Raw genomic sequence first — 53,003 nt, 5'->3', positions numbered from 1 at the left:
CGCTCGTGGATCTCCAGGACATCGCCCTCGTCGACGAGCTCCTCGATCACCTTCAGCATGTCGTACGGACGGTTCCCGTCCGCCGGCACCAGATCCAGCAGCACCTCGGAACGCCGGTCCGCCGGGTCGCTCGTCTCGTGGACCGGCGGGTTCTCCCGGTTGTTGGAGGGCAGCATCGAGATCAGGTAGCGGACCTCGGAGATGCACGTCTCCTCGTCGTCGTACGCGAAGTGCGCCACACCGCTCGTCTCGGCGTGCACGTCCGCGCCGCCGAGGCCGTTCTGGGTGATCTCCTCACCCGTCACCGCACGGACCACGTCCGGACCGGTGATGAACATCTGCGAGGTGTCCCGCACCATGAACACGAAGTCCGTCAGCGCCGGGCTGTAGGCGGCGCCGCCGGCACACGGGCCCAGCATCACCGAGATCTGCGGGATGACACCCGAGGCCTTCGTGTTGCGCTGGAAGATGCCGCCGTAACCGGCGAGGGCGGAGACGCCCTCCTGGATACGGGCGCCCGCACCGTCGTTGAGGGAGACCAGCGGGGCACCGGCCGCGATGGCCATGTCCATGATCTTGTGGATCTTCGTCGCGTGGGCCTCACCCAGCGCCCCGCCGAAGATCCGGAAATCGTGCGCGTAGACGAAGACCGTACGGCCCTCGACCGTCCCCCACCCGGTGATCACACCATCCGTATAGGGCTTCTTCGCCTCCAGGCCGAACCCCGTCGCCCGGTGCCGGCGCAGCTGCTCGACCTCCTTGAACGAACCCTCGTCCAGGAGCAGCGCGATGCGCTCACGCGCGGTCAGCTTGCCCTTCGCGTGCTGCGCCTCGGTCGCACGGTCACTCGGCCCGCGCCGCGCCTGCTCACGCAGGGACTGCAACTCGGCCACGCGCCCGCGGCTGTTCACCGGGTGGTTGGTGGGCTCATCGCTGATGGTCATGACAGGTACTCCTCGTACGTCGTGCGAAAGAAGTCATCGGTGTGCGGCCTGCGGGAACGCGCCGGCGGCCGACGGTCGTGCGGCGCGGGGCAGGGCGATCGCGGTGATCAGAAGTCCGCGGCGGGCCAGCCAGGTACCGCTGAAGGCCGTGAGGCGGGTGCCGTCCACCGTCGGGCCCGGGACCAGCAGGCGGGCGTGGAAGGTGCCGGTCTCCGGGTCGACGGTGATCATCACCTCGTCGAAGTCCAGCCACTGGCCCGTGATCGGGTACCAGGCCTTGTAGACGCTCTCCTTGGCGCTGAAGACCAGCCGGTCCCAGTGCACGTCGGGGCGCCGCAGGGCCAGTTGGGTCAGCCAGAGGCGTTCTTCGGGGATCGTGACCAGCGCGCGCATGCCCGAGTTGGAGATCGGCCGGTTGGGCTCGGCGTCCACGCTGATCGCCGCCAGGTCGGTGGCGCGTGCCACCGCCGCGGCCCGGTAGCCGGAGCAGTGCGTCATGCTGCCGACGATGCCCGCGGGCCAGCCGGGCGCGCCGCGGGTGCCCGGAAGGATGGGGGCGGGCGGGATCCCGAGCCGGGCCAGCGCCGTGCGGGCGTTGCCCCGTACCGTCGCGAACTCCCTCCTGCGTTCGTCGGTGCTGTCGGCCACCAGGGCCTTCTCCTGCGGGTACAGCACGGATTCGGGCAGGTCCCCGAAGGTTTCCGCGGCGGCGGCCGTCGCGGGCAGCAGTTCCTCGATCACGGGCGGGCCCCCTGTCGTCCTCGGGTGTGTCCGGCATGGTCGTACGTCGCCGCCCGGACGGGCAGGATGCGCACGAGGCCGCCCGGCCCGCCGGGGCGCCGGTTCCACTCGCGCGGGTAGCCCAGCGAGACCTCCTCGAAGGGGACCCCGTCGCGGTGGATGGTCCGGCGGATGTGCAGGTGGCCGTAGACCATCGCCGCGGCGCGGAATCGGCGGTGCCAGTCGGCGGTCGCCTCGGTGCCGCACCACAGGGCGAATTCGGGGTGCCAGAGCACGTCGGTGGGCTCCCGCACCAGCGGGTAGTGGTTGACCAGTACGGTCCGGGTGCCGGCGGGGAGGGCGGCGAGCCTGGCCTCCGTGGCGGCGAGCCGGGCCCGGCACCAGGCCTCCCGGCTCGGGTAGGGGTCGGGGTGGAGCAGGAACTCGTCGGTGCAGACGACGCCGGCCTCCTCCGCCAGCCGGAGCGCGACCTCCTTGGAGGTCACTCCCGGCGGGCGGAACGTGTAGTCGTACAGCAGGAAGAGCGGGGCGACCGTGACCGGGCCGCCCTCGCCCTCCCAGACCGGGTACGGGTCCTCGGGCGTGACCACGCCCAGCGAGCGGCACATCTCCACGAGGTGCAGGTAGCGCTGCTCGCCGCGGAGCTGGAGGGGGTCCTCCCGGGGGGTCCACAGTTCGTGGTTGCCCGGCGCCCAGACGACCTTCGCGAACCGGCCGGCGAGCAGGCGCAGCGCCTGCTCGATCTCGGAGGCGATCTCGCCGACGTCACCGGCGACGAGGAGCCAGTCCTCGTCCGTCTCCGGCCGCAGCTCGTCGAGGATCCGCCGGTTCTCTTCGTAGTGGATGTGCAGGTCGCTGATGGCGAGGAGCGAACCGCCCGTACTCGGTGTGCTGTTCGGCATGGCGGATTCCCGTCAGACCGCGACCGGGCGCGCGGCGACGCGCGTGCGGATCGCGGAGAGGACGGCCTCCTGCTCGTGGACGAGGTAGAAGTGCCCGCCCGGCAGCACCGTCAGCTCGAAGTCCGCGTCGGTGTGCTCCGCCCAGCCGCGGACGCCTTCGACGTCCACCCGGGGGTCGGTGTCCCCGACGAGGGCCAGGAGCGGGCAGGTGAGGGCGGGCCCGGGGGCGATGCGGTAGGTCTCGACCGCCTGGTAGTCGCCCCGGATGGCCGGGAGGATCATCCGCAGGATCTCCTCGTCGCCCAGGAGGTCGGCGTCGGTGCCGCTGAGCGCCTTCAGTTCGGCCACCAGGCCGTCGTCCGACCGCTTGTGGACGTGGGCCTCGCGCTGGAGGTGCGGGGCGCGGCGGCCGGAGACGACGAGTGCCGACGGGGCGGTCCCGCGGGCCTGGAGCCTGCGGGCCACCTCGAAGGCGACCAGCGCGCCCATGCTGTGCCCGAAGAGGGCCAGCGGGCGGTCGTCGTCGCCGGCCCCGCCCAGCTGCTCCACCACGTGGTCGGCGAGGACGCCGACCTCGGTGATGACCGGCTCGGACCGACGGTCCTGGCGGCCGGGGTACTGGACGGCCAGCACCTCGATGTCCGGCGACAGGGCCCGGGACACCGGGAAGTAGAAGCTGGCCGAACCGCCGGCGTGCGGGAGGCACACGAGGCGCGTCCGGGCCTCGGGGGCCGGGTGGAATTTCCGTATCCAGAGATCGTCGGTCATGAGTGTGTTTCTTCTCCTGCGTTTTCCCGGGTGTTCCTGTGACTGGTTCCGCTACGCCTTGCGGAAGACGTCCTTCACGGCGATCTTCCCGTCGCGGATGGTGAAGAGGTCGACGGCCCGGTCGAGGACCTTTCCGTCCGGCGAGTTCACGGTGAATTCGAGGATGACGCGGTCCTCGACCTCGAGGAGCTCGCCGTATTCCAGCGTGATCCCCTTGGCCTCGTACTCCTTGCGCAGGCCGATGATCTTGTCGAGGAAGGCCGGGATCTCCTCACGGGTGTACGTGGTGCCCGGCTCCGCGCCCTCGGCCATGATCCAGCGGCCGTCGTCCGTGAAGCAGGCCGCGGCGGCCTCGATGTCGTCCCGCAGGCCGGCCTCGAAGAAACGGTTGACGATGTCCTTGCCCTTGCCCATGGCTGTGGTGCCTTTCGTTGTGTGACGTGTCGACGTGTGACGTGTGACGTGTGACGGAATGTGTTTCGGGTTTTCGGCCGGTCACGCCATGCGGACCGGAAGCCTTTCCAGGCCGCGGAACTGCGCCGTGTACCGCCATTCGAGAGCGGCGGATTCGACGGTCAGCCGCCAGTCCGGGAATCGCTCCAGGAGCTTGGCGAAGATGATTTCGCCTTCGAGGCGTGCGAGCGGGGCTCCGAGGCAGTGGTGCACGCCGTGGCCGAAGGACAGGTGGGAATGGGCCGACGGCCTGGTCACGTCGAGCCGGTTCGGGTCCGCGTACTTCTCGGGATCGCGGTTCCCCGACATCAGCGCGATGAAGACGATCTCACCCTCGGGGATGGTGACGTCCCCGACCTCGACGGGGCTGGTGGTGTAGCGGATCGTCGAGAGGTTCAGCGGGCTCTCGTAGCGGAGGAACTCCTCGACCGCGCCCGGGATCAGGGACGGGTCGGCGCGCAGCTGCTCCTGCTGGTCGGGGTGGTCGAGGAGGGCGAGCACCCCGCTGCTGATCATGTTGGCGGTGGTCTCGTAGCCGGCGTTCATCACCAGGAAGATCGTCGACATCAGCTCGGTGTCGGTGAGCCGCACCCCGTCGTCGTCGGCCTCGATCAGCGCGGAGACCATGTCCTCGCCGGGGTTCGCCCGCTTCTCGGCGACGAGCTGCCCAAGGTAGGCGAAGGCCTGGCCGAGCGCCTTCTGCTTCTCCTCCGCGGAGATGCCCACGCTCGCGAGGGCGCCGCTCCACGTCTTGAAGTCCTCGAACCGCTCCTCGGGGACACCCAGCAGATTGCCGATGACGTAGATCGGCAGCGCGAGGGCGATGTCCTCGACGAGGTCGAACTCCGCGCCGGGAACGATCCGGTCCAGCAGCGCGTCGGTGGTCTGCTCGATCCACGGCCGCATCTTCTGGACCCGGCGCATGGTGAACGCCTTGCCGATCAGCTTGCGCAGCCGGGTGTGCTCGGGCGGGTCGCTGAACAGCATGCTGCGCGGCTGCTCGGTGGCCCGGAAGTCGGCGTCCACCGACTGTGCCGTCACCACGGCCGGCAGGTTCACCGCGTCCTTGGACAGGCGCGGATCGGCGAGCAGCGCCCGGCCGTTCTCGTAGTCGGTCACGACCCACGCGTGGAGTTCGGTGGCGAGGGTCTTGACCACGTGGCGGCGTACGGCGCGCTCCTCCCGGAGCTTGTCGTACGTGGCGTAGGGGTCCTGCACGAAGCTCCAGCTGAGCAGGTCGACTCCGCCTGCTTCGATGGTCGTTCCGATGGACAAGGGAAGGTCCTTTCCGAGGGTCGTGCTCATACGAGCCCGGCCAGCCAGTGGTCGACGGCCTTCGCCGTCGGTTCCGCGAATTCCTCGATGACGGTGAGGTGGTCGCCCGCCGTGGCCACCTCGGTGTGCGGCAGCGGCCATCCGGCGCGCGGACTGCCGAAGGGGGTGTCGCCGGGCTCCAGCAGGAAGTCGACGGCGCGCACGACCAGCGTCGGCGCGGTGGCCGCCACCGCGGGCGACCAGTGTTCGAACAGCGACAGGTAGCGGCCCATCGCCATCAGCTTCGTGTCGTCCACCATGGCGACCAGCTCGGGCCGGGCGGCCAGTTGCCGGAACAGCGACGTCTGGAGCTCCGCCGTCTCGGCGTCGCCCGGCAGGTAGGTGTCGAGGAGGACGATGCCGTCGGCCCGCGGCCCGCCGTCGGCGTCGAGGGCCTCCGAGACGGCGTGCGCGATCCAGCCGCCGGATGAGTACCCGACCAGGACGAACGGCCGGCCGCCGGCGGCTTCCCGCACGGCCGCCACCTGGTCGCGGACCGCCTCGTCGAGGGTGGCGGGCAGCCGCTCGCCGTGCTCGTAGCCGGGCAGGGACAGCGCCCGGACGGTGTAGTCGTCGCCGAGGGCGGCGGCGAGGCGGGTGTACTGGAGGGGGCTGGCCGGGGCGACGAAGGACGGCAAGCAGATCAGTACGGGGCTCTCGCCGCCCGCACCGGCCGCACCGGCCGCCTGGCCGTCGTCGGCCGGGGAGAAGCGGACCGGCCGGCGCACGGCGCCGCCTGCGGGCTCCTCGGCGGCCAGCCGGGAGGCGGCGGCGAGGAACCGGATGCCCTCCGGCCCGCGGCCCGCCAGGCACGCCTGCCGGAAGCGTTCCACCAGCCCGTCCGCCGGAGCGGCGGGGGCGGGCGGAGCGGTGGGGAGGGTGGCGCTGAGGTGCTCGGTGAGGGCGGCGACCGTGGGGTGGTCGAAGACGTCGGCGGCATTCAGCACGATGCCGGAGGCGTCCCGGATCCGGGAGCGCAGCTCGACGACCGCGATGGAGTTGATCCCCATGTCGGTGAACGACTGCCGGTCGTCGATCCCGTCCCGATCGGAGTGCCCGAGCACGGCGGCCACCTGGGTGCGCACCAACTCGGCCACGTCGAGCGGACCTTCGGGAGCGACGGGCGCGGCCGCCGCCGTCGCGTGGCCGTCGCGCGCCTCGGCGGACCGGGCGAGGGAGGCGCCGTCGGGCCAGTAGCGCTCGCGCTGGAAGGCGTAGGTCGGCAGATCGACGCGCCGGGCGCCGGAGCCTTCGTAGTACGAGGTCCAGTCGATCGGAATGCCCGCGGTGAACAGCCGGCCGAGGGAGGCGATGAGCTGCTCGGGCTCCGGGCGGCCCTTGCGCAGGGCAGGGCCTGCCGGGATCTCCGTGAGGTCGGCGGCCAGGGCGGACAGGACGCCGTCGGGGCCGAGTTCGAGGAGGTGTCCGATGCCCTGGGCCTCGATGGCTTCGACGGCGTCGGCGAAGCGGACCGGGCGGCGGACGTGGTTGACCCAGTAGTCGACCGAGGTCAGCTCCTCGGCAGTCGTCTTCTGACCCGTGACCGTGGAAACGATCGGAATGCGCGGGGCGTTGAAGGTGAGCCCGGCAACGACCTTGCGGAAGTCGTCGAGCATGGGCTCCATCAGCGGCGAGTGGAACGCGTGGCTGACCGTGAGCTGCTTGAACTTCACCGCGAGCGAGCCCGCGATCTCCAGGACGTCGGCCTCGACACCCGCCAGGACGACCGACTTCGGGCCGTTGACGGCGGCGATGCCGACGGTCTTCTCCCGGCCGGCGAGCAGCGGGAGAACCTGCTCCTCCGACGCCTGGACGGCGACCATCGCGCCGCCCTCGGGCAGCGCCTGCATCAGACGACCACGTGCCGAGACGAGGGCGCACGCGTCCTCAAGGGACAGGACACCTGAGATGTGCGCAGCAGCGATCTCGCCGATCGAGTGACCCGCCAGAACCTCCGGCTTCACACCCCACGACTCGACCAAGCGGTAGAGAGCGACCTCCAGCGCGAACAGCGCCGGCTGCGTGTTGCCCGTCTCGTTCAGGCCCTCGCCCGAGAAGATCACCTCGCGCAGCGAGCCGTCCAGGTGGGAGAGCACCTCGTCGAAGGCAGCCGCGAACGCCGGGAACGCCTCGTACAGCTCACGGCCCATCCCGGCCCGCTGGGCGCCCTGACCCGTGAACAGCACACCGAGCCGACCCGACCCGGCAACACCCTCCACGACCTCATCGCCGACGATCACAGCCCGGTGGTCGAACAGGGAGCGGCTGGCCACCAGCGAGGAGCCGATGTCCACCGGGCGGGCATCCGAACCCGCCACGAACTCCCGCAGCCGCCCGATCTGCCCCTTCAGCGCACCGGCCGTACGGCCGCTGACGACGAGCGGGGCCACAGCCGGGGCAACGCCCTCGGCCACGGGCTCCTCGACCGCCGGAGCCTGCTCCAGCACCACGTGCGCGTTCGTCCCGCTGATCCCGAAGGCGGAGACTCCGGCCCGGCGCGGACGGCCCGTCTCGGGCCAGTCCCGCGCCTCGGTCAGCAGCTCCACGCCGCCGGCCGACCAGTCCACCTCCGGCGTCGGCTCCGTGACGTGCAGGGTGCGGGGCAGGGCGCCGTGCCGCATGGCCTCGACCATCTTGATGATGCCCGCGACGCCGGCGGCCGCCTGCGTGTGCCCGATGTTCGACTTCACCGAGCCCAGCCACAGCGGCCGGCCCTCCGGCCGCTCCCGGCCGTACGTGGCGAGGAGCGCGTCCGCCTCGATGGGGTCGCCGAGCGGGGTGCCCGTGCCGTGGGCCTCGACGGCGTCCACGTCCGCCGCCGTCAGGCGGGCGTTCTCCAGGGCCTGGCGGATGACGCGGCGCTGCGAGGGCCCGTTGGGTGCCGTCAGGCCGTTGGACGCGCCGTCCTGGTTGACCGCCGTGCCCCGTACGACCGCGAGGACCTTGTGGCCGTTGCGCTGCGCGTCCGACAGGCGCTCGACGAGCAGCATGCCGACGCCCTCGCCCCAGCCGACGCCGTCCGCGTCCGCCGAGAACGCCTTGGACCGGCTGTCCGGGGCGAGCCCGCGCTGGCGGCTGAACTCGATGTAGCCGGAGGGCGTGGACATGATCGTGACCCCGGCGGCGAGCGCCATGGAGCAGTCGCCGGCGCGGAGCGCCTGCACGGCGAGGTGCAGGGCCACCAGCGAGGAGGAGCACGCCGTGTCGAGGGTGACGGCCGGGCCGTTCAGGCCCAGCGTGTACGAGATCCGGCCGGAGGCGACGCTGGCCGCGTTGCCCGTGATGAGCAGGCCCTCGATCTCCTTCGGCGGGTCGGTCAGGAGCAGGGGGTAGTCCTGGCCGTTGCCGCCGACGAACACGCCGGTCTTGCTGCCCCGCAGGCTCTCGGGGGCGATGCCGGCCCGTTCGATCGTCTCCCAGGCGACCTCCAGCAGCAGCCGCTGCTGGGGGTCCATCGCGAGCGCCTCACGCGGGGAGATCCGGAAGAAGCCCGGGTCGAACCGGTCGGCGTCGTAGAGGAAGCCGCCCTCCTTGGCGTACGTCGTACCGGACTTGGCCGGGTCCGGGTCGTACAGGTCCTCGGGCCAGCCGCGGCCGTCCGGGAAGGGGCCGACCGCGTCGACACCGTCGGACACGAGGCGCCAGAGGTCCTCGGGCGAGCCGACGCCGCCGGGGAAGCGGCAGGCCATGCCGACGATGGCGACGGGTTCGCGGCCGGCCGACATCAGCTGCTGGTTCTGCTGCTTGAGTCGCTCCACGTCCTTCAGTGAGGACCGCAGCGCGGTGACGAGTTGTTCGTTCAGGTTGGTCATGACGCTCTCTCTGGTGCGTAGGGGCGGGTTGTCGTCAGGCGGTCGGGCCGCCACCCGCCAGCAGCAGCAGGCTTTCCGCGTCCATGTCGTCGATGGCATCGATGGCGTCGATGGCATCGGCGGCGTCCCGTGCGTCGCCGGTGCCCGCCGCGGCGCCTTCGGCCGCGGCGGCGCCGTGGCCGCCCGCCGCCTCCGGGTCGGAGCCCGCGAGTCCGAGCAGCAGGTCGAGCAGTCCCGCCCGGCGGACCCGGTCGAGCGGGATCGTGGTGAGCAGCTCGCGCAGCTCGCGCTCCTGCGGGTCCTCGGTGTCGTCGGCGGCGCCGCCGGACTGCGGGAGCAGTTCGGCGCGGAGGTATCCGGCGACCGCCTCCGGCGTCGGGTGGTCGAAGACGAGGGCGGCCGGCAGGCGCAGGCCGGTCGCTCCGCCCAGCCGGTTGCGGAGGTCGATCGAGGTCAGCGAGTCGAAGCCGAGCTCCTTGAAGGCGCGTTCCGGGTCGACGCTCTCCGGGCCGCCGTGGCCGAGGACGCGGGCGACCTGGGTCCTGACCAGCGCGGTGAGCTCGCCGATCTGGGCCTCGGCGGACAGCCCGGCCAGGCGCTGGGCGAGCGACGGCCCCTGTTCGCCGGCGCTGTTCGACGCGCTGCGCCGGTTCGCGGCCGGTACGAGGGCCCGCAGGACGGGGTGCAGCGTGTCCGTCTGCCGCCCCAGGACCGCGGTGTCGAGCGGGGCCGGTACGAGGACCGCGCGGCCGGTGCGGTTCCCGTGCTGCACTGCGGCGTCGAAGAGGGCCAGGCCGTGCTCGGGGGTGAGGGGGACGATGCCGGTGCGGCGCAGTCGGGTCAGATCCGCCTCGCCCAGCTCGCCGGCCATGCCACCGCCGCCCCACGCGCCCCAGGCGAGGGACAGTGCGGGCAGTCCCGCGGCCCGGCGCTGTTCGGCGAGGGCGTCGAGGTAGGCGTTGGCCGCGGCGTAGTTGGCCTGTCCCGCGCCGCCGAGCACACCGGAGACGGAGGAGTACAGGACGAACGCCGACAGGGCGAGGTCCCGGGTGAGCTCGTCGAGGTTGCGGGCCGCGTCGGCCTTGGGGCGCAGGACGCGGTCGAACCGCTCGGCGTCGAGCGAGGCCACGACACCGTCGTCCGTGACGCCCGCGGTGTGGACGACCGCCGTCAGCGGGTGCTCGGCCGGTACGCCGGCCAGCAGAGCCGCGAGGGCCTCGCGGTCGGCGGCGTCGCAGGCGGCGACCGTCACGTCCGCGCCGAGGCCGGTCAGTTCGTCGGCCAGCTCCCGGGCGCCGGGCGCGGCGAGGCCGCGGCGGCTGGTCAGCAGGAGGTGCCGGACGCCGTACGCGGTCACCAGGTGGCGGGCGAGCAGGCCGCCGAGGGCGCCCGTTCCGCCGGTGATGAGGACGGTGCCCTGGGGGCCGCCGAAGGCACCGGCCGGGTCCGGGGCGGCGTCGGTCCGGGTCCGCACCAGGCGCGGGGCGTGGGCGATGCCCTCGCGGAGCGCGAGCTGGGGCTCGTCCGTCGCGACGGCGACGCCGGCGGCGGAGGCGGCCGCGGCCGGGACGTCGGCCGTGTCGGTGTCCACGAGCGTGAGGCGGCCCGGGTTCTCGCTCTGCGCCGACCGGAGCAGGCCCCACACGGCGGCCGCGGCCGGGTCGGCGGGCCGGGACCGGCCGTCCGTGGCGACCGCACCGCCGGTCAGGACGACGAGTCGGGAGTCCGTGAACCGCTCGTCGGCCAGCCAGCCCTGGATCAGCTCCAGTGCGGACCGGGTGGCCGTGCGTACGTCGCCGGTGGCGTCCAGGGAGGCCACCGCCACGGCGGGAGCGGTGTCGAGGTCCGCCAAGTCCCGGGCGGAGCGCAGCACCGGGGCCTCGACCGGCTCGACGGAGCGGGCGTCGGTGACCGGCAGCCAGTCCAGCTGGAAGAGCCCGTCCCGGCCGCCCTCGGCGGCGGTGGTGTGGCGCAGCTCCTCGGGCCGTACGGCATGCCAGGTCAGGGCCTTGACGGTGGCGACGGGCGCGCCCTCCGCGTCGACCGCGCACAGGGCCAGGGATCCGTCGCCCTGCGGGGTGATCCGGACCCGGAGGGACCTCGCGCCCGTGGCCTGGACGGCGATCCCGGACCAGGTCAGGGGGGTGATCGCCGCGTCGGCGTCGGTGTCGGTGTCGGCGTCGGCGGTCTGCGGGACGGCGGTCCCGGTGAGGACGGCGGCGTGCAGGGCCGCGTCGAGCAGGGCGGGGTGCAGGGCGAACTCTTCGGCCTCCGCGTGCTGCTCGTCGGCGAGGTCGACCTCGGCGAACAGCTCGCCGTCCGAGGTCCACGCGCGGCGCAGGCCCTGGAAGGCGGGTCCGTAGCCGAGTCCGCGGGCCGCGAGTCGCCCGTAGGCGTCCTCGACGTCGACCTCCGTCGCCCCGGCCGGCGGCCAGGTGGTGACGGGCGCCGGGGCGGGGCCGGCGGTCGCGGCCAGGAGGCCGTCGGCGTGCTGGGTCCAGGGGTGCTCCTCGCCGTCGGGCCGGGAGAAGATCCCCAGCTCGCGGCGGCCGGAGGCGTCCGCGGCGGCGACGATCAGCTGGAGCTGGACGCTGCCCTGCTCGGGGACGACCAGCGGCGCGGAGAGGGTGAGCCGCTCGACGGTGCCGCAGCCGACGTGGTCGCCGGCCTGGACGGCGAGCTCGGCGAAGGCCGCGCCGGACAGGGTCGCGGTGCCGAGGACGGTGTGGTCGGCGAGCCAGGCGTGGGCGGCGCGGGAGACCCGGCCGGTGAGGACCAGGCCTTCCCCGTCGGCGAGTTGGACGGCCGAGCGGAGCAGCGGGTGGCCGAACGCGGGGGCCTGGGCCGTGCCGGGCTCGGTGATGAGCCAGTAGCGCTCGTGCTGGAAGGCGTAGGTGGGGAGGTCGACGCGCTGGGCGCCGGAACCTTCGTAGTACGAGGTCCAGTCGATCGGAACACCACTGGTGAACAGCCTGCCGAGGGAGGCGATGAGCTGCTCCGGCTCCGGGCGGCCCTTGCGCAGGGCGGGCGAGGCGGTGAGGCCTTCGACCTCCGCGGCCATGGCGGACAGGACCGCGTCGGGGCCGAGTTCGAGGAGGGACTCGACACCGCGTGCCTCGATGGTGCGGACCGCGTCGGCGAAGCGGACGGGGCGGCGGACGTGGTCGACCCAGTAGTCGACCGAGGTCAACTCCTCCGCCGTGGCCGGCCGGCCGGTCACCGTGGAGATGACGGGGATCTGCGGGGCGTGGAAGGTCAGCCCGGCAACGACCTTGCGGAAGTCGGCCAGCATGGGCTCCATCAGCGGCGAGTGGAACGCGTGGCTGACGGTGAGCTGCTTGAACTTCACACCGAGAGAACCGGCGATCTCCAGGACATCGGCCTCGACACCCGCGATGACCACGGACGTCGGGCCGTTGATCGCCGCGATACCGACACTCTTCTCCCGGCCCGCGAGCAGCGGGAGAACCTGCTCCTCGGAAGCCTGGACGGCGACCATCGCACCACCGGCCGGGAGCGCCTGCATGAGACGACCACGCGCCGACACCAGAGCCGCAGCGTCCTCGAGCGACAGGACACCGGCCACATGCGCGGCGGCGATCTCGCCGATGGAGTGGCCGGCCAGAACCTCCGGCTTCACACCCCACGACTCGACCAGACGGAAGAGAGCAACCTCAAGCGCGAACAGCGCCGGCTGCGTATTGCCGGTCTCGTTCAGGCCCTCACCGGAGAAGATCACCTCGCGCAGCGACCCGTCCAGGTGCGACAGAACCTCGTCGAAGGCAGCCGCGAACCCCGGGAACGCCCCGTACAGCTCACGGCCCATACCGGCCCGCTGGGCGCCCTGACCGGTGAACAGCACACCGAGCCGACCCGACCCGGCGACGCCCTCCACGACCTCGTCGCCCACCAGGACCGCCCGGTGGTCGAACACCGCGCGTCCGGCGGCCAGCGACCAGCCGATGTCCGCAGGCCGGGCGGCCGAGCCGGCCGCGAACTCCCGCAGCCGCTCGATCTGCCCCTTCAGCGCACCGGCCGTACGGCCGCTGACGACAAACGGGACCACAGCCGGAACAACGCCCTCAGCCACGGGCTCCTCGACCACCGGGGCCTGCTCCAGCACCACGTGCGCGTTCGTCCCGCTCACACCGAACGACGAGACCGCCGAGCGCCGCGGGCGGCCCGTCTCCGGCCAGTCCCGCGCCTCGGCCAGCAGTTCCACCGCGCCCGCCGACCAGTCCACCTCCGGCGAGGGCTCCCCCGCGTGCAGGCTCTTGGGCAGGACGCCGTGGCGCATGGCCTCGACCATCTTGATGACACCGCCGACACCGGCCGCGGCCTGCGTGTGCCCGATGTTGGACTTCAGCGAGCCGAGCCACAGCGGCTCCTGGCCGTGCCGCTGGCGGCCGTACGTCGCGAGCAGCGCGTCCGCCTCGATGGGGTCGCCCAGCCGGGTGCCCGTACCGTGCGCCTCGACCACGTCCACGTCGGCGGGCGACAGGCGGGCGTTCTCCAGGGCCTGGCGGATGACGCGGCGCTGCGAGGGCCCGTTGGGGGCCGTCAGGCCATTGGACGCGCCGTCCTGGTTGACCGCCGTGCCCCGTACGACCGCGAGGACCTGGTGCCCGTTGCGCAGGGCGTCCGAGAGCCGCTCGACGAGCAGCATGCCGACGCCCTCGCCCCAGCCCACGCCGTCCGCGTCGGCCGAGAAGGACTTCGAGCGACCGTCGGCGGCGAGACCGCGCTGGCGGCTGAACTCCACGAAGGTGCTGGGGGTGTGCATGACGGCGACACCGCCCGCGAGGGCCATCGAGCACTCGCGGTTGCGCAGGGCCTGCCCGGCCAGGTGCAGGGCGACCAGCGAGGAGGAGCAGGCCGTGTCGACGGTGACCGTCGGGCCGGTCAGGCCGAAGGAGTAGGCGAGGCGGCCGGAGATGACGCTGCCGGCGTTGCCCGTCATCAGGATGCCTTCGAGGTCCTGCGGGATGTCGCGCACCGGCGGGGCGTAGTCGTAGTACATGACGCCGGCGTAGACGCCGATGTCCGTGCCGCGGACCGACGCCGGGTCGATGCCGGCCTGCTCGAACGTCTCCCAGGTGGTCTCCAGGAGCAGCCGCTGCTGCGGGTCCATGCCCAGCGCCTCGCGCGGCGAGATCCCGAAGAAGCCCGCGTCGAACGCGTCGGCGTCGTGCAGGAAGCCGCCCTCGCGGGTGTAGCTCTTGCCGATGCGGTCGGGGTCCGGGTCGTACAGGTCCTCGTCCCAGCCGCGGCCGGTCGGGAAGGTGGTGATGGCGTCCGTGCCGTCGGTGACGAGCCGCCACAGGTCCGCGGGCGAGCTGACGCCGCCCGGGTAGCGGCAGGCCATGCCGACGATGGCGAGGGGTTCTTCGCCGCGGGTCTCCAGCTCCTGGACCCGCTGGCGGGCCCGCCGGAGGTCGGCGGTGACCTTCTTCAGGTAGTCGACTACCTTGTCCTGCTGGTTCTTTTCGGTCTGCACCGTGTCACTTCCTCTGCCGCGAGGGGCGGATGAATCGAAAGTTCCGAATATTCCGTGACCTCACGCGAGGTCGAATTCTTCGTCGATCAGGTCGAGCAGCTCGTCCACGGACGCCCCGTGGATGTCGTCTTCGGAGAACGCGCCGGCCGTGACGCCGGCCCCGGAGGATTCGCGGAGCCGGAGCAGGAGCTTCTCCAGTCGCTCCGCGGCGGCCTCGTACTCGGCCGCGTCGCCCGCGGCGGCCGACATGCTGGCCTCCAGGCGGTCGATCTCCTCGGCGAGCGAGCCCACCGGGGAGGCCCCGGCCACCGGGATCTCCTCGAGGAGGTATCCGGCGACGGCCGCCGGCGTCGGGTAGTCGAAGACGAGCGTCGCGGGCAGGCGCAGTCCGCTGACGGCGTTGAGCCGGTTGCGGAGTTCGACGGCCGAGAGGGAGTCGAAGCCGAGCTCGTTGAACGCGCGGGCCTGGTCGACCGCCTCGTGCCCGGCGTGTCCGAGGACGGCCGCGACCTCACCACGTACGAGGTCGACGAGGGCCTTCTCGCGTTCGGCGCCGGTGAGCGCGCCGAGCCGCTGGGCGAGCGGGGCCGGGCCTTCCGTGCCCGCGCCGCCCGGTGCCGCGGCCGCCGCCCGCCGCGGTGCCACCCGTACGAGGCCGCGCAGCAGCGGCGGCAGGTTCTCGCCGAGGGCCCGCAGGGCTGCGGTGTCGAAGCGGACGGGGGCCAGCAGGTTGCGGTCCTCCGCGACGGCCGCGTCGAACAGTGCCATGCCCTCGGCCTCGGACATGGGGGTCACCCCGCCCTTGGCCACGCGCTTGCGGTCGGCCTCGTCGAGGTGGCCGATCATGCCGTGGTCCCACAGCCCCCAGGCGAGCGAGGTGGCGGGCAGTCCGGCCGAACGGCGGTACTGGGCGAGCGCGTTGAGGAAGGAGTTGCCGGCGGCGTAGTTGGCCTGTCCGGGCGGGCCGAGGATGCCCGAGACGGAGGAGTAGAGGATGAAGGCGCTCAGGTCCAGGTCGGCCGTCAGCTCGTGGAGGTTCCACGCCGCGTCGATCTTGGGCTGCAGGACCGCGTCCAGCTGGTCGCCCGTCATCGACACGATGATGCTGTCGTCCAGGACACCGGCGGTGTGCACCACCCCGGTCAGCGGGTGCTCGGCCGGCACTCCGGCGAGCAGCTCCGCCACCGCGGCCCGGTCGACCACGTCGCAGGCCGCGAACGTGACGTGCGCGCCGAGGCCGGTCAGTTCGGCCTCGAGCTCGGCCGCGCCCGGTGCCCGGTCACCGCGCCGGCTGACCAGCAGCAGGTGCCGTACGCCCCGCTCGGCCACCAGGTGGCGGGCGAGCAGCACGCCGAGACCGCCGGTGGCACCGGTGACGAGCACCGTCCCCTCGGAGTCCCAGGGAGCGGGCTGTGCGGCGGGGGCGACCTCCACCTTGGCGAGCCGCGGGGCGCGGGCTTCCCCGTCGCGGATCACGAGCTCGCGCTCGCCGCTCGCGAGAGCGGCCGGGATGAGCCGCCGCGCCTCGTCGGTGCCGTCCAGGTCGATCTGGGCGAACCGGTCGGGGTTCTCGGTGCTCGCGGAGCGGAACAGGCCCCAGGCGCCGGAGAGTTCGAGACCCTCGATCCCGGCCGCCGCGTCGGCGGCGACGGCGTCGCTGGTCACGAGCACCAGCCGGGAGGACTCGAAGCGCCGGTCCGCGATCCACGCCTGGGCCAGCTCCAGCGCCCGGTGCGTGGTGGCCCGGGCGATCCCGCCGAGGTCGGCGGTGTCGATGCCGTCCGCGGCGGCGGACAGCGGGAGGAGGACCACGGCCGGTACCCGCTCGCCCGCATCCACGGCGGCCCGCAGGGCGGGCAGGTCGGCGTGGCCGCGCAGGGCGCCGGCGGGGTCCAGCCCCGCCCCCAGGCCGAGGGTGTCGGCGCCGAGCACCGCCCAGGAGGTGAGGTCGGTCTCCGGGGCGGCGGCCCCGGCCACAGCCGTCCACTCGACCCGGAACAGCGACTCGTGGTGCGTGGTGCCGGCGCTGCGCAGCATCTCGGCGGACACCTCGCGGGAGAGCAGCGCCCCGACCGTGGCGACGGGCGTGCCCACCGGGTCGGTGATGGCGAGGGACACCTGGTCCAGCCCGGTCTCCGCGGTCGTACGGGTCAGCCGTACCCGCAGCGCGGTGGCACCCGTGGTGTGCACGGCGACACCGGACCAGGAGAACGGCAGGCCCGGCTTCCCGTCGGCGTCCGCGACACCCGGCAGCAGCACGTGCAGGGAGGCGTCGAGGAGCGCGGGGTGCAGGGTGAACCGGCCGGCGTCCGCGCGCTGCGCGTCGGGCAGTGCGATCTCGGCGAACAGCTCCCCGTCGGAGGACCGCCAGGCGCGGCCGAGGCCCTGGAAGGCGGGCCCGTAGCCGTAGCCCTGGTCGACGAGGCGTCCGTACACGTCGGCCAGGTCGATCTCCTGCGCTCCGGCGGGCGGCCACGCGGCGGAGAGGGGGGCGGTGGGCGCGGCCACCGAGCCGGCGGCCAGGATGCCGTTGGCGTGCTGGATCCAGGACTGGTCCTCGCCGTCGGGCCGGGAGAAGATCCCCAGCTCGCGGCGGCCGGAGGCATCCGCACCGGCGACGGTGATCTGCAGCTGCACGCCGCCCCGCTCGGGCAGCACCAGCGGTGCGGCGAGCGTGAGCTCCTCGACGGAGTCACAGCCGACCTGGTCGCCGGCGCGGACGGCCAGCTCCACGAAGGCGGTGCCGGGGAGCAGGACGGTCCCGAAGACGGCGTGGTCGGCCAGCCACGGGTGGGACTGGAGCGACAGACGGCCGGTGAGCACCGCGCCTTCACCGTGGGCGAGTTCGACGGCGGCACCGAGCAGCGGGTGCCCGGCCTCGTCGAGTCCGGCGGAGGTCACGTCGCCCGTGGGGGCCGGGGGCAGCAGCCAGTAGGAGTCGTGGTGGAAGGCGTAGGTGGGGAGGTCGACGCGCTGGGCGCCGGAGCCTTCGTAGTACGAGGTCCAGTCGATCGGAACGCCCCTGGTGAACAGCCGGCCGAGGGAGGCGATGAGCTGCTCCGGCTCCGGGCGGCCCTTGCGGAGCGCCGGGACCGTGGTGACCGACTCGGTGACCTCGGCGGCCATGGCGGACAGGACACCGTCGGGGCCGAGTTCGAGGAGGGATTCGATGCCCTGGGCCTCGATGGTCTCGATGGCGTCGGCGAAGCGGACCGGGCGGCGGACGTGGTTGACCCAGTAGTCGACCGAGGTCAACTCCTCGGCAGTTGCCGCCTGACCGGTGACCGTAGAAACGATCGGGATCTGGGGGGCGTTGAAGGTCAGCCCGGCAACGACCTTGCGGAAGTCGTCGAGCATCGGCTCCATCAGCGGCGAGTGGAACGCGTGGCTGACCGTGAGCTGCTTGAACTTCACGCCCAGCGAACCGGCGATCTCCAGGACATCGGCCTCAACACCCGCGATGACCACGGACGTCGGGCCGTTGACCGCGGCGATGCCAACCGTCTTCTCCCGGCCCGCGAGCAGTGGGAGAACCTGCTCCTCGGAAGCCTGAACGGCGACCATCGCACCACCAGCGGGCAGCGCCTGCATCAGACGGCCACGCGCCGACACCAGAGCCGCAGCGTCCTCAAGAGACAGCACACCAGCCACATGCGCGGCAGCGATCTCGCCGATCGAGTGACCCGCCAGAACTTCCGGCTTCACGCCCCACGACTCGACCAGGCGGTAGAGAGCGACCTCAAGGGCGAACAGCGCCGGCTGGGTGTTGCCCGTCTCGTTCAGTCCCTCACCGGAGAAGATCACCTCGCGCAGCGAGCCGTCCAGGTGCGAGAGCACCTCGTCAAAGGCCGCCGCAAAGGCAGGGAAGGCCTCGTACAGCTCACGGCCCATACCGGCCCGCTGAGCACCCTGACCCGTGAACACCACGCCCACACGGCCCGACCCGGCAACACCCTCGACGACCTCGTCGCCGACGATCACCGCCCGGTGCTCGAACACCGACCGGGAAGCCACCAGCGAGGCACCCACATCCACCGGACGGGCGTCCGAGCCGGCGGCGAACTCGCGCAGTCGCTCGATCTGCCCCTTCAGCGCACCGGCCGTACGACCGCTGACGACGAACGGGGCCACAGCCGGGGCAACGCCCGCAGCTGCGGGCTCTTCGACCGCCGGGGCCTGCTCCAGCACCACGTGCGCGTTCGTCCCGCTCACACCGAACGAGGAGACCGCCGAGCGACGCGGGCGGCCCGTCTCCGGCCAGTTCCGGGCCTCCGTGACGAGTTCCACTTCGCCCGCCGACCAGTCGATCATCGGGGACGGCTCGTCCACGTGCAGGGTCTTCGGCACCACACCGTGCTGCATGGCCAGGACCATCTTGATGATTCCGGCCGCACCCGCCGCGTGCTGCGTGTGCCCGATGTTGGACTTGATCGAGCCCAGCAGCAGCGGCCGGCCCTCCGGCCGCTCCTGGCCGTAGGTCGCGAGGAGCGCGTCCGCTTCGATGGGGTCGCCCAGCCGGGTACCCGTACCGTGCGCCTCCACCACGTCCACGTCCGCCGCCGTCAGGCCGGCTCCGGCCAGGGCCTGGCGGATGACCCGCTGCTGCGAGGGGCCGTTGGGGGCCATGAGGCCGTTGGAGGCGCCGTCCTGGTTGACCGCCGTACCCCGGACGACGGCCAGCACCTTGTGGCCGTTGCGCCGCGCGTCCGACAGCCGCTCGACGAGGAGCACGCCGACGCCCTCGGCCCAGCCGGTGCCGTCCGCGTCGGCCGAGAAGGCCTTGCAGCGGCCGTCGGGGGCCAGGCCGCGCTGGCGGCTGAACTCGACGAAGAGCGTGGGCGTGGACATGAGCAGCGCGCCGCCCGCCAGCGCCAGGTCGCATTCGCCGGAGCGCAGGGCCTGCGCCGCGAGGTGCAGCGAGACCAGGGAGGAGGAGCAGGCGGTGTCGAGGGTGATCGCCGGGCCGGTCAGGCCCAGGTGGTAGGAGATGCGGCCGGAGGCGATGCTGTTGGCGCTACCGGTCAGCAGCTGGCCCTCGAAGGAGGGGACCTGGGCGAGCACGCCGCCGTGGTCCTGGCCGCTGACGCCGACGAACACGCCGGTCTGGCTGCCGCGCAGCGACACCGGGTCGATGCCCGCGCGCTCGATGCTCTCCCAGACGGTCTCCAGGAGCATGCGCTGCTGCGGGTCCATGCCCAGCGCCTCGCGCGGCGAGATCCCGAAGAGGGCGGGGTCGAAGCGGTCGACGCCGTCGACGAAGCCGCCTTCGCGGGCGTAGCTCTTGCCCTTCGCCTCCGGGTCGGGGTCGTAGATGCCGTCGATGTCCCAGCCGCGGTCGGTGGGGAAGCCGCCGATGGCGTCCACTTCCTCCGTGACGACGCGCCACAGGTCCTCGGGCGAGGTGACGCCGCCGGGCAGGCGGCAGGCCATGCCGACGATGGCGATCGGGTCGTCGTCCACGACCGCCTTCGCCCTGGGCGCGGCGGCGGGGGCGGCGGTGGTCCCGGCGAGTTCGGTGCGCAGGAAGCGGGCGATGTCCGCCGGCGTCGGGTAGTCGAAGATCAGCGCCGCGGGGAGGCGCAGACCGGTCGCCCCGTTCAGCTCGTTGCGCAGCTCGACGGCCGTGAGGGAGTCGAAGCCGAGCTCCTTGAAGGCGCGGTCCTGGCCGATGGCCGCGTGGTCGCTGTGGCCGAGCACGCCGGCCACGTGGCCGCGTACGAAGTCGACGAGGACCCGCTCGCTCTCGGCGTCGGTGAGCCCGGCGAGCTGCTGGACCAGCGCGTTGGCGGCGGCGCTGTCGGTGCCGGCCGCGGCGGCCTTGCGCCGGGGGGCGACCCGTACGAGACCGCGCAGCAGCGCGGGCAGTCCGTCGCCCAGGGAACGCAGGACGGACAGGTCCAGGCGGGTGGGCAGGGCCCAGGCGAGCCCGGAGCCGACGACCGTGTCGAAGAGCTCCATGCCGTCGGCCTCGGCCAGCGGCAGCATGCCGGCGCGGGCGATCCGGTCGACGTCGTTCTGGGTCAGGCTGTCGGTGATTCCGCCGGTCTGCGCCCACAGGCCCCAGGCGAGGGCGGTGGCGGGGAGTCCGGCGGCGCGGCGGTGGCGGGCGAGTTCGTCGAGGAAGGCGTTGGCGGCCGAGTAGTTGGCCTGGCCGGGGCCGCCGAAGGTGGCGGCGGAGGAGGAGTAGAGGACGAAGGCCGTCAGGTCCAGGTCCTTGGTGAGCTCGTGGAGGTTCCACGCGGCGTCGACCTTGGGCCGGAGCACGCGGTCGAGCTGTTCCACCGTCAGGGTCGCGGCGATGCCGTCGTCGAGCACGCCCGCGGTGTGGACGATGCCCTTCAGGGGCTGGTCCGCGGGTACGGCGGCGAGCAGCGCGGCGAGCGCGTCGCGGTCCGCGACGTCGCAGGCGGCGAAGGTGACGTGCGCGCCGAGCGCGGTCAGTTCGCCTGCCAGCTCGGCCGCGCCCGGGGCCTGGCCGCCGCGCCGGCTGACGAGCAGGAGGTTGCGTACGCCGTGCTCGGTGACGAGGTGGCGGGAGAGCAGGGTGCCCAGGTCGCCGGTCGCGCCGGTGATCAGCACGGTGCCGTCGGGGCCGAAGGCGGGCTGCGCGGTCCCGTCCGCCGCCGGTGCCGGGGCCAGGCGGGCGAGGCGCGGGGCGAAGGCGGCGCCGTCGCGCAGGGCCAGCTCGGGCTCGCCGGTGGCGAGGGCGGCGGCGACCGTCCCGGCCAGGGAGTCCGCGGGCTCCGCGGGGTCGAGGTCGAGGAGGACGAAGCGTCCGGGGTTCTCGTTCTGCGCGGTCCGCAGGAGACCCCGTACGCCGGCCAGGGCTACATCGCCGGGCTGGTCGGAGTCGAGCGACACGGCACCCCGGGTCACGACGACCAGTCGGGAGTCCTCGTACCGCGCGTCGGCCAGCCACTTCTGTACGAGTTCCAGGGCGCCCAGTGTCGCGGCGCGCAGGGCGGCCGCCGGGTCGGGCGCCTCGGGCAGGGTGACGGGGGCGAGGAGGACGGCGGGAACCTCGGCGTCCGCGTCCGCGAGCGCCTGCCATCCGGTCGGCTCCCCCAGCCCGGTGAGGCCCGGGAACCCGGCGTCGCCGAGCACCGCCCAGGTGTCGGTGGCCGGCTCGGCGGCGGGGGTGGGCACGCGGGTCCACTCGACGTGGAAGAGGGCGTCGTTGCCGGTGTTCCCGGCGTTGCGCAGCGCCTCGGCCGAGATGGCGCGGGACAGCAGGGACTCGACGGTGACGACGGGGGCGCCCGTGCCGTCCGAGGCGACCAGCCGCAGCGTGTCGGCTCCGGTCAGGGTGAGCTGGACGCGGAGCACGGAGGCTCCGGCGCCGTGCACGGTGAGCCCGGACCAGGAGAACGGCAGCCCGCCCTGGCGGTCGTCGTCGACCACACCGCGCAGCAGCGGGTGGAGGGCGGCGTCGAGGAGCGCGGGGTGCAGGGCGAACTGGGCGGCGTCGGTGCGCTGCTCGTCGGGCAGGGCGACTTCGGCGAAGATCTCGCCGTCGGGCGAGCGCCAGGCGCGGCGCAGGCCCTGGAAGGCGGGGCCGTAGCCGTGGCCCTGCTCGGTGAGCCGCTCGTACGCGCCCTGGACGTCGACCTCGGTCGCACCGGCCGGCGGCCAGACGAGCTGGCCGGCGGGCGCGGGGGAACCCGAGGTCACCAGGCTGCCGGTGGCGTGCTGGGTCCAGGACTGGTCCTCGCCGCCGTCGGGGCGGGAGTGGACGGCGATCGCGCGGCGGCCGGACGCGTCCGGCCCGCCGACGGTCAGCTGGAGCTGGACGGCGCCGCGCTCGGTCAGGACCAGCGGGGCGGCGAGGGTGAGCTCCTCGATGGTGTCGCAGCCGACCCGGTCGCCGGCCTGGGTGGCCAGCTCCACGAAGGCCGTGCCCGGCAGCAGCACCGTGTCGAGGATGGCGTGGTCGGCGAGCCAGGGGTGGGTCTGGAGGGAGAGCCGGCCGGTGAGGATGAGGCCCTCCCCGTCGGCGAGTTCGACGGCGGCACCGAGCAGCGGGTGGCCCGCGGCGGTCAGCCCGGCCGACGAGACGTCACCCATGCCGGTGGTCGGCATGAGCCAGTAGCGCTCGTGCTGGAAGGCGTAGGTGGGGAGGTCGACGGGCTGGGCGCCGGTGCCTTCGTAGTACGAGGTCCAGTCGACCGGAACGCCACTGGTGAACAGCCGGCCGAGGGAGGCGATGAGCTGCTCCGGCTCCGGACGGCCCTTGCGGAGCGCCGGGACCGCCGGAATCTCGGCGACCTCGGCCGCCATGGCGGACAGGACGCCGTCGGGGCCGAGCTCCAAGAGGGACCCGATGCCCTGGGCCTCGATGGTCTCGATGGCGTCGGCGAAGCGGACCGGTCGGCGGACGTGGTTGACCCAGTAGTCGACCGAGGTCAACTCCTCGGCCGTGGCCTCCTGACCCGTGACCGTCGAAACGACCGGGATCTGCGGGGCGTTGAAGGTCAGCCCGGCAACGACCTTGCGGAAGTCATCGAGCATCGGCTCCATCAGCGGCGAGTGGAACGCGTGGCTGACCGCGAGCTGCTTGAACTTCACACCGAGAGAGCCCGCGATCTCCAGAACGTCGGCCTCAACACCCGCCAGGACCACGGACGTCGGGCCGTTGACCGCAGCGATGCCAACCGTCTTCTCCCGACCGGCGAGCAGCGGGAGAACGACGTCCTCCGGTGCCTGGACCGCGACCATCGCACCGCCGGCGGGCAGCGCCTGCATCAGACGACCACGCGCCGACACCAGAGCCGCAGCGTCCTCAAGCGACAGCACACCGGAGATGTGCGCGGCAGCGATCTCGCCGATCGAGTGACCGGCCAGAACCTCCGGCTTCACGCCCCACGACTCGACCAGACGGTAGAGAGCAACCTCAAGCGCGAACAGTGCCGGCTGCGTGTTCCCCGTCTCGTCCAGACCCTCACCCGAGAAGATCACCTCGCGCAGCGAGCCGCCCAGGTGCGACAGAACCTCGTCAAAGGCCGCCGCAAAGGCAGGGAACGCCTCATACAACTCACGGCCCATACTGGCCCGCTGAGCACCCTGACCCGTGAACAGCACACCCACACGACCAGACCCGGCGACACCCTCGACGACCTCATCACCGACGATCACCGCCCGGTGCTCGAACAGCGAACGCGAAGCCACCAGTGAGGAGCCGATGTCCACCGGACGGGCGTCCGAACCCGCCACGAACTCCCGCAGCCGCTCCACCTGCGCAGCCAGCGCACCGGCCGTACGGCCGCTGACGACGAGCGGGGCGACCGCCGGGGCGACACCCTCGACCGCCGGGGTCTCGGCCTCGGGGGCCTGCTCCAGCACCACGTGCGCGTTCGTACCGCTGATGCCGAACGAGGACACCGCCGCGCGCCGCGGACGGCCCGTCTCCGGCCAGTCCCGCGCCTCGGTCAGCAGTTCCACCTCGCCCGCCGACCAGTCGACCTCGGTCGAGGGCTCCCCCACGTGCAGGGTCTTGGGCAGGACGCCGTGGCGCATGGCCTCGACCATCTTGATGATGCCCGCGACGCCGGCGGCCGCCTGCGTGTGTCCGATGTTCGACTTGATCGAGCCCAGCAGCAGCGGCTGACCTTCCGGCCGCTCCTGGCCGTAGGTCGCGAGGAGTGCCTCGGCCTCGATGGGGTCGCCCAGCCGGGTACCCGTACCGTGCGCCTCCACCACGTCCACGTCGGCCGCCGTCAGGCGGGCGTTGAGCAGGGCGTGCCGGATGACGCGGCGCTGCGAGGGCCCGTTCGGGGCGGTGAGGCCGTTGGAGGCGCCGTCCTGGTTGATCGCCGAACCCCGTACGACGGCGAGGATCTTGTGGCCGTTGCGCTTCGCGTCCGAGAGCCGCTCGACGAGCAGCATGCCGACGCCCTCGCCCCAGCCGACGCCGTCCGCGTCGTCCGAGAAGGACTTCGAGCGGCCGTCGGCGGCGAGGCCGCGCTGGCGGCTGAACTCCACGAAGGTGCCCGGCGTCGACATGACGGTCACGCCGCCCGCGAGGGCCATGGAGCACTCGCCGGAGCGCAGCGCCTGCGCGGCGAGGTGCAGGGCGACCAGCGAGGAGGAGCAGGCCGTGTCGACGGTGACGGCCGGGCCGGTCAGGCCCAGGTTGTAGGCCACGCGGCCGGAGGCGACGCTGCCCGCGCTGCCGGTGAGGATGTGCCCCTCGTGGCCCTCGGGAATGTCCCGCAGCCGCAGGCCGTAATCGCCGTACATGACGCCGGTGAAAACGCCGACGGCGGATTCCTTGACCGTGGTCGGGTCGATTCCGGCGCGCTCGAAGGTCTCCCAGGCGATTTCCAGCAGGAGTCGCTGCTGGGAGTCGACGCCGAGGGCTTCCCGCGGGCTCATGCCGAAGAAGTCGGGGTCGAACCGGTCGGCGTCGTGCAGGAAGCCGCCCTCGCGGGTGTAGCTCTTGCCCTTCGCCTCGGGGTCGGCGTCGTAGAGGTCCTCGGGCCAGCCGCGCCGGCTCGGGAACGGCGATATGGCGTCGGTGCCGTTCTCGACGAGCCGCCACAGGCCCTCCGGCGAATCGACGTCACCGGGGTAGCGGCAGGCCATGCCCACGATGGCGATCGGTTCCTGGTTCTTCTCTTCGAGCTCCTGCAGACGGTTGCGCGTCTGGACCAGGTCGGCGGTCACCTTCTTGAAGACACCGAGGAGCTTTTCGTCGTTCGACATTTCTGCGTTCCCTACCCATTCATTTCGACAAGTCCGGAATTCGAATTTCTTCTGATGTCGGCGGCCGGCCGCCGTTCACGGGGCCGCCGGCCGCCTCTTCTCCTCGCGTCAGTCGAAGGTGATTCCGAATTCCTTGCCGACGAATTCATACATTTCCTCGACGGATGCCGATTCCAGGTCCTCGGTCACGTCGGCGCCTTCCGCCGCGCCCCGGTTGGACCGGCTCCCGTCCCATGCGGACATCAGCGACGCCAGCCGGACCTGGGTCTGGGCCGCGGCCATCTCGTCCAGTTCCAGGCTCGTCAGGGCGGCTTCCAGCGCCTCGATGCGCTCCATCACCAGCCGTTCGGGCGACACCCCGGCATCGACGAGCTCCTCCCGCAGGTGCGTGGCGAGGGCCTGCGGGGTCGGGTGATCGAAGATGAGCGTGGCCGGCAGGCGCAGTCCGGTCTCTCCGTTGAGGCGGTTGCGCAGGTCGACGGCGGTGAGGGAGTCGAAGCCGAGCTCCTTGAACGCACGCTCCGCGTCGACCGTGTCCTGCCCCGCGTGGCCCAGTACGGTCGCGACCTGCGCGCAGACCAGATCGCGCAGGACCGTGTCCTGTTCGGGCTGTGACAGGGCGGCCAGGCGCTGGGCGAGGCCCGATCCGCCGGCCCCCGTACCCGGCGCCGCGCCCGCGGCGGCCCGCCGCGGGGCCTGGCGGACCAGGCCGCGCAGGATCGCGGGCAGTGCGTCGCCCTGGGCGCGCAGCGCCTTCGTGTCGAGGCGCATCGGGAGGACCCAGGCGCGGTCGCCGCCGAGCGCGGTCTCGAAGAGCGCCAGGCCGTCGTCCGCGGTCAGCGGCAGCAGGCCGGCGCGGATCATGCGCTGGAGGTCGGCTTCACCGAGGTGGCCGGTGATCCCGCTGGCCTCGGCCCACAGGCCCCAGGACAGCGCCGACGCGGGCAGGCCCGCGGCGCGCCGGTACTCGGCGAGTGCGTCCAGGAACCCGTTCGCGGCCGCGTAGTTGCCCTGGCCCGGGGCGCCGAAGACGGCGGCCGCCGAGGAGAAGAGCACGAACCCCGACAGCGGCAGGTCCTTGGTCAGCTCGTGCAGGTTCCACGCCCCGTCCACCTTGGGGCGCAGGACGCCGTCCACCCGCTCGGGGGTGAGCGAGGCGATGACGCCGTCGTCGGCGACACCGGCCGTGTGGACGACCGCGGTCAGCGGCTGCTCCGCCGGGATCGAGGCGAGCAGTTCCGCGAGCGCGTCCCGGTCGGCGGCGTCGCACGCGGCGATCCGCACCTGGGCGCCGAGCGCGGTGAGTTCGTCGCGCAGGGCGTCGGCGCCGTCGGCGGCCGGGCCCCTCCTGCTGGTGAGCAGGAGGTGGCGCACCCCGTACGCCGTGACCAGGCGGCGGGCCAGCATGCCGCCGAGCACACCGGTGGCTCCGGTGACGAGCACCGTTCCGTCCGGGTCGAACGGCGGCCGCGCCTGCGGGGTCTCGGGCGCGACGGCCATCCGCGCCAGCCTCGGCGCGTACAGCTCCCCGTTGCGGATCGCGAGCTGCGGCTCGCCGGTCGCCGGGGCGGCGATCAGCGCCTGCCAGGTCGCGGGGCCGGTCTCCGACCCCTCGGGGAGGTCGAGGAGGACGATCCGGCCGGGGTTCTCCGTCTGCGCCGAGCGCAGCAGGCTCCACGCGGAGGTCAGGGCGAGGTCTCCGCCTTCGGCTCCGCTCGCCACGACCAGCAGCGTGGACTGTTCGAGGCGCTCGTCCGCGAGCCATTCCTGGGCCAGGCGCAGCGCGCGGTAGGTGACCTCGCGCACCGCGTCCGGCACACCGCCGGCCGCGGGGGCCGCGGCCGCGAGCGGCAGCAGCGTCACCGGCGGGACCGGCTCGCCCGCATCGACGGCGCCCAGCAGGGCGGATACGCCCTCGTACCTGCGCAGGCCGGGGAACGGCCCCTGGGCCAGGCCCGGTCCGCCGTCGCCCAGCAGGGCCCAGCCGTCGGCGGGCGCGGTCGCCGCACCGGCGACCTTGGTCCGCTCCACCTGGAAGAGGGCCTCGTGGTAGGTGGTCCGGGCACTGCCCAGCGCGTCCACGGAGACGGTCCGCCACAGCAGCGAGTCCGCCTCGGCGACGGGCTTGCCCGCACCGTCCGCGATGAGCAGGGAGACGGTGTCGGCGCCCGTGGACACGAAGCGCACGCGCAGCTCGGCGGCCCCGGAGGCGTGCACGGTGACCCCGCCCCACGAGAAGGGCAGCGCGGGCTCCGACGCGTCCTCCAGCGCCTTGAGCATCATGGCGTGGAGCGTGGCGTCGAGCAGGGCCGGATGCAGGGTGAACAGCCCCGCGTCGATCCGCTGCGCATCGGGCAGCTCGACCTCGGCGTAGACCTCGTCGTCGCGCCGCCAGGCGCGGCGCAGCCCCTGGAAGGCGGGGCCGTAGCCGTAGCCCTGGTCGGCGAGCCGCTCGTACGCGCCCTCGACGTCCACCTCGACGGCACCGGTCGGCGGCCACTCGACCAGGTCGCCGGGAATGCGGGGGGCGGTCGGCGCGAGCACACCGGAGGCGTGCTGGATCCAGGCCTCGGCGTCCCCGTCCTGGCCTTCGGGCCGGGCGTGGACGGTCAGGACCCGGCGCCCGGAATCGTCGGGAGCCCCGACGGTGAGCTGCACCTGGACGCCGCCGCGCTCGGACAGGATCAGCGGCGCGGCGAGGGTGAGCTCCTCGATGGTGCCGCAGCCGACGCGGTCGCCGGCCTGGGTGGCCATTTCCACGAACGCGGTACCGGGCAGCAGGACCGTTTCCGCGACCGCGTGGTCGGCGAGCCAGCCGTGCGTCGGGAGCGACAGCCGGCCGGTGAGGATCAGGCCCTCCCCGTCGGCGAGTTCGACGGCCGCGCCGAGCAGCGGGTGGCCCGCGGAGGCGAGGCCGGCCGCGTGCACGTCGGCGCTGTCGGCCACGGGGACGAGCCAGAACGACTCGCGCTGGAAGGCGTAGGTGGGGAGGTCGACGCGTCGGGCGCCGGAGCCTTCGTAGTACGAGGTCCAGTCGATCGGAACGCCCGCGGTGAACAGCCGGCCGAGGGAGGCGATGAGCTGCTGCGGCTCCGGACGGCCCTTGCGGAGCGCCGGGACCGTGGTGACCGACTCGGCGACCTCGGCCGCCATGGCGGACAGGACACCGTCGGGGCCGAGCTCGAGGAGGGATTCGATGCCCTGGGCCTCGATGGTCTCGATGGCGTCGGCGAAGCGGACCGGTCGGCGAACGTGGTTGACCCAGTAGTCGACCGAGGTCAACTCCTCAGCGGTCGCCGCCTGACCGGTGACCGTGGAAACGATCGGAATCTGCGGGGCGTTGAAGGTCAGCCCGGCAACGACCTCGCGGAAGTCCTCCAGCATCGGCTCCATCAGCGGCGAGTGGAACGCGTGGCTGACGGTCAGCTGCTTGAACTTCACACCCAGCGAACCGGCGATCTCCAGGACATCGGCCTCAACACCCGCGATGACCACGGACGTCGGGCCGTTGATCGCCGCGATGCCGACGGTCTTCTCCCGGCCCGCGAGCAGTGGGAGAACCTGCTCCTCGGAAGCCTGAACGGCGACCATCGCACCGCCCTCGGGCAGTGCCTGCATCAGACGACCACGCGCCGACACCAGAGCCGCAGCGTCCTCAAGCGACAGCACACCAGCCACATGCGCGGCAGCGATCTCACCGATCGAGTGACCCGCCAGAACCTCCGCCTTCACACCCCACGACTCCACCAGACGGAAGAGAGCAACCTCAAGCGCGAACAGCGCCGGCTGCGTGTTCCCCGTCTCGTTCAGGCCCTCACCCGAGAAGATCACCTCGCGCAGCGACCCGTCCAGGTGCGACAGAACCTCGTCAAAGGCAGCCGCAAAGGCAGGGAACGCCTCGTACAGCTCACGCCCCATACCGGCGCGCTGAGCACCCTGACCCGTGAACATCACACCGAGCCGACCCGACCCGGCAACACCCTCGACGACCTCGTCACCGACGATCACGGCCCGGTGGTCGAACAGCGAGCGGTTCGCGGCCAGCGACCAGCCGATGTCGACCGGCCGGGCGGTGGAGGAGGCGGCGGCGAACTCGCGCAGTCGCTCCAGCTGCTCCCGCAGCGCACCGGCCGTGCGGCCGGACACGGGCCACGGCGTCACCGCCGGAGCCGCACCCTCGACCGCCGGCGTTTCGGCCTCGGGGGCCTGCTCCAGCACCACGTGCGCGTTCGTACCGCTGGCTCCGAAGGAGGACACGGCCGCGCGGCGCGGGCGGCCGGTCTCCGGCCAGTCCCGGGCTTCCGTGAGCAGCTCGACGCCGCCGGAGGCCCAGTCGATGAGCGGCGAGGGCTGGTCGGCGTGCAGCGTCTTCGGCAGGACGCCGTGCCGCATCGCCTCGACCATCTTGATGACACCGCCGACGCCCGCCGCGGCCTGGGCGTGGCCGATGTTGGACTTCAGCGAGCCCAGCCACAGCGGCTGCTCGTCCGAGTGCTCCTGGCCGTAGGTCGCGAGGAGCGCCTCGGCCTCGATCGGGTCGCCCAGCCGGGTGCCCGTGCCATGGGCCTCGACGGCGTCCACGTCCGCCGCCGTCAGGCGGGCGTTGGCCAGGGCCTGGCGGATGACGCGCTGCTGGGACGGGCCGTTGGGGGCGGTGAGGCCGTTGGAGGCGCCGTCCTGGTTGACCGCCGTACCGCGGACGACGGCAAGGACCTTGTGGCCGTTGCGCTGCGCGTCCGAGAGCCGCTCGACGAGCAGCATGCCGACGCCCTCGGCCCAGCCGGTGCCGTCCGCGTCGGCCGAGAAGGCCTTGCAGCGGCCGTCCGGGGCGAGCCCGCGCTGGCGGCTGAATTCGATGAAGGTACCGGGGGTGGACATGACCGTCACACCGCCGACGAGGGCCATCTCGCACTCGCCCGAGCGCAGGGCCTGCGCGGCGAGGTGCAGGGCCACGAGCGAGGACGAGCAGGCCGTGTCGATCGTCATGGCCGGGCCTTCGAGGCCGAAGGCGTACGAGATCCGGCCCGCGACGACGCTGGCCGCGTTGCCGGTCATCAGGTAGCCGTCGACGCCCTCGGGGGCGCGGGTCATCATCGTGGCGTAGTCCGCGCCGTTGCCTCCGGCGAAGACGCCCGTCTGGCTGCCGCGTACCGACTCGGGGTCGATGCCGGCCCGCTCGAACGTCTCCCAGGCCGTCTCCAGCAGGAGCCGCTGCTGCGGGTCCATGCCCAGTGCCTCGCGCGGCGAGATCCCGAAGAAGCCCGCGTCGAACTGGTCGGCGTTGTAGAGGAAGCCGCCTTCCCGCGTGTAGCTCTTGCCGGAACGGTCGGGGTCCGGGTCGTACAGGTCCTCGTCCCAGCCGCGGCCGGCCGGCAGCGGACCGATGGCGTCGATGCCGTCGGACACCAGGCGCCAGAGGTCCTCGGGCGAGGCGGTGCCGCCCGGGTAGCGGCAGGCCATGCCGACGATGGCGATGGGCTCGTCGCTCGCGCGGGTGGCGGTGAAGGTCCGAACGCTGTCGGAGCCGAGGAGCTCGTCGCGGAGGTAGGTGGCGACGGCCTGCGGGGTGGGGTGGTCGAAGCTGACCGTGGCGGGGATCCGGAGGCCGGTCACCGCGTTGAGGCGGTTGCGCAGGTCCACGGCGGTCATGGAGGTCAGGCCCAGCTCGGTGAAGATCTGCTGTGCGCCGACGGAGCCGGGATCGGCGTAGCCGAGGACGACGGCGAGCTGCTCGCGCACGAGCTGCAGCAGGCGCTCGTTCTGCTCGTCGTCGCCGAGTGCGGCGAGCTCGTCGATCAGTTCGGCCGCTCCGCCGCCGATGCGGGAGGGCCTGTGCTCGACCACGACCGGGGCGGCGTACTCGGTCGCCTCCCCGGCGGCGGGCACCAGCCAGTAGTTCTCGTGCTGGAAGGCGTAGGTCGGGAGGTCTACGCGCCGGCCGCCGGAGCCTTCGTAGTACGAGGTCCAGTCGACCGGGACACCCGTGGTGAACAGCCTGCCGAGGGAGGCGATGAGCTGCTCCGGCTCCGGGCGGTCCTTGCGGAGGGCCGGAACCGCCGGGATCTCGGTGACCGCGGCGGCCATGGCGGACAGGACCGCATCCGGGCCGAGTTCGAGGAGGGACTCGACGCCCTGGGCCTCGATGGTGCGGACCGCGTCGGCGAAGCGGACGGGGCGGCGGACGTGGTCGACCCAGTAGTCGACCGAAGTCAGCTCCTCGGCAGTTGCCTTCTGACCGGTGACCGTGGAAACGATCGGGATCTGGGGGGCGTTGAAGGTCAGCCCGGCAACGACCTTGCGGAAGTCGTCGAGCATCGGCTCCATCAGCGGCGAGTGGAACGCGTGGCTGACCGTGAGCTGCTTGAACTTCACACCGAGAGAGCCCGCGATCTCCAGGACATCGGCCTCAACACCCGCCAGGACCACGGACATCGGACCGTTGACCGCGGCGATACCGACGGTCTTCTCCCGGCCCGCGAGCAGCGGAAGCACCTGCTCCTCAGACGCCTGAACGGCGACCATCGCACCGCCCACCGGGAGCGCCTGCATCAGACGACCACGCGCCGACACCAGAGCCGCAGCATCCTCAAGCGACAGGACACCGGCCGCATGCGCGGCGGCGATCTCGCCGATGGAGTGGCCGGCCAGAACGTCGGGCTTCACGCCCCACGACTCGACCAGGCGGTAGAGAGCAACCTCCAGCGCGAACAGCGCCGGCTGCGTGTTCCCGGTCTCGTCCAGACCCTCGCCCGAGAGGATCACCTCGCGCAGCGAGCCGTCCAGGTGAGACAGAACCTCGTCAAACGCAGCCGCGAACGCCGGAAAAGCCTCATACAACTCACGTCCCATACCAGCGCGCTGGGCGCCCTGACCCGTGAACACCACACCTGTACGGCCGGAGCCGGCGACGCCGTCGACGACCTCGTCGCCGACGATCACGGCGCGGTGCTCGAACACCGACCGGGAAGCCACCAGCGAAGCGCCGACGTCCACCGGACGGGCATCGGACCCGGCCACGAACTCCCGCAGCCGCTCCACCTGCGCGCCCAGCGCACCGGCGGTACGACCGCTGACGACGAACGGGGCGACCGCCGGGGCAACGCCCGCAGCTGCGGGCTCCTCGACCGCCGGGGCCTGCTCCAGCACCACGTGCGCGTTCGTCCCGCTCACACCGAACGAGGAGACCGCCGCCCGGCGCGGGCGGCCGGTTTCCGGCCACTCGCGCGCCTCGCCCGCCAGCTCGACCGCGCCGGCCGACCAGTCCACCATCGGTGTCGGCTCGTCGGCGTGCAGGGTCTTGGGCACCACACCGTGCTGCATGGCCAGGACCATCTTGATGATTCCGGCCGCGCCCGCCGCGTGCTGCGTGTGCCCGATGTTGGACTTCACGGAGCCCAGCAGCAGCGGCTGCCCCTCCGGGCGGGTCTTGCCGTAGGCGGTGAGCAGTGCCTCCGCCTCGATGGGGTCGCCCAGCCGGGTGCCCGTACCGTGCGCCTCCACGACGTCCACGTCGGCCGCCGTCAGGCGGGCGTTGGTCAGGGCGTCGCGGATGACGCGCTGCTGGGCGCGGCCGTTGGGGGCGGTGAGGCCGTTGGACGCGCCGTCCTGGTTGACCGCCGTACCGCGGATGACCGCGAGGACCTTGTGGCCGTTGCGCTGTGCGTCCGACAGGCGCTCGACGAGCAGCATGCCGACGCCCTCGCCCCAGCCGGTGCCGTCCGCGTCCGCCGAGAAGGACTTGCAGCGGCCGTCGGCCGAGAGGCCGCGCTGGCGGCTGAACTCCACGAAGGTGCCCGGCGTCGCCATGATCATGATGCCGCCGGCCAGGGCCATGTCGCACTCCCCCGACCGCAGGGCCCGCGCCGCGAGGTGCAGGGCGACCAGCGAGGAGGAGCAGGCCGTGTCGAGGGTGACCGCCGGGCCCGTCAGGCCCAGGTGGTAGGCGACGCGGCCGGACATGATGCTGGAGGTGCTTCCGGTGAGGACCAGCCCCTCCACGCTCGGCGGGGCGTCCTGCATCCGGGGGCCGTAGTCCTGGCCGGTGGCGCCGACGTAGACGCCGGTGCTGCTGCCGCGCAGGGCGGCCGGCGCGATCCCGGCGTGCTCGACGGTCTCCCAGGCGACCTCCAGCAGCAGGCGCTGCTGGGGGTCCATGGCGAGGGCCTCGCGCGGCGAGATCTCGAAGAAGCCGGCGTCGAACAGGCCGGCGTCGTGCAGGAAGCCGCCTTCCCGGGTGTAGCTGTGGCCGGAGCGCTCGGGGTCGGCGTCGTACAGGTCCTCGGGCCAGCCGCGGCCCTCGGGGAAGGGGCCGACCGCGTCGGTCTCCGCGGCGACGAGGCGCCACAGGTCCTCGGAGGAGCCGACACCGCCGGGGAAGCGGCAGCCCATGCCGACGATCGCGATCGGCTCGTGCTCCTTGTCCTCTGCCTCGCGGAGCTTGCGGTGCGCGGTCTGGGCGTCGTTGATGGCTCGCTTGAGGTAATCGCGGAGTTTCTGTTCCTCAGCCACGCGGGTTCAGCCTCTCGGGAAGTCGCAGGGTCGTGCGGTGGGTTCGGTGGTTCGCGGTCGCGTGCTCGGTCGCCTTCACTCCAGGCCTCCGTCGATGAGGGCGAAGAGCTCGTCGTCCGTGGCGTCGTCGAGGCGGTCCGCGCCGTCGGTGTCGTCGGACTTGGCGCCGGCCTCCCGTCCGCACAGGGCGAGCAGTTCGGCGAGGCGGTCGCCGATCTCGTCCCGGGCGGCCTCGTCGGCGAGGAGCGGGACGAGCCCGGCCCGGATCCGGTCGAGTTCGGCGAGCACGGGGGCGGTCGTAGCGCCGGCGGGTGCCGCGTCCCCGAGGTCGAACTGCTCCCGGAGGAAGCCGGCGACCTCGACGGGCGTCGGGTAGTCGAAGACGAGTGCGGTCGGCAGGCGCAGTCCGGTCGCGACGTTGAGCCGGTTGCGCAGTTCCACCGAGGTGAGCGAGTCGAAGCCGAGGGACTTGAACGCGCGGTCCTGGTCGACGGTTTCGGGGTTGGCGTGGCCGAGTACGGTCGCGACCTGCGTCCGCACCAGGTCGATGAGGAGCGTGCCGCGCTCGGCCTCCGGCAGGGCGGCCAGGCGCTCTTCGAGGGAGACGCTGCTCTCGGCGGCGCCGCCCGCGACCGCTCGGCGCGGGGTGCTGCGGACCAGGCCGCGGAAGAGCGGCAGGAGTCCGTCGCCCTGGCGGGCGAGGGCGGCCGTGTCGAGCTTGGTGGCCGCGACGACGGGGTCGCCGAGGAGCTGGGCCGCGTCGAAGAGCTCCATGCCCTCGGTGGAGGACAGGGCGATCAGTCCGCCGCGGGCCATGCGCTTCAGGTCGGTTTCGTCGAGGTGGCCGGTCATGCCGCTGGCTTCGGTCCACAGGCCCCACGCCATGGAGACGGCGGGCAGGCCCTGGTGCCTGCGGTGCTGGGCGAGGGCGTCGAGGTAGGCGTTGGCGGCGGCGTAGTTGCCCTGGCCGCCGGCGCCCATGAGCCCGCCGACGGACGAGTACAGGAGGAAGAAGGACAGGTCCAGGTCCGCCGTGAGCTCGTGCAGGTGCCAGGCGGCGTCGGCCTTGGGCAGCATGACCCGGTCGAACTGCTCGGGGGTCATCTCCGCGATGAGGCCGTCGTCCAGGACACCGGCGGTGTGGACGACACCGCTGAGCGGCTGCCCGGCCGGGATCTCGGCCAGCAGTGCGGCCAGTGCCTCGCGGTCGGCCACGTCGCAGGCCGCGAAGGTGACCTGGGCGCCGAGCGCGGTCAGTTCGGCCCTGAGCTCCTGCGCTCCCGGTGCCGCCGGTCCCCGCCGGCTGGTGAGCAGCAGGTTGCGTACCCCGTACTGGGTGACGAGGTGGCGGGCGGCGAGGGTGCCGAGGCCTCCGGTGGCGCCCGTGACGAGCACGGTGCCTTCGGGGTCCGGCCGGCCGGGGACGGTCAGGACGACCTTGCCGACGTTGCGGCCCTGCTGGAGGAACCGGAAGGCCTCCGGTGCGCGGCGCACGTCCCAGGCGGTGACGGGAAGGGGCTTGAACACGCCCTTCTCGAAGAGGGCCAGGATCTCGACGAGCATCTCCTGCACCCGGTCCGGGACGCCGCCGACGGCGCCCGGCTCGGTGCGGGCGAGGACGGTGAGGTCGTAGACCTGGTAGTCGACGCCCGGGTGGTCGGCGGCGAGCCGGTCCGCGTCGCGGATGTCGGTCTTGCCCATCTCCAGGAACCGGCCGCCGCCGGGCATGAGCCGCAGTGACGCGTCGATGAACTCGGCGGCGAGGGAGTTGAGGACCACGTCCACGCCCCGCCCGTCGCTCATCTTCGCGAACTGCTCCTCGAAGTCCAGCGTCCGGGAGTTGGCGATGTGGTCGTCGTCCAGGCCGAGGGCGCGCAGGGTGTCCCACTTGCCCGGGCTGGCGGTGCCGTAGACCTCCGCGCCGAGGTACTGGGCGAGCTGGACGGCGGCGATGCCGACGCCGCCGGCGGCCGCGTGGACCAGCACCGATTCGCCCTCGCGGACCTGGCCGAGGTCGACCAGGCCGTAGTAGGCGGTCAGGAAGACCACCGGGACGGACGCGGCCTGCGCGAAGCTCCAGCCGTCGGGCATCCGCGCGATCAGGCGGCGGTCGCCGATGGCCACGGAGGCGAACGCGCCGTCGAACAGGCCCATCACGCGGTCTCCGACGCGCAGGTCGGTGACGCCCGGTCCGACCTCGGTGATCACGCCGGCTCCCTCACGGCCCATCTGGGCGCCGTTCTCGGGTACGAGGCCGAGCGCGACGAGGACGTCGCGGAAGTTCAGGCCGGCCGCGCGCAGCGCGACCCTGACCTCGCCGTCCCGCAGCGGGGCGGCGACCTCGGGGCACGGGGCGATCGACAGGTTGGCCAGGGTGCCCTTGACGGGGGCGACCACCCGCCATTCGGGAACGTCCGGGGCGGTCAGGCTGCCGGTGGGCCGGGCGACGCGGGCGGCGTGGAGGTTGCCGGAGCGCAGCGCCAGCTGGACCTCGCCGGCGTCGACGGCCGCGTCGAGCGCCGCGGCCGGGATCCGGAGGCTGTCCGTGTCGAGGAGGACGAAGCGGTCCGGGTTCTCGGTCTGCGCGGAGCGCAGCAGGCCCCACACGGTTGCCGCGGCCAGGTCGGTCACGGGTTCACCGGAGAGGACGGACTGGGCGCCGTGGACGAGGGCGATGAGCCGGGTCTCGGCGAACCGGTCGTCGGCGAGCCAGGTGCGAAGGGTCTGCAGGATCCGGTGCGCCTCGGCTCCCGCGGTGTGGGCATCGACGCTGCCGCCCCGGGGGATGGGCAGCAGGACGACCGCGGGAGCCGGGGCGCCCTCGGTCACCGAGCCGGTCAGTGCCGCCAGGTCCTGGTGGACGGTGGCGCCGGCCGCTCCGGTGAGCTGGTGGCCGGCCGAGCCGATGAGGGCCCAGCCGGAGGCGTCGAAGGCCGCCGCTGCGGATTCCCGGGTGGCCAGGGCCGCCCAGTCGAGTCGGAACAGCGCGTCGTTCTGTGCGGCTCCCGCACCCTGCAGGGCCTCGCGGGAGATGGGCCGCAGGGTCAGCTCCTCGACGGTGGCCACGGGGGCGCCCGCGCCGTCGGCGATGAGGAAGGACGCCGCGTCGGGGCCGGAGAACGTGGCCCGTACGCGCAGCACGGAGGCTCCGGTGGCGTGGACGGTCACTCCGGACCAGGCGAACGGCAGTCCGGCCTGGCGGTCGCTGCCGGCGACTCCGGGGAGCAGCAGGTGCAGCGCGGTGTCGAGGAGGGCCGGGTGGAGGGCGAACTCCCCGGCGTCGGCGGTGAGTTCCTCGGCGAGGGCGACCTCGGCGAAGACGTCGTCGCCCTGCTGCCACAGGCGGCGCAGGCCCTGGAAGAGCGGCCCGTAGCCGAATCCCTGCTCGGCGAGACGGTCGTAGACGCCGTCGAGGTCGACCTCGGCGGCTCCGGCCGGCGGCCAGGCGGTGAGTCCGGTGGCGGTCCCGTCGCCCGTGCCGAGCGTGGCGGTGGCGTTGCGGGTCCAGGGCTGGTCCTCGCCGTCGGGGCGGGAGAAGATGCCCAGTTCGCGGCGGCCCTTCGCGTCGGGTTCGCCGACGGTCAGCTGGAGCTGGACGCCGCCGCGCTCGGGCAGGACCAGCGGTGCGGAGAGGGTGAGCTCCTCGATGGTGTCGCAGCCGACGCGGTCGCCGGCCTGGGTGGCGAGTTCCACGAAGGCCGTGCCCGGCAGCAGCACCGTGTCGAAGACGGTGTGGTCCTTCAGCCAGCCGTGCGTCTGGAGGGAGAGCCGGCCGGTGAGGATCAGGCCCTCCCCGTCGGCGAGTTCGAGGGCCGCGCCGAGCAGCGGGTGCCCGGCCGCGTTGAGGCCGGCCGAGGTGACGTCCCCGGTGGCGGCCTCCGCCGTCAGCCAGAAGTGCTCGTGCTGGAAGGCGTAGGTGGGCAGGTCGACGTGCCGGGCGCCGGAGCCCTCGTAGTACGCGGTCCAGTCGACGGGGACGCCGTTGACGAAGGCCGTGGCGACGGAGGTGAGGAGCTGGTCGAGGCCGCCGCGCTTGCGCCGCAGCGATCCGATGACGAGGGCGTCGGCGCCGGCCGCCTCGATGGTCTCGGCGAGGCCGACGGCGAGCACCGGGTGCGGGCTCATTTCGAGGAACACGTCGTGCCGCTGGGTGAGGAGGGCCTGGGTGGCGTCCTCGAACAGCACGGTCTGGCGCAGGTTGCGGTACCAGTAGCCGCCGTCCATCCCGGTTCCGTCGGCCCAGTCGGCGGTGACGGTGGAGAGGAACGGCACCTCGGCACGGCGGGGGCTGACCGGAGCGAGGAGCTCGGCGAGCTCCGCCTCGATGCGCTCGACGTGCGCCGAGTGGGAGGCGTAGTCGACGGGGATCCGGCGGGCGTCCACCTGGACGGCCACCAGGGCCTCGTAGAGCTCGTCGAGGGCCGCGGAGTCGCCGGAGACGACGGTCGAGGACGGTCCGTTGACGGCCGCCACGGAGATCCGCTCGCCCCACGGTGCCAGCTCGGCGACGGTCCGTTCCCGCGGCAGCGGTACGGACATCATCCCGCCGAGGCCGGCGAGGGCCTTGAGGGCCTGGCTGCGCAGGGCCACGATCCGGGCCGCGTCGTCGAGGGACAGGGCGCCGGCGACGCAGGCGGCGGCGATCTCGCCCTGCGAGTGGCCGACGACGGCGGCCGGTTCGACCCCGTACGAGCGCCAGACGGCGGCCAGGGCCACCATGACGGCGAACAGCGTGGGCTGGACGATGTCGACGTGCTCGAAGGAGGTGGAGGCCGGGTCCTCGGGGTCCTCGCGCAGGACGTCGAGGAGGGACCAGTCGGTGTAGGGGGCGAGGGCTGCGGCGGAGGCGTGGATGGACTCGGCGAACACCGGGGAGGTGTCGAGGAGTTCGGTGGCCATGCCGATCCACTGGGAGCCCTGGCCCGGGAAGACGAACACGGTCTTGTCGCGGGTCGCGGTCGCGCTGCCGGTGACGACCGCGCCGTCGCTGCCGCCGGCCGCGAGGGTGTCGAGGGCCGCGAGCAGGCTGTCGCGGTCGGCGCCCAGGACCACGGCGCGGTTCTCGTGCAGGGCGCGGGTCCCGGCCAGCGAGAGGCCGATGTCCTGGGTGCGCGGGGCGTCCTCGGCCCCGGCGAGGCCGCGCAGGGCCTCGGCCTGGCCGTGCAGGGCGCCCGTTCCGCGGGCGGACAGGATCCACGGGGTGACGGCGGGCGCCGTGCCCGCGGTCTCCGGCGCGGCCTGCGGGGCGTGCTCCAGGATGACGTGGGCGTTGGTGCCGCTGATGCCGAAGGAGGAGACGGCGGCCCGGCGGGCCCGGTCCGTGTCCGGCCAGGCGCGCTCCTCGGTGAGCAGCTCGACCGCGCCCGCCTCCCAGTCGATCACCGGGGAGGGCTCGCTGACGTGCAGCGTCCTGGGCAGGACGCCCTCGCGCATCGCCATCACCATCTTGATGACACCGCCGACGCCCGCGGCGGCCTGGCTGTGGCCGATGTTGGACTTGAGGGAGCCGAGCCACAGCGGCTCGTCCCCGGCGCGCTCCTGTCCGTAGGTGGCGAGCAGCGCCTCGGCCTCGATGGGGTCGCCGAGCGGGGTGCCGGTGCCGTGTGCCTCGACGGCGTCGACGTCGGCGGGGGTGAGGCGGGCGTTGGCCAGGGCCTGGCGGATGACCCGCTGCTGGGACGGGCCGTTGGGGGCGGTGAGGCCGTTGGACGCGCCGTCCTGGTTGACGGCCGTACCGCGGACGACGGCGAGGATGTTGTGGCCGTTGCGCTGTGCGTCGGAGAGCCGCTCCACCAGGAGCAGACCGACGCCCTCGGCCCAGCCGGTGCCGTCGGCGCCCGCCGAGAAGGACTTCGAGCGGCCGTCCGGGGCCAGGCCGCGCTGGCGGCTGAACTCGACGAAGGTGCCCGGGGTGGACATGACCGTCACACCGCCGGCGAGCGCCATGTCGCACTCGCCCGCCCGCAGGGCCTGCGCGGCGAGGTGCAGGGCCACGAGCGAGGAGGAGCAGGCGGTGTCCACGGTGATGGACGGACCGGTCAGCCCGAAGGTGTAGGAGAGGCGGCCGGAGATCACGCTGCCGGTGTTGCCGGTGAGCAGGATTCCCTCCAGCTCCTCCGGCATCTGCCCGACCTTGGGCGCGTAGTCGTGGTACATGACGCCGGTGAAGACACCGGTGGGGCTGCCCTTCAGCTCGGCCGGGTCGATGCCGGAGCGTTCGAAGGTCTCCCAGGCCGTCTCGAGGAGCAGGCGCTGCTGCGGGTCCATGCTCAGGGCCTCGCGCGGCGAGATCCCGAAGAAGCCGGGGTCGAACTGGCTCGCGTCGTGCAGGAAGCCGCCGTGGCGCACGTACGTCTTGCCGGCCCGCTCCGGGTCCGGGTCGTACAGGTCCTCGTCCCAGCCGCGGTTCTCCGGCAGGCCGGAGATGGCGTCCGTACCGGAGGCGACGAGCCGCCACAGGTCCTCGGGCGAGGCGACGCCGCCGGGGTAGCGGCAGGCCATGCCGACGATGGCGATCGGCTCGTCGGCGGTCGCGGCCGTGACGGCGCGCACCGCGCCGGCCGCCGCGCCCGCGTCGTCGGACAGTTCGGCGACCAGGTGGTCGACGAGCGCCTTGGGCGTCGGGTAGTCGAAGACGAGCGCACTCGAAAGGCGGAGTCCGGTCGCGGAGTTGAGCCGGTTGCGCAGTTCGACGGAGGTCAGCGAGTCGAAGCCCAGCTCCTTGAAGGCCCGTTCCTGTCCGACGGCGGCCGCGTCACCGTGGCCGAGCACGGCGGCCACCTGGGCGCCGACCAGGTCGGTGATCACCCGCAGCCGCTCGGCGGGGGTCAGCGGCGCGAGCCGCTGCCGCAGAGGCGCGGCGGCCGAGTCCCGGGCGGTGGTGCGGGCCCGGCGGGCCGGGCGCGGGGCGAGGTCCTTCAGCAGGGTGTGCACGTCGCCGCGCTCCGCCTGGGCGCGCAGCTGGGCGGTGTCCAGGTGCATCGGGACGAGCAGTGCCTGCGCGCGGCCGGGGCGGACGGCGGCGTCGAACAGCGCCAGTCCGTCGGTCTGCGCGAGCGGGGCGACCCCGGCCCGCGCCATACGGGCGATGCCGGTGCCGTCGAGGCTGTCGGCCATGCCGCCGCCCTGCTCCCACAGACCCCAGGCGAGGGCGGTCGCGGGCAGTCCGGCGGCCCGGCGGTGGTGGGCGAGGGCGTCCTGGAAGGTGTTGGCGGCGGCGTAGTTGCCCTGGCCCGCCGCGCCGATCAGACCGGAGATCGAGGAGAAGAGGACGAAGGCGTCCAGCTCAAGTCCGGCGGTCAGCTCGTGCAGGTGCCAGGCCGCGTCGACCTTGGGCCGCAGCACGCGCTGCAGCTGGTCGGCGGTCAGCCCCTGGACGACACCGTCGTCCAGGACACCGGCCGTGTGCACCACGGCGGTCAGCGGGTGCTCCGCCGGTATCCCGGCCAGCACGCCGGCCAGCGCCTCGCGGTCGGCGGCGTCGCACGCGGCGACGGTGACCCGGGCCCCGAGCCCGGTCAGTTCGGCGGCCACGTCCTCGGCCCCCGGGGCGGCGGCGCCGCGCCGGCTGACGAGCAGGAGGTCGCGCACACCGTGTTCGGTGACCAGGTGGCGGGCGAGCAGGGCGCCGAGGCCACCCGTACCGCCGGTGATCAGCACGGTGCCGTCGGCGGTGAAGGCGGGCAGCGGCTCGTCCGCGGCGTCGGCCCGGGCGGGCTCGTCGGCCTCGGTCCGCGCCAGGCGCGGCGCGAAGGCGGCGCCGACCCGTACGGCCAGCTGCGGCTCCCCGCTCGCGAGCAGGGCGGGCAGCGCCCGGACGGACTCCTCGGTGCCGTCGAGGTCGAGCAGGGCGAACCGCCCGGGTGCCTCGGTCTGCGCCGAGCGCAGCAGACCCCAAACGGCGGCCTGCGTCAGGTTCCCGGCCGCGGCGTCGTCGGCGGCCGCCACCGCGTCCCGGGTCAGGACGGCGAGCGTCGACTCCGCGAACCGCTCGTCCGCGAGCCACTGCTGTACGAGCTCCAGCACGCTCAGGGTCAGGGCACCGGCGGCGGTGGCCTGGTCGGCCGCGCCGGCGGCGAGGGCGTCCACCGGAAGGAGGACGACCGGCGGCACACTGCCGGCCGCGGCGAGGGCGGCCAGGTCGTCGTGGGCGGGGACGCTCTCCGGCAGGCCCGGAACCGTGGCGGTCCCGGCCCCGGTCCCGGCGCCGATCAGCGCCCAGTCGGTGGCCGGCTCGACGGCCGCGGGAACGGCGACCGGGTTCCAGGCGAGGCGGTACAGCGCGGCCTCTTGATCGGCGCGGGCACCCCGCAGCGATGCGGCCGACGCCTGGCGCCACAGCAGCTCGCGCACGGTGGCGACGGGGGTGCCGGTGCCGTCGGCGACGGCGATGGCCACGGTGTCCTGACCGGTCCAGGTCAGGCGGACGCGGAGGGAGGAGGCCCCGGCGGTGTGCACGGTGACACCGGACCAGGCGAACGGGAGGGCGCTCGGCCGCTCCGCGTCGACGACCCCGCGGAGCAGCGGGTGCAGGGTGGCGTCGAGGAGTGCGGGGTGCAGGGCGAACTTCCCGGCCTCGGTGCGCTGCTCCTCGGGGAGCGCGATCTCGGCGAAGATCTCACCCGCGGGCGAACGCCAGGCGCGGCGCAGGCCCTGGAAGGCGGGCCCGTAGGCGTACCCCTCGGCCTCCAGGCCTTCGTACGCGCCCTCGACGGGGATCTCGGTCGCGTCGGCCGGCGGCCAGACGAGCAGCTCGGACTGCGGGGCGGCACCGTCGGAGGCACCGAGGACGGCGCCGGCGTGGCGGGTCCACGGACGGCCGTCGCCCTCGCCGTCGGGGCGGGAGTAGATGCGCAGTTCACGGCGGCCGGTGGCGTCGGGCTCGCCGACGGTCAGCTGCACCTGGACGGCGCCGCGCTCGGGCAGGATCAGCGGGGCGGCGAGGGTGAGCTCCTCGATGGTGTCGCAGCCGACGCGGTCGCCGGCCTGGGTGGCGAGCTCCACGAAGGCGGTACCGGGCAGCAGCACCGTGTCGAAGACCGTGTGGTCGGCGAGCCAGCCGTGCGTCGGGAGCGAGAGCCGCCCGGTGAGGATCAGGCCCTCCCCGTCGGCGAGCTCGACGGCCGCGCCGAGCAGGGGGTGCCCGGTGGAGGACAGACCGGCCGAGGACACGTCGCCGGAGGCGGCGCCGGTCGGGAGCCAGAAGTGCTCGCGCTGGAAGGCGTAGGTCGGGAGGTCGACGCGCTGGGCGCCGGAGCCCTCGTAGTACGCCGCCCAGTCGACGGACACACCGGCGACGAACAGCCGGCCGAGGGAGGCGATGAGCTGCTCGGCCTCGGGACGGCCCTGGCGGAGGGCAGGGACTGCCGGGATCTCGGTGACCTCGGCGGCCAGGGCGGACAGGACACCGTCGGGGCCGAGTTCGAGGAGGGACTCGACGCCCTGGGCCTCAAGGGTGCCGACCGCGTCGGCGAACCGGACGGGGCGGCGGACGTGGTCGACCCAGTAGTCGACCGAGGTCAGCTCCTCGGCCGTGGCCTCCTGACCGGTGACCGTGGAAACGATCGGAATGCGCGGGGCGTTGAAGGTCAGCCCGGAGACAACCTGGCGGAAGTCCTCCAGTATCGGCTCCATCAGCGGCGAGTGGAACGCGTGGCTGACGGTCAGCTGCTTGAACTTCACACCGAGAGAGCCGGCGATCTCCAGAACATCGGCCTCAACACCCGCCAGGACCACGGACGTCGGACCGTTCACGGCCGCGATACCAACAGTCTTCTCCCGGCTGGCGAGGTGCGGGAGAACCTGCTCCTCGGACGCCTGAACAGCCACCATCGCGCCGCCCGCCGGGAGCGCCTGCATCAGACGGCCACGCGCCGACACCAGAGCCGCAGCGTCCTCAAGCGACAGGACACCGGAGATGTGCGCGGCAGCGATCTCGCCGATCGAGTGACCGGCCAGAACCTCCGGCTTCACGCCCCACGACTCGACCAGACGGTAGAGAGCAACCTCAAGCGCGAACAGCGCCGGCTGCGTGTTCCCGGTCTCGTCCAGGCCCTCACCGGAGAAGATCACCTCGCGCAGCGAGCCGTCCAGGTGCGAGAGCACCTCGTCAAAGGCCGCCGCAAAGGCAGGGAAAGCCTCGTGCAACTCACGGCCCATACCGGCCCGCTGAGCACCCTGACCGGTGAACACCACGCCCACACGGCCCGACCCGGCAACACCCTCGACGACCTCATCGCCGACGATCACCGCCCGGTGCTCGAACAGCGAACGCGAAGCCACCAGCGACGCACCCACATCCACCGGACGGGCATCCGAACCCGCCACGAACTCCTGCAGCCGCTCGACCTGCCGCTTCAGCGCATCGGCCGACCGGCCGCTGACGACGAACGGGACCACGGCCGGAGCCACACCCTCGGCCACGGGCTCCGCGACCGCCGGTGCCTGCTCCAGCACCACGTGCGCGTTCGTCCCGCTCACACCGAACGACGAGACCGCCGAGCGCCGCGGACGGCCGGTCTCCGGCCACTCCCGCTGCTCACCCGCCAGTTCGACCGCACCGGCCGACCAGTCGACCATCGGCGTCGGTTCGCCCAGGTGCAGCGTCTTCGGTACGACGCCCTCGCCCATCGCCATGACCATCTTGATCACGCCCGCCACACCGGCGGCGGCCTGCGCGTGGCCGATGTTGGACTTCAGCGAGCCCAGCCACAGCGGCTGCTCGGCCGAGTGCGCCTGGCCGTAGGTCGCCAGGAGCGCCTCGGCCTCGATCGGGTCGCCCAGCCGGGTACCCGTACCGTGCGCCTCCACCACATCGACATCCGCGGCCGTCAGGCGGGCGTTGAGCAGTGCCTGACGGATGACCCGCTGCTGGGAGAGCCCGTTGGGCGCGGTCAGGCCGTTGGAGGCACCGTCCTGGTTGACGGCCGAACCCCGCAGCACGGCCAGCACCTTGTGGCCCTTGCGCTGCGCGTCCGAGAGCCGCTCGACGAGCAGGAGACCGACACCCTCGGCCCAGCCGGTGCCGTCGGCGTCCGCCGAGAAGGACTTGCAGCGACCGTCGGCCGCGAGACCGCGCTGACGGCTGAACTCCATGAACATGCCGGGGGTCGACATGACGGCCGCACCGCCGGCGAGGGCCATCGAGCACTCGCCGGAGCGCAGCGCCTGCGCGGCGAGGTGCAGGGCGACCAGCGAGGAGGAGCAGGCCGTGTCGATCGTCATGGCCGGGCCGAGGAAGCCGAAGGAGTAGGCCAGGCGGCCCGACATGATGCTCGGCGTGCTGCCGGTCAGCAGGTGGCCCTCGACGCTCTCGGGAGCCTCGAACATGCGCGGCCCGTAGTCCTGGACCGTGGCACCGACGAAGACACCGGTCTGCGTGCCGCGCACGGACTCGGGGTCGATGCCCGCCCGCTCGAAGGTCTCCCAGGCGGTCTCCAGCAGCAGGCGCTGCTGGGGGTCCATGGCCAGGGCCTCGCGCGGCGAGATCCCGAAGAAGCCCGCGTCGAAGTGCCCGGCGTCGTGGAGGAAGCCGCCCTCGACGGAGTACGTCGTACGGGAGCGCTCGGGGTCGGCGTCGTACAGGCCGTCGAGGTCCCAGCCGCGGTCGGTCGGGAAGCCGGAGACGACGTCGGCGCCGTCGGTGACGAGCCGCCACAGGTCCTCGGGCGAGCCGACACCGCCCGGAAGGCGGACGCCGATGCCGACGATCGCGATCGGCTCGTCGGCGGCGAACGCCGCGGGCAGCACTTCGGTGCCCGTGGCGTCGGCGTCGATGTCCGCCGTCTCCGCGAGGATGTGCTCGACGAGGGCCCGCGGGGTCGGGTGGTCGAACAGCAGGCTGGAGGGCAGCCGCATGCCGGTCGCCACGGCGAGGCTGTTGCGGAGCTCGACCGTCATGTACGAGTCGAAGCCCAGTTCCTTGAACTTGCGGCCCATCTCCACGGCGGTCACGTCGCCGAGCACGGCGCCGACATGGGCGACCACGAGCTCGGTGACGGCCTTGGTACGCCCGTCGGCGTCGAGGCCCTGGAGCTTCTGCGCGAGCAGGCTGGTGATCACGGAGGAGGCCGGAGCGTCCGAAAGGACGGTGTCGGGCCAGTAGCGCTCGCGCTGGAAGGCGTAGGTCGGCAGGTCTACGCGCTGGGCGCCGGAACCTTCGTAGTACGAGGTCCAGTCGATCGGAACGCCCCTGGTGAACAGCCTGCCGAGGGAGGCGATGAGCTGCTCCGGCTCCGGGCGGCCCTTGCGGAGCGCCGGGACCGTGGTGACCGTCTCGCCGGCCATGGCGGACAGGACCGCATCGGGGCCGAGTTCGAGCAGGGATTCGACGCCCTGGGCCTCGATGGCTTCGATGGCGTCGGCGAAGCGGACCGGGCGGCGGACGTGGTCGACCCAGTAGTCGACCGAGGTCAGCTCCTCGGCCGTGGCCTCCTGACCGGTGACCGTGGAAACGATCGGAATGCGCGGGGCGTTGAAGGTCAGCCCGGAGACAACCTCGCGGAAGTCCTCCAGCATCGGCTCCATCAGCGGCGAGTGGAACGCGTGGCTGACGGTCAGCTGCTTGAACTTCACACCGAGGGAGCCCGCGATCTCCAGAACGTCGGCCTCAACACCCGCCAGGACGACGGACGTCGGGCCGTTCACGGCCGCGATACCGACAGAAGCCGCACGCCCGGCGAGCAGCGGGAGGACGACATCCTCCGACGCCTGGACCGCGACCATCGCACCGCCGGCCGGGAGCGCCTGCATCAGACGGCCACGCGCTGAGACGAGGGCGGCAGCGTCCTGAAGAGACAGGACACCAGCCACATGCGCGGCAGCGATCTCACCGATCGAGTGACCGGCCAGAACCTCCGGCTTCACACCCCACGACTCCACCAGACGGTAGAGAGCAACCTCAAGCGCGAACAGCGCCGGCTGCGTGTTCCCCGTCTCGTCCAGACCCTCACCCGAGAAGATCACCTCGCGCAGCGACCCGTCCAGATGAGACAGAACCTCATCGAAGGCGGCCGCAAAGGCAGGGAACGCCTCATACAACTCACGGCCCATACCGGCCCGCTGAGCACCCTGACCCGTGAACAGCACACCCACACGACCAGACCCGGCAACACCCTCGACGACCTCATCGCCGACGATCACCGCCCGGTGCTCGAACAGCGAACGCGAAGCCACCAGCGACGCACCGACATCCACCGGACGGGCGTCCGAACCCGCCACGAACTCCCGCAGCCGCTCCACCTGCGCACCCAGCGCACCGGCCGTACGGCCGCTCACCACGAACGGCACGACCGCCGGGGCCACGCCCTCGGCCGCCGGCGTCTGCGCGTCGGGGGCCTGCTCCAGCACCACGTGCGCGTTCGTACCGCCCATGCCGAAGGAGCTGACGCCCGCCACCAGCGGCCGGTCCGCCTGCGGCCATGTGCCGGCCTCGGTCTGGACGTGCAGGTTCAGCTCGGTGAGCGGGATCTCGGGGTTCGGGTTCTCGTAGTTGAGGCTGGCCGGGAGCGCGCGGTGCTTCACGGCGAGGGCGGTCTTGATCAGGCCCGCGATGCCGGCGGCGCCTTCCAGGTGGCCCAGGTTGGTCTTCACGGAGCCGACGTGCAGGGGCAGGCCCGCCTCGCGGGCGCCGCCCAGGACGGCCCCGAGGGCCGCGGCCTCGATCGGGTCGCCGACCGGGGTGCCCGTGCCGTGCAGTTCGACGTACTGGACCTGGCCGGGCTCGATGCCGGCGCGCTCGTAGGCGCGCCGCAGCACGTCCTCCTGTGCGGTACGGCTCGGGGTGGTGAGGGAGTCGTCGCTGCCGTTGTTGACGGCACTGCCCTTGATGACGCAGTAGATGTCGTCGCCGTCGGCCAGCGCGCGGGCCAGCGGCTTCAGCAGGACGGCTCCGCCGCCCTCGCCCCGCACGTACCCGTTCGCCCGGCTGTCGAAGGTGTAGCAGCGGCCGTCCGGGGACAGTCCGCCCCAGCGCGCGGAGAGTTCGGTGGTCTCGGCCAGGATGCTGAGGTTGACGCCGCCCACGATGGCGGTGTCGGCCTCGCCGTTGCGCAGGCTCTCGCACGCGAGGTGGACGGCGACCAGCGAGGAGGACTGGCCCGAGTCGACGATCAGGCTGGGGCCGTTGGCGCCGAGGAAGTACGAGATCCGGTTGGCGATGATGCTGCGGTGGATGCCCGTGGTGGTGTGCTGGGTGGCGCTGTCGACGCCGTCGCGGTAGATGAGCTTGGCGTAGTCGTCCCAGATGGTGCCGACGAAGACGCCGAGCCGGCTGCCCTTGACGTCCGCGGGGATGACGCCGGCGTCTTCGAGGACCTCCCAGGCCAGTTCGAGCATCAGGCGCTGCTGGGGGTCCATGTAGACGGCCTCGCGGGGCGAGATGCCGAAGAACGCGGGGTCGAACTCGTCGATGCGGTCCAGGAAGGCGCCGTGGCCTTCGCCGGCCCAGCGGTCCTCCGGGATTCCGGTGACGGCGTGGCCGCCCGAGTTCAGCAGTTCCCAGAAAGACCCCGGAGTCGGTGCCTGCGGAAATCGGCAGGCAATGCCGACCACTGCGATCTCGTCATTCTGATCGACTGAGTCGCCATTTACGACGGATGCAGCGTCCATCATCTCTCAACCTCACCACTAACCAAATCGACGGCATTTTCGAGATCGCGCACATTGCTTGCTCTCAGGTTTGACCCTAACGATCAACTGCCCTCTTGAGAGCCCCTAAAGTTCCCCTAGCCGCACGCCGGCCGGGGTGATGGCCGGTCAACAGACAGGGGCGCGGCACCGGTGTTACGGTGCCGCGCCCCTGGGAAATGCGGTGGAAACATTCAGACGACAAGTACCGGCTTCACGGTGCGGCCCTGTTCGGCGTCCTCGACGGCCTGCTCGATGTCGTCGAAGCCGTAGGTCCGGATGAGCTTGTCGAAGGGGAAGCGGCCTGCCCGGTGGAGCCGGATGAGCTCCGGGATGAGCAGGGCCGGCACGCAGTCGCCCTCGACGACCCCCTTGACCGTGCGCCCGAAGAGCTGCGAGATCCCGAGCGAGGCCTCCTGGCCGGCGCCGGCCGAGCCGACGACGGCAGCCGTGCCGCCGATGCCGAGGACGGCGACGGCGGTGCGGACGGTCTGCGGCAGGCCGACGGCGTCGACGACGAAGTCGACTCCCTGGCCCGTGAGCGCGATCACGTCCTCGATGAGGGAGGGCGAGTCGGCGCGGAAGGTGTGGGTGGCGCCGAGTTCCCGGGCCAGCTCCAGCCGGCTGTCGTGCAGGTCGACGGCGACGATGAGGCCGGCGCTGACGATGCCCGCGGCCATGACGGCGGCCAGGCCGACCGCTCCCGCGCCGATGACGACGATGCTGCTGCCGGCCGAGGGCTTGAGGGAGTTCAGTACGGTCCCCGCCCCGGTCTGCAGGCCGCATCCCATCGGGCCGAGGATCTCCAGCGGTACGTCGGCGCAGTCGTCGGGGATCCGTACGACGCTGCGTTCGTGGACGACGGCCTCGGTGCTGAAGGAGGACTGGCCGAAGAAGTGTCCGCGCAGCTCCTCGCCCGCGGCGTCCCGGTAGGCGGTGCTGCCGTCCCGGCGGCCGCCCATCAGGTTGACGCCGAGGAAGGAGGAGCAGTGCATCGGGTGTCCGGTGCGGCAGCCGCGGCAGCGGCCGCAGCTCATGGGGGCCAGCACGACCCGGTCGCCGACCTCGACGGTGCTGACGGCGGCGCCGACGGCCGTCACCACGCCGCTGCCCTCGTGGCCGAGTACGGCGGGGGCGCCGGGCGGCAGGACCTGGTCGCGGGCGAGCAGGTCGGTATGGCAGAGGCCGGTGCCGACGATGCGTACGGCCACCTCGTCGAGGCGCGGTTCCTCCACCTGGATCTCCTCGATCCGGAATGGCCCTCCCTTCTGCCTGACGATTGCCGCCTTGGTAACAGCCATGCGGTGGTTCCTTCCTGCGTTCATGGGGTGGATGGGGTGGATGGGGTGGATCGTGGCTCGGCCGGCGTGCTCACGGATCCGCCCGGGCCCGACGACTGCGGGCCCGGGCGGGCGTCGTGGTGCGCGGTGGAGCGGGAGCGGCGGAGGTCAGGCCGTACGGACGGCCCGTACTCCACCGTTCTCGAAGGCGAGGTTCCGCTCCTGCGGGACGGGCAGGTCCGCGAACTCGAACGGCGCGAGCGGGCGGTCGGCCATGACCAGCCACGCCAGTCCGGTGCGCGGGTCCGCGAGAACCGTGTCCAGGGCGTCCACGACGCTCTCGACACTGGAGACCGCCATGCCCGCCCGGGCCAGCTCCGCCATCCGGTCCGCGATCAGCGGGGTGTCGACGAGGCCGGGGCACAGGGCGTTGACGGAGATCCCGTCGGCCGCGAGGACCGGCCCGAGGGAGCGGACGAGGCCGACGACGGCATGCTTGCTCGCCGAGTAGAAGACCTCGTACGAGGGCCGCATCCCGGTGGCGCTGGCGGTGACGACGATCTTGCCGCCGGTGGCCTTGAGCGGGCCGTGGGCCGCCTGGATCCCGTACACGACGGAGTCGAGGTTGATGCCCATCAGCCGCCGGTACCGCTCGGCGTCGAAGCCCTCGCCGATCGAGGTGCCGCTGATCGTCCCGGCGTTGAGGTGGACGATGTCCAGCCGGCCGAACCGCTCGACGGCGGCGGCCACGGCGGCCTCGTTGTCCGCGAGCTCGCGGACGTCGGTGCGGACGAAGTGCGCGCCGGTCTCGGCGGCGAGCGCCGTTCCCCGCTCGGCGTCCACGTCCGCGATGACCACGGGGCTTGCGTTCCGGGCGAACCGGCGGACGGCCTCGGCGCCGATTCCGCTCGCGCCGCCCGTGACGAGGACGACGGGATGTTCGGTGTTCACTGGCTGCTCCCTGCTCAGGCCGGGAGCTGTACGGACAGCTTGTGGCGGAAGAGGTCCTTCGGGTCGTACTTGGCCTTGACCTGCTGGAGCTTGGCGTAGTTGCCCTTGTAGTACAGGGTCGACCACGGGACGCCGGAGGTGTTCCAGGCCGGGTCGGTCAGGTCCGTGTCGGGCCAGTTCACGAAGCAGCCGTCGTAGCGGTCGTTCGGGACCGGGACGCCGCCGGTGTCGGCGTACAGGTCGCGGTAGAACTCGCGGTTCCAGGTCTGGTGCTTCGCATCGTCGGCGGGCACGTCCCAGCAGCTGAAGACCGAGGCGAGCATGATCGCCGAGCGGTGCACGGAGGCGCTGGCATTCTCGGCGGTGGCGTTGATCTGGCCGCCGAAGGAGCCGAGGCTGAAGCTCGACGCGGTGTGGGAGTACGTGGACGAGGTCAGCTTCGTGTAGATGAGCGCGGCCTGCTCGTCGGTGTACCGCTTGCGCAGCAGCGCGCCCTTGGTGCGGGAGCGCGGCGGGCCCGTGACGCCCATGGCGACGGCGGTGTCGGCGGCGTTCACGGTGGTGTACTGCCACGGCTGGCGGCCGGTGTTGAGCAGGGTGGCGCGCGGGGTGATGTTGGCGGTGAGCGCCGTCAGGAAGTCGTTGAGCAGCTTCTCGTTGGCCGGGTCGGTGGGGTCGACCTGGGCCGAGACGAAGATCTTGCCGGCTTCCTTGCGGGGGGCGATCAGCGAGGCGTACAGCTGGTTGCCGCGCTGGCCGGGGGCGCTGAACTGCTCGTGCCAGGTGCCGAAGTTCTTCAGCAGCTGGATGAAGGACACCTGGTCCATGTCGGCCCAGTTCCAGATGGCGCGCCCGGTCATGATGGCCTGGGGGCGCTTGGGCAGCTGGTCCTGCGGCTTGACGGAGGTGACGTTCGGGGTGCGCAACCAGAAGCGGGTGACGACGCCGAAGTTGCCGCCACCGCCACCGGCCATGGCCCAGAACAGGTCGCGGTTCGGGTCGGCGGCGTCGCGGGTGGCGACGACCGTCTTGACCTCTCCGGCCGCGTTCACGTGGACGACCTCGACGGCGTGGAGGTGGTCGGAGACCAGGCCGTGCTGGCGGGAGAGGGCGCCGACACCGCCGCCGATGATGTGGCCGCCCGCGCCGACGGCGGGGCAGGTTCCGGCGGGCAGGGTGACTCCCCAGCCGTAGTCGAGGTTGCGGTAGATCTGGCCGAGGGTGGCACCGGGCTCGATGCAGAAGGCCGCCATGGTGTCGTCGTACGTCACCGCGCGCATCTCGGAGAAGTCGATGACGACCTGGTTGGCCGGGTCTTCGACGAGACCGGCGAGGCCGTGGCCGCCGGAGCGGACCGCGATCCGCTTTCCGGCGGCGTAGGCGTCGGCGACGGCGCGGTTCGCCTGGTACGGCGTACGAACAATGCGGAAGTATTCCGGATTGGCCTTGTACAGCTTGTTCCAGTTGCGAAGCTGGAGTTCCCCATAGCGGGGATCCGAAGACGGGACGACGACCGACGGGCTGTTGTCGACCTTTCCCGAAGGCGGCGGCGATCCCGGGTCGACGGCCTGGGCCACCTGGGGCACGGCGAGGCCGGCGGCCACTGCTCCGGCCCCCACTATGACACTTCGTCTGGCGTAAACGGACACAGCAAAGTCCCCTTGATGCATGGAATGCGGGAAGGTTGGAGTGATTTCCTAGGGGAGGTTATCGGCCATCGCCCGGAAAGAACTCCCCTAAGAAACCCCAACAATCGACCGGCAGACCACCTCGGACTTTCACCCGGTTACGGCCGCCGACACTGGTGTCGCCCTACTTCTGGGCGGCGGCCTCCGGACGCTTCGGCCGCACGTTGACGAGCGTGCCCGAGACCACGGCGCCGACGAGGGCGACGCCCGCCGCGACCGCGCAGGCCAGGGCGAGACCGTGCACCGCCGCCTCCTGCGGCGCCCCGGCCGCCCCCGCGTGGGAGGCGAGGTACGTCGCGGCGGCGCTGGTCGAAACGGTGTTGAGCAGGGCCGCGCCGATGGAACCGCCCACCTGCTGGGAGGTGTTGACGACCGCGGAGACGATGCCCGCGTCACGCGGCTCGGCCGCGGCCATCGCCGTCTGGAAGACGGGCACGGCGAGGTTGCCGACGCCCAGGCCGAAGAGGATCAGGGCGGGGAAGACGCCGGTGAGGTACCCGCTGTCCGGGGTGAGCCGGGTCAGGACGAGCAGCCCGAGGGCCGAGATGACCAGCCCGGCCGCGATCATGACGTTCGGCCGCAGGTGCATCAGCAGCTTGCTGGCCACCTTGGTGGAGTAGATCGCGGCCGTGACGATGTAGGCCAGGAAGGCCAGACCGGTCTTGAACGGCGAGTACCCCATGACGGACTGCAGCTGGTACGTCATGCCGAGGAACATGCCCAGCATGCAGAAGGCCGAGATGCTCATGGCGAGGAACGCACCGCCGCTGTTGCGGTTGGTGAGTACGCGCAGGGGCAGCAGCGGCCGCTCGGACCTGT

The 53,003-nt window shown here is 72.7% G+C and carries 15 protein-coding genes (1 of these 15 cut by a window edge); all 15 read right to left on the bottom strand.

Translation table 11 applies throughout. The features are described 5' to 3' along the window. A partial coding sequence (locus tag ACFWBN_RS10140) for an acyl-CoA carboxylase subunit beta (protein ID WP_385173477.1) occupies window positions 1-944 on the bottom strand: 944 nt, incomplete at its 3' end. A gap of 33 nt (window positions 945-977) precedes the next feature. Next, window positions 978-1,685 (bottom strand): 4'-phosphopantetheinyl transferase, encoded by a 708-nt coding sequence (locus ACFWBN_RS10135; protein WP_385173474.1) that lies wholly within the window; start codon window positions 1,683-1,685, stop codon window positions 978-980. After that, on the bottom strand, window positions 1,682-2,587 hold the full coding sequence (locus ACFWBN_RS10130; RefSeq protein WP_385173471.1) for a metallophosphoesterase family protein: 906 nt from the start codon (window positions 2,585-2,587) through the stop codon (window positions 1,682-1,684). The genes ACFWBN_RS10135 and ACFWBN_RS10130 overlap by 4 nt, the downstream gene beginning before the upstream one ends. 12 nt (window positions 2,588-2,599) lie before the next feature. Continuing rightward, the gene (locus tag ACFWBN_RS10125; protein ID WP_385173469.1) at window positions 2,600-3,355 is read right to left on the bottom strand and encodes a thioesterase II family protein; all 756 of its coding nucleotides are present in this window, start codon (window positions 3,353-3,355) and stop codon (window positions 2,600-2,602) included. Window positions 3,356-3,406: 51 nt separating this feature from the next. Then, on the bottom strand, window positions 3,407-3,769 hold the full coding sequence (locus ACFWBN_RS10120; RefSeq protein WP_385173466.1) for a nuclear transport factor 2 family protein: 363 nt from the start codon (window positions 3,767-3,769) through the stop codon (window positions 3,407-3,409). Window positions 3,770-3,850: 81 nt separating this feature from the next. Then, entirely contained in the window at window positions 3,851-5,083 is a 1,233-nt protein-coding gene (locus tag ACFWBN_RS10115; RefSeq protein ID WP_385173463.1) for a cytochrome P450, read from the bottom strand. A 26-nt stretch (window positions 5,084-5,109) separates the two neighbouring features. Then, complete coding sequence (locus ACFWBN_RS10110) at window positions 5,110-8,934, bottom strand: type I polyketide synthase (RefSeq protein WP_385173460.1); 3,825 nt, start codon at window positions 8,932-8,934, stop codon at window positions 5,110-5,112. A 34-nt stretch (window positions 8,935-8,968) separates the two neighbouring features. After that, window positions 8,969-14,482 carry a type I polyketide synthase gene (locus ACFWBN_RS10105; RefSeq protein ID WP_385173502.1) on the bottom strand — a complete coding sequence of 1,838 codons (5,514 nt, stop codon included), beginning with the start codon at window positions 14,480-14,482 and terminating at the stop codon, window positions 8,969-8,971. Between the two features lie 9 nt (window positions 14,483-14,491). After that, entirely contained in the window at window positions 14,492-25,132 is a 10,641-nt protein-coding gene (locus tag ACFWBN_RS10100; RefSeq protein ID WP_385173457.1) for a type I polyketide synthase, read from the bottom strand. 108 nt (window positions 25,133-25,240) lie between these two features. Next, window positions 25,241-33,640, bottom strand: coding sequence for a type I polyketide synthase (locus ACFWBN_RS10095; protein ID WP_385173454.1), 8,400 nt, complete (start codon window positions 33,638-33,640; stop codon window positions 25,241-25,243). Between the two features lie 75 nt (window positions 33,641-33,715). Then, window positions 33,716-48,250 carry an SDR family NAD(P)-dependent oxidoreductase gene (locus tag ACFWBN_RS10090; protein WP_385173451.1) on the bottom strand — a complete coding sequence of 4,845 codons (14,535 nt, stop codon included), beginning with the start codon at window positions 48,248-48,250 and terminating at the stop codon, window positions 33,716-33,718. 209 nt (window positions 48,251-48,459) lie between these two features. Beyond that, entirely contained in the window at window positions 48,460-49,566 is a 1,107-nt protein-coding gene (locus ACFWBN_RS10085) for an NAD(P)-dependent alcohol dehydrogenase (RefSeq protein WP_385173448.1), read from the bottom strand. A 147-nt stretch (window positions 49,567-49,713) separates the two neighbouring features. Continuing rightward, the gene (locus ACFWBN_RS10080) at window positions 49,714-50,496 is read right to left on the bottom strand and encodes an SDR family oxidoreductase (RefSeq protein ID WP_385173445.1); all 783 of its coding nucleotides are present in this window, start codon (window positions 50,494-50,496) and stop codon (window positions 49,714-49,716) included. A gap of 14 nt (window positions 50,497-50,510) precedes the next feature. Further along, window positions 50,511-52,115: an FAD-dependent oxidoreductase gene (locus ACFWBN_RS10075; RefSeq protein ID WP_385173441.1), complete on the bottom strand. Its 1,605-nt coding sequence runs from the start codon at window positions 52,113-52,115 to the stop codon at window positions 50,511-50,513. A gap of 193 nt (window positions 52,116-52,308) precedes the next feature. Then, on the bottom strand, window positions 52,309-53,003 hold the 3' portion of the coding sequence (locus ACFWBN_RS10070; protein WP_385173436.1) for an MFS transporter. 775 nt of this gene lie beyond the right edge of the window; 695 of the gene's 1,470 nt are visible here — the last part of the coding sequence; its start codon lies off the right edge, out of view; it ends in the stop codon at window positions 52,309-52,311.

The sequence above is a fragment of the Streptomyces sp. NPDC059989 genome, assembly GCF_042736975.1.
Classification (GTDB): domain Bacteria; phylum Actinomycetota; class Actinomycetes; order Streptomycetales; family Streptomycetaceae; genus Streptomyces.
The sequence above is the reverse complement of the archived record's forward strand: the minus strand, read 5'-3'. Positions and strand labels throughout refer to the sequence as shown.

Bases quoted from the DNA above. Each gene is read 5' to 3' on its own strand.
- ACFWBN_RS10130 (WP_385173471.1), bottom strand. From the start codon at position 2,587: ATGCCGAACAGCACACCGAGTACGGGCGGTTCGCTCCTCGCCATCAGC.
- ACFWBN_RS10120 (WP_385173466.1), bottom strand. From the start codon at position 3,769: ATGGGCAAGGGCAAGGACATCGTCAACCGTTTCTTCGAGGCCGGCCTG.
- ACFWBN_RS10110 (WP_385173460.1), bottom strand. From the start codon at position 8,934: ATGACCAACCTGAACGAACAACTCGTCACCGCGCTGCGGTCCTCACTG.
- ACFWBN_RS10085 (WP_385173448.1), bottom strand. From the start codon at position 49,566: ATGGCTGTTACCAAGGCGGCAATCGTCAGGCAGAAGGGAGGGCCATTC.
- ACFWBN_RS10125 (WP_385173469.1), bottom strand. From the start codon at position 3,355: ATGACCGACGATCTCTGGATACGGAAATTCCACCCGGCCCCCGAGGCC.
- ACFWBN_RS10090 (WP_385173451.1), bottom strand. From the start codon at position 48,250: ATGATGGACGCTGCATCCGTCGTAAATGGCGACTCAGTCGATCAGAAT.
- ACFWBN_RS10100 (WP_385173457.1), bottom strand. From the start codon at position 25,132: ATGTCGAACGACGAAAAGCTCCTCGGTGTCTTCAAGAAGGTGACCGCC.